This is a genomic window from Serratia sp. CY44782, from assembly GCF_052168715.1.
Classification (GTDB): domain Bacteria; phylum Pseudomonadota; class Gammaproteobacteria; order Enterobacterales; family Enterobacteriaceae; genus Serratia; species Serratia nevei.
Genome location: NZ_JBJNME010000010.1, coordinates 171,104 through 228,774 on the forward strand (window position 1 = coordinate 171,104; position 57,671 = coordinate 228,774).

The following is a 57,671-nucleotide window of genomic DNA, read 5'->3' on the forward strand; positions in this document are numbered from 1 at the left end:
GCTGCTGATCGGCGATCCCAAGCAGGCGATTTACGCCTTTCGCGGCGCCGACATTTTTACCTACATGCGGGCGCGCTCAGAGGTGAGCGCCCACTATACGCTGGAGACCAACTGGCGCTCGTCGCCGTCGATGGTCGCCAGCGTCAATCACCTGTTTTCTCAGGTAGAAAAGCCTTTCTTGTTCGGTCAAATCCCCTTTATCGAGGTCAGCGCGGCGGAAAAGAACCAAGGGCTGGCGTTTGATCTGCACGGCAAACCGCAAGCGGCGATGCAGTTCTGGCTGCAGCAGGGGGAAGGCGCCGGTGTAAGTGATTACCAACAGTTGATGGCGCGCCTGTGCGCCACGCAAATTCGCGACTGGCTCAGCGCCGGACAGCAAGGCCAGGCATGGCTGCAGGGCGGCAAGGAGCCTCGGCCGGTACAAGCTTCCGATATCACGGTACTGGTGCGCAGCCGCAATGAGGCGGCGTTGGTGCGCGATGCGCTGAGCGCGCTTTCTATTCCGTCGGTGTATCTGTCCAACCGCGACAGCGTGTTCGACACCCCGGAGGCCAAAGACCTGCTGTGGTTGTTGCAGGCGGTGTTGGCGCCGGAACAGGAGCGCACGCTGCGCAGCGCCATGGCCACCGGGCTGATGGGGTTGGACGCGCCGACGCTGGACGGCCTGAGCCGCGATGAGCGCGCCTGGGACGCGCTGGTTAACGAGTTCGACAACTACCGCACGCTCTGGCTGCGCCGCGGCGTGTTGCCGATGCTGAGCGAGGTGATGAAAGCGCGCCAGCTGGCGGAGAACCTGCTGGCCAGCGCCGGCGGCGAGCGTCGCTTGACAGACGTGCTGCACCTGGGGGAGCTGTTGCAAGAGGCGGCAGCGCAGCTCGACAGCGAGCATGCGCTGGTTCGCTGGTTGGCGCAGCAGATTGCCCAGCCTAATCGCCAGTCCGACAATCAACAGCTGCGGCTGGAGAGCGATCGGCATCTGGTGCAGGTGATCACCATCCACAAGTCCAAGGGGCTGGAATTCGATCTGGTGTGGCTGCCGTTCGTCGGCAATTTCCGCCAGCAGCAACAGGCGCTGTATCACGATCGCCACAGCTTCCAGGCATTGCTGGATCTCGACGCCAATGAAGAGAGCCAGGCCTGGGCGGAGGAGGAGCGGTTGGCGGAAGACCTGCGTCTGCTGTACGTCGCGCTGACCCGCTCGGTGTACCACTGCAGCATCGGCATCGCGCCGTTGTTCCAGGGCACGCGCAAGAAACAGGGCGAGACCGATCTGCACCGCAGCGCATTGGGTTATCTGGTGCAGGGCGGGCAGGCCGGCGACGCCGCGTATCTGCAGGAGCGGCTGCAGCAACTGGCGGGCGGCGGCATTGCGCTGTCGCTGGTGGAACCGCCGGACGAGGCGCCCTGGCAGCCCCAGGCGGCGCTGGCTGAAGCGCTGGCGGCGAAAAGTTTTACCCGGCGGATCCAGGATTTTTGGCGGGTGACCAGCTATACCGGTTTGCAACAGCACGGCGCGAGCCTGATGCAGGATCTGCTGCCGCGTCTGGATGTCGACGCCGCGGGCGAGCGCGGGGAAGAAAGTGAGCCAGCGCTCACACCGCATACCTTCCCGCGCGGCGCAACGCCCGGTACTTTCTTGCACAGCTTGTTCGAAACGCTGGATTTCACTCAGCCGCTGGACGAACAGTGGCTGCTGGCACAGCTGCAACAGCACGGGTTCGCCGAACATTGGCAGCCGATTTTGCTGGCGTGGATGCGGGTATTGCTCAACACGCCGCTCGACGACAGCGGCGTGACGCTGGCGGCGCTGACGCCGCAGCACAAGCAGGCCGAGCTGCAGTTCTATTTGCCGATCAACCGGCTGTTGCAGGCGAAGGAGCTCGATGCCCTGGTGAAGCGTTACGATCCGCTTTCCGCCCGCTGTCCGGCGCTGGATTTTCATCAGGTACAGGGCATGCTGAAAGGCTTTATCGACCTGGTGTTCTGCTGGCAGGGCAAATACTACCTGCTGGACTACAAGTCCAACTGGCTGGGGGAAGACAGCAGCGCCTATACCCGGCCGGCGATGGAGCAGGCGATGGCGGAGCATCGTTACGATCTGCAATACCAGCTGTATACGCTGGCGCTGCATCGCTATTTGCGTCATCGGTTGCCGGATTACGATTATCGGCGCCATTTTGGCGGTGTGATTTATCTGTTCCTGCGCGGCGTGGATGCGGCGCACCCGGGCAACGGCATTTTCACCTGTCTCCCCGAGCTTGAGCTGGTGGAGGGGATGGATCGCTTGTTCAGCGGCGAAGCTACGGCGACGGAGGAAGGATCATGATCGCACTGCTGGAGCAGGCGGTGGCGCTTGGCGTGCTGCGCCCGCTGGACGTGCAGTTCGCCCGCGTGGTGGCGAACGAAGACGAGCCCGATATTTTGCTGGCCGCCGCCTGCCTGAGCGCAGAGGCGGGGGCCGGTCACGTCTGCCTGATGCTGGAACAGCTGCAGGCGGACACGCTGTTTGATGGGCGCCAGCCGGCGTTGGCGTTGGCGGTGTGGGAGGTGGCCGGGCGACCGGATAGCGCGCGTTGGCAGCAGCGTTTGGCGGCCAGCGCAGCGGTCGGTGACGGCAGTAGCGCTACGCCGCTGGTGCTGCGCGGGCCGCGCCTGTATCTGCAGCGCATGTGGCAAAACGAAGGTGAAGTGGCGGCGTTTATCGGCGGTGAAGGCGAGTCGTTGGCGGTACCGGAGGCTGAGCTGCGCACCATTCTCGACCGCTTGTTCGGCGCGGCGAGCGATGAACCCGATTGGCAGAAGATCGCCGCCGCAGTGGCCGCCACGCGGCGTATCGCGGTCATTTCCGGCGGGCCTGGCACCGGTAAAACCACCACCGTCGCCAAGCTGTTGGCGGCGCTGGTGCAGCTGGATGAAGGCGCGCGCTTGCGCATTCAGCTGGCGGCACCGACCGGCAAGGCGGCGGCGCGCCTGACGGAGTCGCTTGGCAGCGCCAGCCGCCAGTTGGCGCTGACCCCGGCGCAGCAGGCGCTGTTCCCGACGGAGGCGGCGACGTTGCACCGTCTGTTGGGGGCGCAACCGAACAGTCAACGCATGCGCTATCACCGTGGCAACCGGCTGCATTTGGATGTGCTGGTGGTGGATGAGGCCTCGATGGTTGATCTGCCGATGATGGCGCGTCTGATTGCCGCGCTGCCCGATCGGGCGCGGGTGATTTTCCTCGGCGACCGCGATCAGCTGGCCTCGGTGGAGGCCGGCGCGGTGCTGGGAGATATTTGCCGCTTTGCCGAGCAGGGATACAGCGACGCGCGTGCCGCAGAGCTGAGCCGCCTGACCGGCTGTTCGCTCGCAGGGCAGCAAGCCGATGCGGAAGCGGCGGTGCGTGAAAGCCTGTGCCTGCTGCGCAAAAGTTACCGTTTCGATGCCCGTTCCGGTATCGGTCAGCTGGCGTTGGCGGTCAACGCCGGTGCGGGGGATAGCGCGCTGGCGGCATTAAACGGCAGTTTCGGCGATGTCGCGGGCTATGCGCTGGCGACGAGCGAAGAGTATCAGGCACTGTTGGATGCCTGCGTGGCGGGCTATCGCGACTATTTGCGGCTGGCCGCCGAAGGCGCGGACGCGGCGGCGGTGCTGGCGGCCTTTGGCCGTTTTCAGGTGCTGTGCGCGCTGCGTGAAGGGCCGTTCGGCGTCGCCGGCCTGAATGAACGTATTGAGCTCGGGCTGCAGCGCGCCGGTTTGATTGAGCGTAAGCCGGGCGTACTGGGCCGCTGGTACCAAGGGCGGCCAGTGATGATCGGCCGCAACGACAGCGCGCTGGGGCTGTTCAATGGGGATATTGGCATCACGTTGCCGGATGAGCACGGCGATCTGCGCGTGCATTTCCAGCTGCCGGATGGCAGCATCAAGTCGGTACAGCCGAGCCGTTTGCCGGCGCATGAAACCGCGTACGCCATGACGGTGCACAAGTCCCAGGGCTCGGAGTTTGACCATACGGTCCTGGTGTTGCCGAATCACTTCCTGCCGGTGCTGACGCGTGAGCTGGTCTATACCGCGATCACTCGCGCGCGTAAGCAGCTCTCGCTGTATGCCACGGAGGCGGTGTTGCTGCGGGCCATTCGCATGCCGACTCAGCGTCGCAGCGGATTGGCTGAGCGGTTGCAGGCGACGGAATAAACGTTGAAGGGGCGCGGCAACGGCCGCGCCGTAGGGATTACAGATCGGCCAGCAGGATTTTGGAACGGCGCTGGTAGTTGTACAGCGCCTGCTTTTGCATCGGCAGCACGTCGACTTCTGCCGGGGTGAAGCCACGCTCCTGGAACCAGTGGATGCTGCGGGTGGTCAGCACGAACAGCTTCTTCAGCCCCATCTGCCGCGCCTGGTTTTCCACCCGCTGCAGCAGCATCTCGCCGCGCGAAGAGCTGCGGTAATCGGGATGTACCGCGACACAGGCCATCTCACCGATTTTTTCCTCTAAGAACGGGTACAGCGCCGCGCAGGCGATGGTCAGGTTGTCGCGTTCGATAATGGTGAACTTGTCGATCTCCATCTCCAACTGTTCGCGCGAACGGCGCACCAGAATACCCTGCTGTTCGAGCGGCCGGATCAGCTCCAGAATGCCGCCGATGTCGTTGATCGTCGCCCGGCGCACCTGTTCGGCGCTCTCCATCACGATTTGGGTGCCGATGCCGTCGCGTGAGAACAACTCCTGCACCAGCGCACCGTCCTCCTGGTAGCTGATCAGGTGGCTGCGGCGCACGCCGCTGCGGCAGCCTTTCACTGCCCCGCGCAGGAAGCGCACGGTGCCGGAATGGTAATCACCGCCTTCCTCCAGCTCTTCAAGGCGCTTTTGCGCGTCGTTGGGGAACAGCTCGGAAAGGATGTTACCCTCCGCGTCGGTCACGCCCTGCGAGGAGCAGAAACCGATCATTTTTTCCGCTTTCAGCTTGATCGCCAACTGGGTAGCCACTTCTTCCGAAGTCAGGTTGAAGCTCTCGCCGGTGACCGAAACCGCGACCGGGCCGATCAGCACGATGGCGTTGCTGTCGAGCTGGCGGTGGATTGCGTCTTCATCGATGCGGCGAATGCGGCCGCTGTGACAGTAGTCGATGCCGTCATCGACGCCCAGCGGCTGCGCGATGATGAAGTTGCCGCTGACCACGTTGATATGCGCGCCCTGTAGCGGCGTGTTGTTGAGGCTCATCGACAGCCGGGCAGTGATATCAAGCTGCAACAAACCGGCGGCCTGCTTAACCAGCTCGAGCGTATGGGCGTCGGTCACGCGGGTGTGTTTGTGGTAGATCGGCTCATAGTTGTGCTGCGCCAGATTGGCGTCGATTTGCGGCCGTGCGCCGTAAACCACCACCAGGCGAATGCCCAGACTATGCAGCAGCCCGATATCGTTGACGATGTTGGAGAAATTCTCGTGTTCGATGGCTTCCCCGCCGAGCATGATGACAAACGTCTTGCCGCGGTGGGCATTGATATAGGGGACTGAGTGACGGAATCCTTGCACCAGCTCTGTACTACGTTCCTTCACGACAAACCTCTTTTGCATATTTATACGGTATTTTTGTATTTTTATTCTTTTATTGCGCCAATGGCAAGCGGGAAATCGTCATGAAGAGTGCGCTAAGGGTGCTAAATCGTTAATAAATTGAAAAACCATAAAAAGATTTTCTGATGACAGGGCTGGAATGATTGGTTAAAGTTTTCGGCACCCCCATTTTATTGGTGTTTTTTTCATCTGTTGTAAACAGCTATTACTGCCGGAGCCGCATGCCAAACTCTAATCACAATCTGGGCCGCCGTCGTTTATTACAGGGCGTTGCCGCCAGCTGGTTGCTGAGTGTGAGTCGCACGGGCTTCGCCGCGTCATCGCACGTGATCGCCGTGCGCGTCTGGCCATCCTCCACCTATACCCGCGTCACGCTGGAATCCAACGTCGAGCTGAAATACAAGCAGTTTGCCCTGACCAATCCCGACCGCGTGGTGGTGGACATCGAAGGCGTTCACCTTAACAGCGTGCTGAAAGGCATCGCCGGGCAGGTACGCGCCGACGACCCTTATCTCAAGCAGGCGCGCGTCGGTCAGTTCGATCAGAATACCGTGCGGCTGGTGCTGGAGCTCAAGCAGAGCGTCAGCCCGCATATTTTCACGCTGGCGCCGGTGCCGGAGTATCGCAACCGTCTGGTCATGGATCTCTACCCGACCAAGGCCGGCAGCGGCGAGGAGTATGATCCGCTACTGGCGTTACTGGAAGATTACAATAAGGGCGATCTGGAGCGCACGCTGCCGCCGGAAGCGCCGCAGGCCGGCAAGGCGGGGCGCGATCGGCCGATCGTCATCATGCTGGATCCCGGCCACGGTGGTGAAGATCCCGGCGCTATCGGCAAGTACAAGACGCGCGAGAAAGACATCGTGCTGCAGATTGCCCGCAAGCTGAGCGCCATGATCAAGCGCGAGCCGAACATGAAGGTGTTCATGACGCGGAACGAAGACGTGTTTATCCCGCTCAAGGTGCGCGTCGCCAAGGCGCGCAAGCAGCGCGCGGATCTGTTCGTTTCGATTCACGCCGATGCCTTTACCAGCCGCGCGGCGCGCGGTTCATCGGTGTTCGCGTTGTCCACCAAGGGCGCCACCAGCTCGGCGGCCAAGTTCCTGGCGCAGACGCAGAATGCTTCGGACCAAATTGGTGGCGTCAGCAAGAGCGGCGACCGCTATCTCGACCACACCATGTTCGATCTGATCCAGACCGCGACCATCAACGACAGCCTGAAGTTCGGCAAGGAAGTGTTGAATCGGATGGGGAAAATCAACCGGTTGCACAAGAACCGCGTCGATCAGGCCGGTTTTGCGGTGTTGAAGGCGCCGGATATCCCGTCGATCCTGGTGGAAACGGCGTTTATCAGCAACATTGAAGAGGAGCGCAAGCTGCGCACCAGCCATTTCCAGCAGCAGGTGGCGGAGTCGATTCTGGCGGGCATCAAGGCTTATTTCGCCAACGGCGGCGCGCTGGCGAGCCGATAGAAGCAGGGCCGGGCGCGAGTCCGGCTATTTTTGCGGATTGCAGATACAAAAAAACACCCGGCAGGGTGCTTGTCTGTTGTCATCAAGAGTTGGTTGCGGAGGCCGGATTTGAACCGACGACCTTCGGGTTATGAGCCCGACGAGCTACCAGGCTGCTCCACCCCGCGTCCGTCTTGATGCTGTATTACTACGAAACCACCGTTTCATGGTATGCCGCTGGTACGACATTCGGTTGGTTGCGGGGGCCGGATTTGAACCGACGACCTTCGGGTTATGAGCCCGACGAGCTACCAGGCTGCTCCACCCCGCGTCCGTATAATACTTTGTTATCGAAACCAAACGCAAATACCGCCAATGCGGCATCGGTTGGTTGCGGGGGCCGGATTTGAACCGACGACCTTCGGGTTATGAGCCCGACGAGCTACCAGGCTGCTCCACCCCGCGTCCGATGGATGCGCACTATACTCTCCGTGCGTTTTGTTGCAAACCCTTTTTGCATTTTATTGGCCTAAACCCGTTTTTCTGCTGGATTTGCCCGCAATTTGCCTTCTTTTTCATCACCATCCTCCGTGCGGCTTTTTTTATTTGCAGCGATTCCTTTATCAATGAGCGTTTGTTATCGTTCAGCCGGTAGATCATATCAGTTTGAGAGTGTGCGCGATGAAAGGACGTTGGGGCAAATACCTGCTGGGCGGGGTGATAGTGGCGGTGTTGGCGGGCTGTTCGTCCAAGCCGACCGATCGGGGTCAGCAATATAAAGACGGCCGTCTGGATCAATCGCTGGAGCTGGTCAATCAGCCCAACGCTAAAGGTTCGCCGGTCAACGCCAAGGACTACTCGGATCAGCTGATGGAGATCAAATACGCGTCGCCTTCGCTGTTTAACCGCAACAACAGCACCTATCAGGCGGTGCAAAGCTGGATGGCCTCCGGCGCCGACACGCGCATGCTGAGCCAGTACGGCCTCAGCGCTTACCAGATGGAAGGCGTCGACAATTACGGCAACGTGCAGTTTACCGGCTACTACACGCCGGTGGTGCAGGCGCGCTATACCCAACAGGGCGAGTTCCGCTATCCGCTGTACCGCATGCCGCCGAAGGGCAGAGGCCGCTTGCCGGATCGCGCGGGCATCTATTCCGGCGCGCTCGACGATCGCTATATCATCGCTTACACCAACTCGCTGATGGACAACTTCATGATGGAAGTCCAGGGCAGTGGCTACGTCGACTACGGCAACGGCCAGCCGCTGGTGTTCTTCGGCTACGGCGGCAAGAACGGCCACGCCTATCGCAGCATCGGCAAGGTGCTGATCGATCGCGGCGAAGTGGCCAAGGCGGACATGTCGATGCAGGCGATCCGTCAGTGGGCGGATACCCACAGCGCCGCAGAGGTGCGTGAGCTGCTGGAGCAAAATCCGTCGTTCGTGTTCTTCCGCCCGGAAGCTTTTGCGCCGGTGAAGGGCGCCAGCGCGGTGCCGCTGATCGCCAAAGCCTCGGTGGCCTCCGACCGTTCGCTGATCCCGGCGGGCACCACGCTGCTGGCCGAAGTGCCGCTGCTGGACAACAAGGGTAAATTCACGGGAAAATACGAGATGCGCCTGATGGTCGCGCTCGACGTGGGCGGCGCCATCAAGGGCCAGCACTTTGACATGTATCAGGGCATCGGGCCGGAAGCCGGCCACTCGGCGGGGTACTACAACCACTATGGCCGCGTCTGGGTGCTGAAGAACAACGGCGGTGGCCAGCTGTTCAGCGCCAATCAGTCAAACGGTAGCGGTTCGTTGCTGGCCACCCGGTAAACGCATACGGCGTGAAAAGAGTGACCCGCAAGGGCCGGATTTTCCGGCCCTTATCATTTGCATTACGAAGGTAATTAAAGCGTTATGAGCACAGCTTATTCGGAAGCCTATCTGCAGCGTTTCGGCGGCACGGCGCGGTTGTACGGCCAGCAGGCGTTGGCGGTGTTCGCGCAGGCGCACGTCTGCGTGATCGGCATCGGCGGCGTGGGTTCCTGGGCGGCTGAGGCACTGGCGCGCACCGGCATCGGCGCCATCACCCTGATCGACATGGATGATGTTTGCGTCACCAATACCAACCGCCAGATCCACGCGTTGCGCCAACACGTCGGGCAATCGAAAACCGAGGTGATGGCGGAGCGTATCCTGGCGATTAACCCGGAATGCCGGGTGACCTGCATCGACGATTTCATCACCCCTGACAACGTCGCCGAGCTGCTGGACCATAACTTCAGCTATGTCATCGACGCGATCGACAGCGTGCGGCCGAAGGCGGCGTTGCTGTCATACTGCCGCCGCTTCAAGATCCCGGTGGTGACCACTGGCGGCGCCGGCGGGCAGATTGACCCGACCAAGATCGAAGTGGCCGATCTGGCTAAAACCATCCAGGATCCGCTGGCCGCCAAGCTGCGTGAGCGGCTGAAGCACGATTTCAACGTGGTGAAAAACGGCAAGGGCAAGCTGGGTATCGACTGCGTCTTCTCCAGCGAGCCGTTGGTTTACCCGCAGCCGGACGGTTCGGTGTGCGCTTCGCGCAGCACGGCGGAAGGGCCGAAAAGAATGGATTGCAGCGCGGGATTCGGGGCGGCGACCATGGTCACCGCGACCTTCGGCTTCGTCGCCGTGTCGCACGCGCTGAAAAAGATGGTGGCGAAGGCGGCGCGTCAGGCGTAACGGGCGGCGATGGCCTTTACGGCGGCGGCCAACGCCGCCAGGCCGCTGGCGCGGGTGGCGCTCAGCTGCGCGCGCAATGCCAGGCGGTCGAACAGCGCCAGCGGATCCAATGCGGCGATCTGCTGCGGCGTTTTCCCTTCCACTTCGGTCAGCAGCACCGCCAACAGGCCGCGCACGATGCGGCCTTCGCTGTCGCCATAGAAGTGCAGCGTGCCGTCTTCCAGCAACTGGTGCCCCAACCAGACGCGGTTTTCACACCCGCTCAACGCTATTTCTTCACTGCGCAAGGCCTCCGGCAGCGGCGGCAGCCGTTTCGCGAGCATAATCAGCTGGCGGTAGCGGTCTTCCCACTGTTTCAGCGCGCTGAAGGTGGCGATCAACGCTTCGGCGGTGACCTCTCGGCCAAAAGGATGGGGGGCGAGCATAGCGTCTCCGGGAATCAAGTCAGTCGGCCAGCAGATCGAGGGCGTGAGTCAACGCGCTGACCAGCGTATCGACGTCCTGTTGCGTATTGTAGGGGGCGAACGATGCGCGCAGCGTGCCGCTGACGCCTAACGCCGCCATCAGCGGCTGCGCGCAGTGTTGGCCGGCGCGCAGCGCAATGCCTTGCTCCGCCAACAGCGTGACGATGTCGCTGTGGTGTACGCCGGCGATATCGAACGCCAGCAGGCTGGAGCCGGAGCTGCGGAAGCTGCGAAAGCCCGGTAGCTGCGCCAACCGCTGTTCCGCCTGGTCCGCCAGCTCGCGGCTGTAGCGCTCCGCCGCCGCCATGTCCTGCTCGTTGAGCCAGGTGAGCGCCGCGGCCAACCCCAGCACGCCGGCGATGTTCGGCGTGCCGGCTTCGAAGCAGTGAGGCGGTTTTTGCGGGGTAAAACCGTCGAACGACGCCTGGGTCAGCATCTTGCCGCCGCCTTGCCACGGCGCCATCTGCGCCAGCAGCTCGGCTTTGCCGTACAGCGCGCCGATGCCGGTCGGGCCATACAGCTTGTGGCCGGAGAAGGCGTAGAAATCGATGTCGAGCCGCTGTACGTCGGCCGGGCCGTGAACCACGCCCTGAGCGCCGTCGATCATCACGCGTGCGCCGGCGGCATGCGCCTGCGCGATCGCCGGCGCCAGATCCGGGCAGCCGCCGGTGACGTTGGACATTTGCCCCAGCGCCAACAGGCGGGTTTTGTCGTTGAGCAGGGCGGGCAGCTGCGTCAAATCCGGCAACCGATCGGCGCCGATCGGTAGTTTCACCACCCGCGCGCCGGTTTGCTCTGCCACCATCAGCCAGGGGATCAGGTTGGCGTGGTGTTCCGCTTCACTTACCAGGATTTCATCGCCCGGCTGCAGGCGCGGACGCAGGTAACTCTGCGCCACCAGGTTGATCGCCTCGGTGGTGCCGCGAGTCCAGACGATGTCGTCGGCCGACGGCGCATTGATCAGCTGCACCACCTGGCCGCGCGCTCGTTCGAAACGGGCGGTCAGATCCTGCGCCGCCCGATGCTGGCTGCGGTGCACGGTGGCGGCGTCATCGCGATAAAATTGCTGCGTGGCGTCGATCACCGCCTGCGGTTTCAACGCGGTGGCGGCGCTGTCCAGATAGATGCCGTCCTGCGCGAGCGCGGGAAACTGTTGGCGAAAAAGGCTGGGGTTAAAAGGCGTCATACCCTGATTGTCACTGGCTTGAGTCGATGGGTGATCCTGTCCTATTTTGCCGCCGGAGACAAGCGATCCTGCCTATTAGGACTTATCGCCTGGCAAAATTGGGAAAGTTTGTTATGCTATTAAATGTGCGCTAATTAATCGCATCTATACATATAAAAGGTATTTATCAGCATTTAAAACTACAAAGGAGTCCTCAATGAAGAAAACAGCCGCAGTTCTCTCTGCTCTGATGCTTACGTTCACCCTGGCCGCCTGTTCCAGCAACTACGTGATGCATACCAATGACGGACGCACCATTGTCGCTGACGGCAAGCCTAAAGTGGACAACGACACCGGCATGATCAGCTATAAAGACGCCAACGGCGTCGAGCAGCAGATCAACCGCGCCGATGTGAAAGAGATGGTTGAAAGCAACCAGTAACCGTCAGGCAAAAAAAAGCACCGCAAGTTTTGCGGTGCTGCATAAAATCACTATGGACAGACAGGGTAAATGTACAGGAAGTGAAAAAACAGTAGCCTAGCTACCATGTCCGGAATCGCCGGACAATTTGCAAACACAACATCACAACCACAAGCCAAAAGTTCATCGGCGTCCTCGACACCCACTCCCTTTTCGTTCCGGCCCGGGAAGTGCCGCCACTATAGGTATTTGCTGGCGCATCCTCAACGGACAAATTATAATGGCTCGGATTAAAAAAACTAATGGCAATACGCCGTTAGCGTTTACCGATGGCTTGCCACGCAAAGCCGCCCGATTTTCGGCACCGAATCATTCGGATTAATGTTACACAAAAGTAGCTAATTTAATGTCTAAACGCTTACCTCCCCTCAATGCGCTGCGCGTGTTCGATGCGGCCGCTCGCCACCTGAGTTTCACCAAGGCGGCGGAAGAGCTGTTCGTGACCCAGGCCGCGGTGAGCCACCAGATCAAGTCGCTGGAGGACTTCCTCGGGCTGAAGCTGTTTCGCCGGCGCAACCGCTCGCTTCTGCTGACCGAAGAGGGGCAAAGTTACTACCTTGATATCAAGGAGATCTTCTCTTCGATCAACGAGGCGACGCGCAAGCTGCAGGCACGCAGCGCCAAGGGGGCATTGACCGTCAGCCTGCCGCCGAGCTTCGCCATTCAGTGGCTGGTGCCGCGCCTGTCCGGCTTTAACTCAGCTTATCCGGGGATCGACGTGCGCATCCAGGCGGTGGACCGCGAAGAAGACAAGCTGGCGGACGACGTTGACGTGGCGATTTTCTACGGCCGTGGCAACTGGCCGGGGCTGCGCGCCGAGCGCCTGTATGCGGAATATCTGCTGCCGGTGTGTTCGCCGAGCCTGCTGACCGGCGATCATCCGCTGAAAACCGCCGAGGATCTGGCTTATCATACGCTGCTGCACGACGTTTCACGCCGCGACTGGCTGGCCTATACGCGCCAGCTGGGGTTGCAGCACATCAACGTGCAGCAGGGGCCGATCTTCAGCCACAGCGCCATGGTGGTGCAGGCGGCGGTACACGGCCAGGGCGTGGCGCTGGTGAACAACGTGATGGCGCAAACCGAGATTGAAGCCGGTCGCCTGGTGTGCCCGTTCAACGATGTGCTGGTCAGTAAAAACGCTTTTTATCTGGTATGTCATGACAGCCAGGCAGAACTGGGTAAAATAGCCGCCTTCCGGCAGTGGATCCTGGCGCGTGCCGCCAGCGAACAAGAGAAGTTCCGCTTCCGCTACGAACAATAAGGCCGGCCGCCGCCTTGCCGCGGCCGGTGATTTTTAATGGGATAGATCACGATGAGCAGCCGTTCCATGCTGGTTTTCGCCGCTATCAGCGGCTTTGTGTTTGTCGCGTTGGGCGCATTCGGCGCGCATGTGCTAAGTGGTACGCTCGGCGCCAACGAAATGGCCTGGATCCGCACCGGGCTGGAATATCAGGGATTCCACACCCTGGCCATCCTGGCGCTGGCGGTCGCGATGCAGCGCCGCGTGAGCCTGTGGTTTTACTGGAGCGGAGCGCTGTTGGCGTTCGGCACCGTGTTGTTCAGCGGCAGCCTCTATTGCCTGGCGCTGTCGCACCTGAAGGTCTGGGTTTATATCACGCCGGTTGGCGGCGTGTGCTTCCTGATCGGCTGGATATTGATGTTGATTGGCGCTTTGCGTCTGAGGAAAAAGGCCGAGCGCCATGAATAAGATTGCGTTGTACTGCCGTCCCGGCTTTGAAAAAGAGTGTGCGGCGGAGATTACCGACAAAGCCGCCCAGCTGGAGATTTACGGCTTTGCACGGGTAAAAGAGCACAGCGGTTACGTGCTGTTCGAATGCTATCAACCGGACGATGCCGACCGCCTGGCGCGGGAAATTCCGTTCCGCGAACTGATTTTCGCCCGCCAGATGGTCGTGGTGGGTGAGCTGCTGCGCGATCTGCCGCCGGAAGATCGGGTATCGCCGATCGTCGGCATGCTGATCGGCGTGGTTGACCGCGGCGGTGAGCTGCGGGTGGAAGTGCCGGACACCAACGAAAGCAAAGAGCTGATGAAGTTCTGCCGCAAGCTGACGGTGCCGCTGCGCGGCTCGATGCGCGAGCAGAAGGTGCTGATGGCGCGCGAGAACCCGACTCGCCCGGTGGTGCACGTGTTCTTCATCGCGCCGGGTTGCTGCTACGTTGGTTACTCCTACAGCAACAACAACTCGCCGTTCTACATGGGCATTCCGCGTCTGCGCTTCCCGGCCGATGCGCCGAGCCGTTCGACGCTGAAGCTGGAAGAAGCGTTCCACGTGTTCATCCCCGCCGACGAGTGGGACGAACGCCTGGCCAGCGGCATGCACGCGGTCGATCTGGGCGCTTGCCCGGGCGGCTGGACCTATCAGCTGGTGAAACGCAGTATGATGGTGCATTCGGTGGATAACGGCCCGATGGCGCCGAGCCTGATGGAAACCGGCCAGGTGACGCACCACCGCGCCGACGGCTTCAAATTCGAGCCGAACAGCAGCAAGATTTACTGGCTGGTGTGCGACATGGTGGAGAAACCGGCGAAGGTGACCAGCCTGATGATTCAGTGGCTGGTGAAAGGCTGGTGCCGTGAAGCTATTTTTAACCTCAAGCTGCCGATGAAAAAGCGCTATGAGGAAGTGTCGCAAAACCTGACGAACATCCGCGAAGCGCTGGGCGCCGCCGGCATCAGCGTCGAAGTGCACGCCAAGCAGCTGTATCACGACCGCGAAGAGATTACCGTACACGTGCGCCGCATGTGGTCGGCGGTGCCGGGCCGGCGCGACGAGCGCGATTAATCGCGTTAAGCCTGATGAAGGGCGCTGCTTGCAGCGCCCTTATTGTATCGGCAGGCGCAGCTGCTGCAGGTTGCCGTCCAGCGCCAGATCGGTGCGCAGCGTGGCGACCTGTTTGCTGACGTAGGCCAGCTCGCGGTGTTGCTCCAGCTTGCCGCGCCACTTCTCCGGCACCTGCTCCAGGTGCTGATAGAGCCCGTCCAGGCTGCCCGACTGCTGCAACAGCAGCACGGCGGTTTTCGGCCCGATGCCGGCCACGCCGGGGATCTTGCTGCTGCCGATCCCCGCCAGCCCCCAATAGTCCGGCAGCTGCTGCGGCTGTACGCCGAATTCCTGTTGCACGAAGGGCATATCCAGCCAGCGTTTCTGGAAATAATCGCGGATCTGCACGTTCGGCGCCAAAAGCTGGCAGTAGCCTTTGTCGGTGGAGACGATGGTCACCTGGTGGCCGCCGCCGGCGACCTTCGCCGCCAGCGTGGCCGCCAGATCGTCCGCCTCGTTGCCGGGAGAATGCCAGCTGGCGACGCCCAGTTCGGCGAAGGCCTCGCGCAGCTGCGGCATCTCCTGCTGCAGGTTTTCCGGCATCGGCGAGCGCCCGGCCTTGTAGTCCGGCAGAATTTGGTGGCGCCAGCTGTCGCGGCGATCGTCCTCGTCGAAGACCGCCACCGCGTGGGTCGGGCGGCTGTGTTGGATCAGCTGCTGCAGCGCGTGGCGGCAGGCGTTGACGCAAGGGGAGCCCTGCACGGCGTGAATGCGGCGGATGAGGTTCAGGGCGTCGACAATCAGTAGGTGTATCATCATGGGCGGTAAGGTCAGAAAAAACAGGGCGGCTGTTACGCCGCCCGGGATTGAGGGTCAGGCTACGATTTCGTAGCAGGGCACATAGGCGCTGCCCGGCAGCTTCATGCGGTGCTGGGCGACAAAGCCCTGCAGCAGGCTGTCCATCTGCTTCATCATCTGCGGTTCACCGTGCAGTTTGTACGGGCCGAACTGCTCGATGGCATGGATGCCATTTTCCTTCACGTTGCCGGCCACAATGCCGGAGAACGCGCGGCGCAGCGCGGCGGCCAATTGCTCCGGCGGCTGGTTCGGATACAGATTGAGGTTCGCCATGTTCTCATGGGTCGGCTCGAACGGCAGTTGCAGATCCGGCGCGATGCGGATCGACCAGTTGAAGCTGTAGGCGTCGCCGGTGTTGCGGCGGTTTTCCTTCACCAGCGGCATGGCTTGCTTCATCTGCCGCGCCACTTCCGCCGGATCGTCGATGATGATGGTGTAATGGCGGCGCGCTTCGTCGCCCAGCGTGTTCATGATGAACTCGTCCAGCACGCGGAAGTAGTCGGCGCTCTCTTTCGGCCCGGTCAGGATCAGCGGCAGCACCTGTTCGCTGTTCTCCGGGTTCATCAGGATACCCAGCAGGTACAGCAGCTCTTCGGCGGTGCCGACGCCGCCCGGGAAGATGATGATGCCGTGTGCGATACGCACGAAGGCTTCCAGGCGTTTTTCGATGTCCGGCATGATCACCAGCTCGTTGACCAGCGGGTTAGGCGGCTCGGCGGCGATGATCGACGGCTCGGTCATGCCGATGAAGCGGCTGTTGCGGTAACGCTGCTGCGCGTGACCGACCGCCGCGCCTTTCATCGGCGCTTCCATGGCGCCCGGCCCGCAGCCGGTGCAGATGTTCAGCTCGCGCAGGCCCAGCTGGCTGCCGACCTTGCGCGCGTACAGGTATTCGTTTTCGTTGATCGAGTGGCCGCCCCAGCACACCACCATGTTGGGATCTTCATCCAGATGCAGCGTGCGTGCATTGCGCAGGATCGAGAACACCAGGTTGGTGATGTGGGCCGAGTTTTCCAGGTTCAGGTGCTGGAAGCGGCCGGCGCTGGCGATTTGGCCATGCACGAACAGGATGTCGCGCAGCACGGCGAACAGGTTGGCCTGCAGCGAGCGGATGATGCGGCCGTCGACGAACGCCTCTTCCGGCGGATTGACCAGCTCCAGCTTCACCCCGCGCTCGCGGCGCAGCACGTTGATGTCGAAGGTTTCATAGCGCGACAGCAGCTGCTTGCTGTTGTCGGTTTGGCTGCCGGAGTTCAACACGGCCAGCGAACAGTTGCGGAACAGGCGGTACAGGTCGCTGCTGGCGGTGCGCTTCAGCATGTCTACTTCCAGCTGCGACAATAAATCCATAGAGCCAAGCGGGCTGATGTGTGTAATCAAGGTAACTCCTTTGCACCCGGTGCGGGGCGGTAGTAATCCATACGCAGCAAAACAGCATCTCGTTATGGTTGGCGTGCTGCGGCGAAGCGGGCGTTCTGCCCGGCCGCAGCCTCGTTTTAACCTTACCGCCGTCCCTGTGCTTTTACCAACACAAACCGCTCGTTAGCTCAGTTGTTGAGCAATGTTTCGCACTTATTGGCGCGCCAGGCGGCCGTGCTCGGGGGCGAATTCGACGTTGCTGCGCCACGGGTTGATATCCAGCCCGCCGCGGCGGGTATAACGAGCGTAGACCGTTAGGCTTTGCGGCCGGCAATAGCGCATCAGATCGTTGAAGATGCGCTCGACGCACTGCTCGTGGAATTCGTTGTGGTGGCGGAAGGAGACCAGATAGCGCAGCAGCGCTTCGCGATCGATCTTGCCGCCGCGGTAGCTTATCTGCACCGAGCCCCAGTCCGGTTGATGGGTGATCAGGCAATTGGACTTCAGCAGGTGGCTGACCAAGCGCTCTTCCACCACCTCTTCAGCGGCGGCGTTCAGCAGGTAGTCGGCGTTGAACTCATAATTGTCGATGCGGATATCCTGCTGGTCGATGCAATCGCCGGCCAGGCGGGCGATCGGCGTGCCTTCCAGCTGCTCGACGCTGAACAGGGTGACGCTGACCTCGCCCTGGGCGCAGGCGGACAGATCGCGCTGCAGGGTGCTGCGCACCGTTTCCCAATCGGCGAACGGGGTTTGGTTGAAGCTGTTGAGGTACAGCTTGAAGCTTTTCGATTCGATCAGGTTCAGGCTGTCGGCGTTGAGGCTGATTTCACCGACCGCCACCTGCGGCAAGCCGTTGGCGTTCAGCCAGGAGAGCTCGTACAGCGTCCAGATGTCCGCACCGTGGAAGGGCAGGTTATCGGGATACAGGCCCAGCGGCTCGCGGTTCATGCTGCGCGGCACCGCCTGCAGCAGCGTGGCGTCGTAGCGATCGCGGTAGGCGGTGGGTTTGCCCAGCGTCAGCCCCGACAGGGCCTGGTGGTCTTGATATGAGGACATCTGCTGTCACCTCGGTCAGAGATAGGTACAATGGCCGTCAGTTTAACGTATGCGAGAAAGAATATGGACCATGATGTATCGCACGCTCTGCGTGAATTCACTCAACGTTATGTCGAGTTGTGGCAGCAAGAGCGCGGCCACGCGCCGGCCAGCCAGGCGCTGTACGGCGTGCCGTCGCCCTGCATCGTGGAGAACCGCGAGGACGAAGTGCTGTGGTTGCCGCGGCCTTTCGAACCGGCGGCGACGCTGGAAAAGGTAGAAACCGCGCTGGAGCTGCGTTTACAGCCGGATGCGCACCGCTTCTACACGCAGCAATACGCCGGCGACATGAGCGCGCAGTTCGGCGAGCATCGCCTGAGCCTGCTGCAGGTCTGGAGCGAAGAGGATTTTATCCGCCTGCAGGAGAACCTGATCGGCCATCTGGTGACGCAAAAACGTCTCAAGCTGTCGCCAACGCTGTTCCTGGCGACCACCGAATCCGAGATGACGATGGTGTCGTTGTGCAACGTCAGCGGCAACGTGGTGCTGGAACAGTTCGGCAGCGATAAGCGCACCCTGCTGGCGGCGACGCTGGGGAATTTCCTCGATGCGCTGCGCCCGGTGTTGGACTGAATCGCGACGGATTCGCCGTCGCCCGTGTGAGAGATCTCTCACACGGCCTGTGAGAGATCGCTCTTAATTTTTCCCGCCTTTCTCCAGGCTATGAGATTATTGTTATCCAGATCAATTGGTTAGAATTTCTTTAGGATAACTCTTAGTCTTAATTTAGTGTGAGACACCTCCCAAACCCTTGTGATTCCGGGGAATTTAAGCGATCTTATCGTTACCGGAACGGAACCGGCGGAGCAGGAAAGCATCAGGATGATGCAGCTTCAGGAAGAAGAAAGGGATGCGCTCAGGCAAGAGCGAAGGATGGCGTCAGGAGATGCCCAGGATGTTTCAGGATAGAAACCAGGGACACCTCCAGGACGGAGATTGAGAGCCGGCACAGGACTGTCGGCGGGTCAGGAAGGCTGAGGAACCGCGTCAGGACGATGCTGCAGGATGATGCAAGGACCACTTGGTCAGGATGGCCGCAGGAAAAGTTTTCAAGGATTGAGCAGGGAGCACGCTGTGTAGCGGGATAGCTATAAAACGAACCGGGGGCACTGTTAACGCAGTGCCCCCAACTTTTTTATCCCGCTGCGCGTGCGCCCCGCCTTAATCCCTCTTCAGCGTTAACCAATCGCGCCCAGCGTATCGCCTGCGCTCTGTTTTTTCGGCAGCAGGAACAGCGTGGCGTAGATATCCAGCAGGTAAATTGCCGCCAGCAGGCTGATGGCCGCGGTAAACGACACCTGCGTCACCAGCGCACCGATCACCAATGGCCCCAGGCCGCCGACGCCGCGCCCCAGATTGAACAGGATGTTCTGCGCGGTGGCGCGCGCCTGCACCGGATAGGTATCGGAAATCAACGCGCCGTAGCCGCCTATCATGCCGTTGACGAACATGCCCATCACGGCGCCGGCGAACAGCATCAGCGTCGGGTCGCTCAACTGGGCGTAACCGATCACCATCACCACGGCACTGATCTGATAAAGCACGAAGATCTTCCAGCGGGCGAAGCGGTCGGCCAGCATGCCAAACAGCCAGATGCCGAACGTCATGCCGACCACCGTCACCGCCGTCCACAGGCCGGACTTGGTGAGCGAGAAGCCAAAGTTTTTCGCCAGGTAAGTCGGCATCCAGATCATCAGGCCGTAGTAACCGAAGTTCTGCACCGAACAGAGAATGAAGATGCCGATGCTGGCCCTGCTGGTGGCGCGATCCTTAAACAGCAGGCGCAAACGCTGCAGGAAGGAGAGCGGTTGCCCGGCATCTTTCTGCCGCACGAATGCTTCCGGTTCGCCCAGGGTACGGCGGATCAGGAATGACGCCAGCGCCGGCAGCAGGCCGACCAAAAACATGCCGCGCCAGCCGATGTGTTCCAGCAGCAGCGGCGTCAGGAAGGCGGCCGCCAGCACGCCCAATTGCCAGCCCATGCCGACGTAAGCCGAAGCGCGATTGCGCTTCTCCGCCGGCCAGGCTTCGGCGATCAGCGCCATGCCGATGCCGAATTCGCCGCCCAGTCCGATGCCCGCCAGGGTGCGATAGGCCAGCAGATCCCAATACCCTTGTGCCACGGCACACAGGCCGGTGAACAGGGAAAACATCAGGATGGTGATCGTGAGCACCCGGATACGGCCGAAACGATCGCTAAGGTGGCCGAAAATCACGCCGCCCAGCACCGCGCCGATCAGCGTCCAGGTGACCAGCGAGCCGGCGGCCGATGAGGTTAATCCTAATTCGATGCTGATGGCCGGCAGCATAAAGCCGAGGATCAGCAGGTCAAACCCGTCCATGGCATAACCGGTGACCGAGGCCAGCATGGCCTTACCGGGCGTCGCGTGGTTTTTTTTCTCTATTATTACGGACATGAATCTTTATCTGTGTGGTGAACTCGGTGGGCCTATTGTGCCGCGCGGCGGCGAACGCCACCAGATAAAAACGGTGAGCTGTCTCAGGCGCGCCGAATTTGGGCTATAAAAATGCTATGCTTTGCCGCCTTTCAGCCAGCGTGCTGAATACCATGATGAAAAGAGATCGGGAATGCAGATGAGTATACATAACCAGGTGCGCCGCAGTTTGCAGGCGATTGAACAATCCATGCGCGATCTGGCGCTGTGGCAGGCCGCGCCGCCTGATCATGAGGCTTTCTCCAGCACCGAGCCGTTCTGCATCGACAGCATGTCGGCCGAAGCCTGGCTGCAGTGGGTGTTCTTGCCGCGCATGTATGCGTTGCTGGACGCCGAAGCGCCGCTGCCGACGCGCTTCGCCATCACGCCTTATTTCGAAGAGGCGTTGAAAGATCGTGAACCGAGCAGCCTGCCGCTGCTGGTGCTGCTGCAACAGCTGGATTTGATGTTGAATCAAGAGCCGTAATTCGCCGGCGGCGCGCAGATTTTTGCCGCCCGGCAGTGTAGAGTACTCGCGCGGATGCCGGGCAGGAGAGCCGACGGCGTCTTTCGGCTCGGTTGAACCGCGGCGGTTGACCGGGGGCTGCATTAGGATGATGAGGTGCTGCAATAATGGATTTATTAAGGTTTATCCTGCGTTTGCCTTTTACCCTGGTTAAGGGCGTTTGTCGCCTGCTGGGTGGGGCGTTGTCGCTGTTGGGGCGGTTGCTGAGACCGCTGGTCGGCAACCTCAGCTGGCGTGCGCCGGCCTGGTGGGCTGCGCTGCCGCGCGGTTTTTTGCGGCTCGAAAGCGGCGTGGATAAACACCCGAAAGCGATCGGTTTAGGCCTGTTGCTGTTGGCTGGCGCCGCAGGCGGCGCGTTTTACGGTTGGCACTGGTGGCAAAACCGGCCTCAGCCTATCGAACCTGCGCCGATGGTGGTTCAGGAGGTCAGCGCATCGCTTGCCAACCCCGAGCCGATAGATTACGCCGCCGCCCGGCAGGTGCCGCAAACTGTGAGCCTGACCTTCAGCGGGTCGGTCGCGCCGATCGCCGCAGTGGGTAAAACCGTGAGCGCCGGCATCGCTCTGAAGCCGACGGTGGAAGGGCAGTGGGCGTGGAGCAATGAGTCGACGCTGGTGTTCACGCCGAAAAAACCGCTGCCGATGGGCGCGAAATATGACGTGACCCTTGAACCCGCCACGTTACTGGCGCCGCAGGTCAAGCTCGCCAAAACCCGTTATGCCTTCACTGTGCCCGCGTTCGATTACCGCCTGGGGCAGGCCGAGTATTACCGCGATCCGCAAGATGCGCAGAAACGCAGCGCGATTTTCAATCTGCAGTTCAATGCGCCGGTCGACGTCGCCAGCTTTGAAAAACAGATTTCGTTGGGGTTGAAAGAAGGCAGCACTTCCTCCGAGAAAAAGCTGAACTTCTCTCTGGTCTATGACGAGAAAAAACTGAACGCCTGGGTGCATTCCGAGCCGCTGCAGGCGCTGGATCAGGGCGGCGCGGTGCATCTGACCGTCGGCAAGGGCGTTAAATCGACGGCGGCCGGCAATGCGGTCGAAGAGGCGAAAAGCAACTGGGTCAAAGTCCCGACGCTGTACAGCCTGGCGCTGAGCGACGCCAGTGCCCAGGTCGTGGATACCGACGGCGGCCAAGGGCAGCGTGCGCTGGTGGTCGGCTTCAGCGATGCGGTGAAGGATAAAGAGCTGGCGCGGGCCACCAAAGCCTGGCTGCTGCCGCAGCACGATCCGAGCGATGCCGAGACCGCCAACGATGCCGAAGATTTCTATCAATGGACGGTCGACAGCGTCGGTAAAAACGTGCTGGCGCAGGCGACGGCATTGCCTTTGACGCTTAACGAGGCGGAAGAGGCCTACCAGCCGCAGTTCAGCTTCCGCTTTGAAGCTCCGGCGCACCGCTTCGTGCTGATCGAGATAGACAACCAACTGGTCTCCGTCGGCGGTTACAAAATGCCGAAGAAGGTTTACCGCGTGGTCGAAGTGCCGGAGTTCCCGAAATCGCTGCAGTTCATGTCCGCAGGCTCGCTGCTGTCGGTCAACGGCGACAAACAGATCAGCGTGGCGGCGCGCAACGTGGCGGGCCTGCGGCTGGACATCAAGCGGGTGATCCCGAGCCAGCTGCAGCACATTGTCTCCTTCAAAAGCCGGGAATATTCGTCCACGGAATTCAATCGGCTCAACGATGAGTATTTCACCGAGCATTTCAAATACCAGACGGCGCTCAATAACGAGCGGCCGGGGGAAGTGAACTATCAGGGCATCGATCTCTCCCGTTATCTCTCCACCAACGCCAGTTCCCATCGCGGGGTGTTCCTGCTGACGCTGTCTGAATGGCAGCCGAACCGGAAACCGGCGGCGGAAGAGGCGGGTGCCGAACCAGAACAGGAACCGGACGAGAGCACCGGGGATGATCAGCCCGATGTCGGCGATTCGCGCTTTGTGGTGGTGACCGATCTGGGCATCGTCGCCAAGAGCTCGCAGGATAAGACGCGCGACGTCTTCGTGCAGTCGATTCAAAGCGGCGCGCCGGTCAGCGGCGCCAACGTGTCGGTAGTGGCCAAAAACGGCGTGACGCTGCTCAGCCAAACCACCGGGGCCGACGGCCACGTGCGTTTCCCGGCGCTCGACGTGTACACCAACGAGCGCCAGCCGGTGATGTTCCTGGTGGAAAAGGAAGGGGATGTTTCCTTCCTGCCGACCGGCAGCTATAACGATCGCGGTCTGGACTTCTCGCGCTTCGACGTCGCCGGTGAACAAACGCCGACCGATCCGCGCACGCTCGGCAGCTACCTGTTCTCCGATCGCGGCGTTTATCGGCCGGGGGATACCTTTAACATCGGCCTGATCACCCGCGCCGCCGACTGGCGCGTTGGCCTGGCCGGCGTGCCGGTGCGCGCCGAAGTCCGCGATCCGCGCGACAAGCTGATGACCACCGTGCCGCTGACGCTGGGCGCCAGCGGTTTCAACGAGCTGAGCTATACCACCGATGAAAACTCGCCCACCGGCGAGTGGAACGTCTATCTGTATCTGATCGGCAAAAACAACGATACCTCCACGCTGCTCGGCCATACCGCGGTCAATGTGAAGGAGTTCGAGCCGGATCAGCTGAAAGTGAAGCTGGCGCTGACGCCGAATCGCCAGCAAGGCTGGGTCAAACCGTCCGAGCTGAAGGCCAGCATCGATGTGCAGAACCTGTTCGGTACCCCGGCGCAGGATCGCCGCGTGACCACCAGGCTGACGCTGCGGCCGATGTATCCGAGCTTCGATCGCTTCCCGGATTATGCGTTTTATGAAAACCGGCAAAACAGCGACGGGTTCGAAACCGAGCTGGAAGATCGCACCACCGATGAGCACGGCGCGGCCGAAATCCCGCTCGATCTGAAATCCTACGCCGACGCCACCTATCAGCTGCAGCTGCTGTCGGAGGCGTTCGTCGCCGGCGGCGGGCGCTCGGTGGCAGCTACCGCCCGCACGCTGGTTTCGCCTTACGATTACCTGATTGGGGTGAAGGCGGACGGCGATCTGGGCTACATCAACCGCGACGCGGAGCGGCATCTGACCGTGATCGCCATCGATCCGAATCTGCAGCAGATCGCCATGCCGAACCTGAAGCAGGTGTTGATCGAGCAGAAATACATCTCGGTGCTGACCAAACAGGATTCGGGCGTTTACAAATACCAGTCGAAGATGAAGGAAGTGCAGCTGTCGGAACAGCCGCTGGCGCTGAGCGAACAGGGCGCGGATCTGCGGCTGGCGACCGATAAGCCGGGCGACTTCGTGCTGGTGATTGAAGATGCGCAGGGCAAAACGCTCAATCGCGTCGCCTACAGCGTGGCCGGCAACGCCAACCTGAGCCGTTCGCTGGATCGCAACGCCGAACTGAAGCTGAAACTGAACCAGGCGGAATATCAGCCGGGCGAGGAGATCGAGGTGGCGATCAACGCGCCTTATACCGGTAGCGGCTTGATCACCATCGAGAAGGACAAGGTTTACGCCTGGCAGTGGTTCCACACCGATACCACCAGCTCGGTGCAGAAGATCCGCGTGCCGGCCGGCATGGAGGGCAACGGCTACATCAACGTGCAGTTCGTGCGCGACATCAACTCCAGTGAAATCTTCATGAGCCCGCTGAGCTATGGCGTGATGCCGTTCAAGATCAGCACCCAGGCGCGGCAAAACAGCCTCGAGGTGACGGCGCCGGAAGTCATCAAGCCGGGTGAAAACCTGACGATGACGGTCAAGACCGACGCGCCGCAGCAGGTGGCGCTGTTTGCCGTCGATGAGGGCATTCTGCAGGTGGCGCGCTACCGCCTGAAGGATCCGCTGGAGTTCTTCTTCAGCAAGCGTGAACTGAACGTGAGCAGCTCGCAGATCCTCGACCTGATCCTGCCGGAGTTCAGCAAGCTGATGGCGCTGACCGCTGCGCCGGGCGGCGACGCGGGCGAAGGGCTGGATCTTAACCTCAATCCGTTCAAGCGCAAACGCGACAAGCCGGTGGCCTATTGGTCCGGTATTACCGAGGTCAGCGGCGAGAAGCAGTTCGTCTATCCGGTGCCGGACTACTTTAACGGCAAGATCCGCGTGATGGCGATTTCGGTGACGCCGGAGAAAATCGGCAAGGCGCAAACCGCCGCCACGGTGCGCGACAACTTCATCATGACGCCAAACGTGCCGGCGATGGTGGCGCCGGGCGACGAGTTTGACGTCAGCGTGGGTGTCAGCAACAACCTCGAAGGGCTGAACGGCCAGTCGGTGGCCGTCAACGTTCTGTTGACGCCGCCGCCGCAGTTGGAAGTGGTGGGCAACGCGACGCAAAGCCTGACGCTGGCGGAAAAACGCGAGGGTGTGATCACTTTCCGTCTGCGCGCCAAATCCGCGCTGGGCGATGCACCGCTGGTGTTCGACGCCCGTTACGGCGACCAGGCCAGCCACCGCACCGTCAGCACCTCGGTGCGGCCGGCGGCGCCGTACCGTACCCAGTCGGTGATGGGGCGCATGAGCGGCAGCAGCCAGAACGTCGATGGCCTGCGCCAGATGTTCGACGCTTTCGCGCAGCGCCGGGCGGCGGTGTCGAATTCGCCGCTGGTGCTGACCAGCGGGCTGGCGCAATACCTGGCGGATTACCCGTATTACTGTTCCGAGCAGATCGTCAGCCGCTCCATTCCGCTGATGCTGCAGAGCCGCCACCCAGAGATGAAAAGCAGCCTGAGCCAGGCGGAAGTCAGCAAGCAGCTGCGCAACCTGCTTGGCGTGCTGCGCGCGCGCCAGAACGACAGCGGAGCGATCGGCGCCTGGCGTTCGTCGCCGGATGCCGATCCTTTCGTCACGCCTTATGTGGTGCAGTATCTGCTCGAAGCCAAAGCGGCGGGCTACGCCCTGCCGGAAGGCATGCTGGACGAGGCCAACGGCGCATTGCGCGAGCTGGCGGCCAGCGGATTCGACGATCTGTATCTGCTGCGCCTGCGCAGCTGGGCGGTTTACCTGCTGACGCTGCAGGGCGAAGTGACCACCAACTCGCTGGCGGCGGTGCAGGATACGCTGCAAAAACGCTATGGCGAAGGGTGGAAAACCGATCTGAGCGCGCTGTATCTGGCTTCTTCCTACCGCCTGTTGAAGATGGATGACGAAGCCGCCGCGTTGCTGCAACCGAGCTGGCAGCAGCTGAGCAAGGCGTATGACAGCGCCTGGTGGACGCAGAATTATTTCGATCCGCTGGTGCAGGATGCGACGCGGCTGTATCTGATTACCCGTCACTTCCCGGAGAAGGTGGCGTCGATCCCGCCGCAGGTGCTGGAGAATATGGTCAAGGCGCTGAAAGAAGAGCGTTACACCACCTACTCTTCCGCGATGAGCATTCTGGCGCTGGAAAGCTATTCGGCCCAGGTGGCGGCGCAATCCGCCAACGCGGATGCCTTGGGCATTGTGCAGGTAGGCAAAAGCGGCGGTGAGCCGCAGCGCATCAGTGAGCTGCAGGGGTTGTTCGTGCAGGGGCAGTTCAACGCCGATGCTACCGCTGTGCGCTTCACCAACGGCGGCAATGCGCCGGCCTGGTATGTGGTGACGCAGGCCGGTTACGACCTGAATGCGCCGCAAAAAGCGCTGTCGCGCGGGATTGAGATCGTTCGCGATTACACCGACGAACAGGGTAAACCGGTGACGCAGGTGACGCTGGGGCAGAAGATCAACGTCCATCTGAAGGTGCGCGCCAACTCGAAAGAGGGGCAGAGCAACCTGGCGATCGTCGATCTGCTGCCGGGCGGGTTCGAAGTGGTGCAGCAGACGCCGCCGGAACCGGCCGATGCCGGCGAGGAGAGCGAAGACCGCGGCGGTTGGCAGTCGCCGCTGGCCGCTACCGGCTCCACCTGGGCGCCGGATTACAGCGATATCCGTGAAGATCGGGTGATTATCTACGGCAGCGCCGGCACCGAGGTGCAGGAGTTCGTCTATCAGATCAAGGCCACCAATACCGGCAGCTTTATTGTTCCACCGGCCTACGGCGAAGCCATGTACGATCGTGAAGTGCAGGCGATGTCAGCCGGCGGCGGCAAGCTGGTGGTGGTGCCGGCGGGCAACGACTAGGCCGGATCCGGCGCCAGGCCAGCGTCTGGCGCCGGGGTGGTGAGAACGTATGAAGATCCTGACCGGGCGCGTGCTGCAAAACGGCTTGATGGCGGCGTTTTTACTGGCGCTGCTGTTGACCGCGATTCGGCTGTGGCCGCACCCGCCCCTGTGGCAGGGGCTGCCGCAGTCTTCCGTCTATTACGACAGGCACGGCGCGCTGCTGCGCATCACGTTGGCCAACGACGACCGCTACCGGCTGTGGACCCCGCTGGAGCAGGTGTCGCCGCTGGCGGTGCGCGGGCTGCTGCTGCACGAAGACCGCTGGTTCTACTACAACCCCGGCTTTAACCCCGTCAGCCTGATGCGTGGCTTCTGGCGCAGCTATGTCGCCGGCGGCAAAATGCAGGGCGGATCGACCATCAGCATGCAGCTGGCGCGCATGCGCTGGCATCTCAACACCCGCACGCCGGGCGGCAAGCTGCTGCAGGTGCTGCGCGCGGTGCAGCTGGAGCTCAGCTACTCCAAGCGCGATATCCTGGAAGCCTACCTGAATTATGCCCCCTACGGCCGCAACATCGAAAGCATCGGCGCCGCCAGCCTGATCTATTTCGCCAAGTCGCCGAAGGATTTGACCCTGCCGGAGGCGCTGACGCTGGCGGTGCTGCCGCAGTCGCCCAGCTACCGCCTGGAGCCGAAAACCGGCGTGCTCGGCGCTGCGTTGACGCAGGCGCGCAATCGTCTGTTCCAGCGCTGGCAGCGGGTTTACCCCACCGACGCCAGCCAGCAAACGCTGTTTCGCCTGCCGCTGGCGCTGCGGCAGCCTGAGCAAGTGCCCTATATCGCGCCTCACTTTATCGAGCAGCTACGGCTGCAGACGCAGCAACTGGTACAGCGCGATACGCGCGTCGACACCACGCTGGACGCCGGGTTGCAGCGGCTGGTCGAGCGGCAGGTCAACGCGTTTATCGCCCGCAACCGCAGCCGCGGCATCCAAAACGCCGCGGTGCTGCTGGTGGACAGCCGCGATATGGGGGTGCGTGCGCTGGTGGGATCGGCGGACTATTACAATCGGCCGATCCAGGGGCAGGTAAACGGTACCAACGCCAAGCGCTCGCCGGGTTCGACGCTGAAGCCGTTTATCTACGCGCTGGGCATGGAGCAGGGTGTGCTGCATCCGATGACCATCCTGAAAGACGTGCCTTCGTCGTTCGGCGCCTATGCGCCGGAAAACTTCGACCGGCGCTTTCTCGGCCCGGTGACCGCCACCGATGCGCTGAATTTCAGCCGCAACATTCCGGCGGTGTATGTCGCCTCGCAGCTGCGCCAGCCGACCTTTTATCAGTTTTTGCGTCTGACCGGCGTGGCCAATATGGCCAGTGAGAGCCACTACGGGTTGTCGCTGGTGCTGGGCGGCGGCGAAGTGACGGCGCAGGAGTTGGCGAAGCTGTATGCGCTGTTGGCGAACCGCGGCGAGCTGCGGCCGCTTCGTATGCAGCTGAACGAGGCCGAATCGACGCCGGTTCGGCTGCTGAGCGAGGAGGCCAGTTTCATCACGCTGGATATGCTGCGCCAGCACCGGCGGCCGGGCGATACGCTGGCACAGCGTTCTTCTTCGCTACCGGTGTACTGGAAGACCGGCACCTCCTGGGGCTTTCGCGACGCCTGGAGCGTCGGGATTTTCGGCCCTTACGTGCTGGTGGTGTGGGAAGGCAACTTCGACGGGCGTGGCAACAATGCGTTGGTCGGCGCCGAAGCGGCAGCGCCGCTGTTCTTCAACATCATCGACAGCGTCAACGCCAGCTATCCTGGCCTGCGTGAACCGAAGCACCCGTTTCCCCAACGGCTGCGGCGGGTGGAGATCTGTCTCGCCAGCGGCGATCTGCCCACGCCGTGGTGCCAGCAGAAGGGCAAGACCTGGTTTATTCCCGGCAAGTCGCCGATCAAGGTCGACAGCGTCTATCGGCCGGTAGTGCTGGATATTCACAGCGGCGAGGTCGTCTGCCCGCCGTATGACGCGGCGCAGACCCGCACCGAAATCTTTGAGTTCTGGCCTTCCGATTTGGCCAACGTGTTCGCCCAGGCTGGGCTGCCGAAGCGGGCGCCGCCGGTCAATCGCTGCAAGGACAACGGCGTCGCCGTCGGCGGCAACGCGCCGCGCATCACTTCGCCGCTGAAAAACACCACCTATACCCTGCGCCAGTCGCAGCAGGGGCGAGATAAGATCGCCTTCAACGCGGTGACGGACGCCGACAGTAAAACGGTGTACTGGTTCGTCGACGATATCTATCTCGGCAGCAGCGCCAGCAAAAAGCCGATCGACTGGCGGCCGATCAACAACGGGCGCTACCGCATTCGGGCGGTGGACGATCGCGGCCGCGCCGATACGCGCCTGGTGACCATCGAATGGGTGAACTAGCGCTGAGCCGCTCGCCTGTTATACTCGCGCCCGAAACGGCTATTTACCTGGGAAAGCGATGTGATTGAGATTTTGTATCAGGATGAACACCTGGTGGCGGTGAACAAGCCGTCGGGCTGGTTGGTGCACCGCAGTTGGCTGGACCGTCATGAAACTCGTTTTATGATGCAGACGGTGCGCGATCAGCTCGGGCAGCACGTCTTTACCGTGCACCGTCTCGATCGCCCGACTTCCGGCGTGCTGCTGATGGCGCTGTCCAGCGAGGTGGCGCGCCTGCTGTCGCAGCAGTTTGAGCAGCATCAGGTGCAGAAAACCTACCATGCGGTGGTGCGCGGCTACGTGCAGGAGGGGGCGACCCTCGACTACCCGCTGACGGCGGAGCTGGACAAAATCGCCGATAAACATGCCGATGCCGATAAGGGACCGCAGCCGGCGGTGACGCACTACCGGCCGCTGGCGCAGGTAGAGATGCCGGTGGCCGTCGGCCGCTACGACAGCGCGCGCTACAGCCTGGTGGAGCTGCAGCCGGAAACCGGCCGCAAGCACCAGCTGCGGCGCCACATGGCGCATCTTCGCCATCCGATCATCGGCGACAGCAAGCACGGCGATCTGCGGCAGAACCGCGGTATGGCGCAGCATTTCGGCTGCCCGCGCCTGATGCTGCACGCCAGTCATCTGCAGCTGACGCACCCGGTGACCGGCGAGCCGCTGCGGGTGACGGCGCGCTGGGACGAAGACTGGCAAGGGGTGATGGCGCAGTTCGGCTGGGCGGGGGTATTCCCTGAACTTGCCGGGGTTGAGTTTAGCGCGGCTAACGGTCAGGATAGCTGACAATTTTTAAAGGTAATGAAGGGAGTAGGAGCCATGGCTCAGGTTGGTATCTTCGTAGGAACGGTCTACGGCAATTCGCTGCTGGTGGCGGAAGAGGCGCAAAACATCCTCAGCGAGCAGGGCCATGAGGTCAAACTGTTCGAAGAGGGCACGCTGGAGGCCTGGCAGTTTTATCGTCAGCACTACGCGCTGGTGATCACCTCTACTACCGGGCAGGGCGATCTGCCGGACAGCATCGCGCCGCTGTTCCACGCCATTCGCGATCAGGTTGGCTATCAGCCGGAACTGCGCTATGGGCTGATCGCCCTCGGCGACAGCAGCTATGACAATTTCTGCGGCGCCGGGCGCGCGTTCGACGCGCTGCTGCAAGAGCAGGGCGCCACCCGTGTGAGCGAAGTGCTGGAGATCGATGCGATGGAACAGCCGGAGCCGGAAGTGGCCGCCTGCCCGTGGGTCGAGCAGTGGGGCACGCTGCTGCAATCGTAAAGTAAAAAGGCGCCGCGAAAGGGCGCCTTGGCGATGATGCGGGTCAACCGATCCGCATTATTTGCCGCGGGTGAGTTTTTCCAGATCGGATTCGATCTCGGCAATCTTGTGCGACACCACGCCTTCGAGATGGCGCAGGTCGTCGAGGATTTTACGCTTCAGATCCACTTCCACCTGATCGCGCTGGCACAGCTGATCCAGTTCGTCGATCACGTAGCGCAGGTTCGGGTTGATCTCGTGAATTTCCTTGTAGCCCTGGCCGGCGTTGTCCGCCACCACGGTTTTACGCTGGCGCGGGTACTTGAACTTCACGCTCTTGGCGAAGAACTCGCCTTTGTCCTTGCGGAAATAGATCTTGAGGATGTCGTTGTTGGCCTCTTGACGCAGGCTATAGCGATCGACGTCTTCCGGTTGATTGATGCCCAAACTCTTCAAGTTATCGTACATACTGCGCCCTCTTTAGATGTGATCGTTATATTCCACGACTGCAATTATGGCGGAAAGCGAGATCTGCGACTGTGACTGCCAGCGAAACGCAGACAAAAAAATAGCGGGTGAATCACCCGCTATTTCAATTTAGTCGATAGTGCGCAATAACTCATTAATGCCGACTTTACCGCGCGTTTTGGCGTCGACTTTCTTGACGATCACCGCGCAGTATAGGCTGTAAGAACCGTCTTTCGAAGGCAGGTTGCCGGAAACCACCACCGAACCCGCCGGCACGCGGCCGTAATGGATTTCGCCGGTCTCGCGGTCATAGATGCGGGTGCTCTGGCCGAGGTATACGCCCATTGAAATCACCGAGCCTTCTTCCACGATCACGCCTTCCACCACTTCGGAGCGCGCGCCGATGAAGCAGTTGTCTTCGATGATGGTCGGGTTGGCCTGCAGCGGCTCCAGCACGCCGCCGATGCCGACGCCGCCGGACAGGTGAACGTTTTTGCCGATCTGCGCGCAAGAACCGACGGTGGCCCAGGTGTCGACCATGGTGCCTTCGTCGACGTAGGCGCCGATGTTAACGTAAGAAGGCATCAGCACGGTGTTGCGCGCGATGAACGCGCCCTGGCGCACGGTGGCCGGCGGCACGACGCGGAAACCTTCCTTCTGGAAGCGCGCTTCGTCGTAGTCGGCGAACTTCATCGGCACCTTGTCGTAGTAGCGGGTTTCCGCGCCGTCCATCACCTTGTTGTCGTTGATGCGGAAAGAGAGCAGCACGGCTTTCTTCAGCCACTGATGGGTGATCCATTGACCGTCGATCTTCTCGGCGACGCGCAGGGCGCCGCTGTCCAGCAGGCCGATCACCTGGTTTACCGCTTCGCGCGTTACGGTGTCTACGTTCGCCGGGGTGATGTCCGCACGGCGCTCGAAGGCGCTTTCAATAACGTTCTGTAATTGCTGCATGCTGTTCTCTTTCCTGATGTTGTCGGTAAAAAGTTACTTGTATCACATTTTATCGTTTGGGGTGAGGGCCTCTGTCAACCGTTGCTCCAACTTTCTGCGCGTTTCCTGATCGAGCGCGCGTCGCTCGCCGTCGGCCAGGATAAACAAGTCCTCGACCCGCTCGCCGATGGTGGTAATGCGCGCGCCGTGCAGCGACAGCCCCAGGTCGGCGAACACTTCGCCCACCCGCGCCAGCAGGCCGGGCTGGTCAAGTGCGATCAGCTCCAGGTAGCTGCGGCGATCGGTGTGGGTCGGCAGGAAGGTCACCTCGGTCGGCACGCTGAAATGACGCAGCTTGGAAGAAGGCCGGCGCACGCGCGGCGGCTGATACTCCCGCTGGGTGATGGCCTGCAGCAAGGCCTGGCGGATCGCCGCGTGGCGATCCTGCGCCAGCGGGCTGCCGTCCGGCTCCAGCACGATAAAGGTGTCCATCGCCATGCCGTCGCGGTTGGTGAAGATCTGCGCGTCGTGCACGCTCAGGTTGCGGCGATCCATCTCGCCGGCGACGGCGGCGAACAGGTAAGGGCGATCCGGGCTCCAGATAAAGATCTCGGTACCGCCGCGCGTCGCCTGGCGGCTGACCAGCACCAGCGGCTGGGTGGAGTCGTGGGCCAGCAGGTGACGGGCGTGCCAGGCCAGCTGGTTCGGCGAGTGGCGCAGGAAATAGTCGGCGCGGCAGCGGCTCCAGATGCGGTGCAGCGCCTCCTCGTCGATGTTGTCCATGCGCAGCAGCGCCAGCGCCTGCAGGCGGTGATGACGCACGCGTTCGCGCAGATCCGGGCTGTTCTGCATGCCGCGGCGTAGCTGCTTCTCGGTGGCGAAGTACAGCTCGCGCAACAGGCTCTGTTTCCAGCTGTTCCACAGGGTTTCGTTGGTGGCGCAGATATCCGCCACCGTCAGGCACACCAGGTAACGCAGGCGGGTTTCGCTCTGCACTTCGCTGCTGAACTGCTGGATCACCGTCGGATCCTGGATATCGCGGCGCTGCGCGGTGACCGACATCAGCAGGTGCCAGCGCACCAGCCAGGCCACCAGTTGGGTTTCGCGCGAGTTAAGGCCGTGCAGTTCGGCGAACTCCACCACGTCTTCCGCGCCGAGGATCGAGTGATCGCCGCCGCGCCCTTTGGCGATATCGTGGAACAGCGCCGCTAACAGTAATAATTCCGGGTGCGGCAGGCGAGGGTACAGCTCTACGCACAGCGGATGGCGTGGCCGGGTTTGCGCATCGGCGAAGCTCTCCAGCTTTTGCAGCACGCGGATGGTGTGTTCATCGACGGTATAGGCGTGGAACAGGTCGAACTGCATCTGGCCGACGATCTTGCCCCACTGCGGCATATAGGCCCACAGCACGCTGTGACGGTGCATCGGCACCAGAGCGCGCGAGACCGCGCCGGGGTGGCGCAGAATGGCCATAAACAGATCGCGCGCTTCCGGAATGGTGCACAGCGGCTGTTTCAGATGGCGGCGTGCGTGGCGCAGCTGGCGCACGGTGGTGGAATAAATGCCCTTGATCTCGCGGTTGCGCACCATCAGGTAGAACATGCGCATGATGGCCTGCGGCTCGCGGATAAACAGCGTCTCGTCGCGCAGATCGATCAGATCGCCGCGCAGCTGGAAATCGTCGTTCAGCGGGCGCGGCTTCTCGGTGGCGTCCAGCGCCAGGATGGCTTCGTCGAACAGCTGCAGCAACATGTGGTTCAGCTCGCTGACGCGCCGCGTCATGCGGTAGAAGTCTTTCATCATGCGTTCGACCGGCTCGTTGCCTTCGCCTTCATAGCGCAGCAGCTGCGCCACGCTGAGTTGGCGATCGAACAGCAGGCGGTTGTCGTAACGCGGCAGCACCAGGTGCAATGCGAAACGGATGCGCCACAGGAAGCTCTGGCACTCGTTCAGCTCGTTGCGCTCGGCCTGGGTGAGGAAACCGAAGCCGACCATTTCGTCCAGCGAGGTGGCGCCGAAGTGGCGCCGCGCCACCCACAGCAGGGTGTGGATGTCGCGCAGGCCGCCAGGGCTGCTTTTGATATCCGGCTCCAGGTTATAGCTGGTGCCGTGGTAGCGCTGGTGGCGTTCCTGCTGTTCGTTGACCTTGGCGTGGAAAAACTGCGGCGAGGGCCAGAAGCCGTCGCTGAAGATATGTTTTTGCATCTGCAGGAACAGCGCGACGTCGCCGCAGATCATGCGCGACTCGATCAGGTTGGTGGCCACGGTCAGGTCCGCCAATCCCTCCAGCAGACATTCTTCCAGGGTGCGCACGCTGTGGCCCACTTCCAGCTTGAGATCCCACAGCAGGGTGATGAATTCGCCGACCCGCTGCGACTGTTGTTCCGTCAGCCGGCGCTGGCTGAGCACCAGTACGTCGATGTCCGACAGCGGGTGCAGCTCGCCGCGGCCGTAGCCGCCGACCGCCACCAGCGCAGTTTCCGGGATATCTTCGAAGCCGTAGAAGGTCCACAGCCGGCGCAGCAGGCGATCGATGAAGTCGCTGCGCGCCGCCACCAGGCTTTCGGCGCTGGCACCGGCGTCGAACGCTGCCGCCAGCCACAGCTGGAACTGCTCCAGCCGCTGTTTCAGCACCGGACAGGTGAGCTCGTCGTTGCCGTAGGTGCTGGGGGAGGCGGGCGGCATCGGCACGGCCGGGGCCGCTTGTTGAAGGAGATTGTCAGACATAGTGCGCAGCCCATAAAAAAGGCCGGCAAAAGCCGGCCTGGTGATATTCTGCACGCGGCGTTCGCCGCGGTGCTTACATCTCGTGCGTAATGATGTTGGGGATGGTGTCATCCTTGCGCAACGTCATTATCTCGCAGCCGTTATCAGTGACCACAATAGTATGCTCATACTGCGCCGACAAGCTGCGATCTTTGGTTTTTACCGTCCAGCCGTCTTTCATGGTGCGGATGCGGTAGTCACCGGCGTTGACCATCGGTTCGATGGTGAAGGCCATGCCCGCCTGCAGCACCACGCCGCCGTCATCGGCATCATAGTGCAGCACCTGCGGCTCTTCGTGGAACACTTCGCCGATGCCGTGGCCGCAGTACTCGCGCACCACGGAGAACTTCTCGGCCTCGACGAATTGCTGGATAGCCTTGCCAAGGGTGCGCAGGCGGATGCCCGGCTTGACCATCTTCAGCGCCAGATACAGGCTTTCCTGAGTGACGCGGCACAGGCGCTCGCCCAGAATGGTCGGTTTGCCGACGATGAACATCTTCGAGGTGTCGCCGTGGAAGCCGTCTTTAATTACGGTCACGTCGATATTGACGATGTCGCCGTCTTTCAGCGTTTTGTCGTCGCTCGGGATGCCGTGGCACACCACTTCATTCACCGAGATGCACACGGATTTCGGGAAGCCGTGGTAGCCGAGGCAGGCGGAAATGGCCTGTTGCTCGTTGGTGATGTACTCGTGACAGATACGGTCCAGTTCGCCGGTGGTCACGCCAGGTTTGACGTGCGGCTCGATGATTTCCAGCACTTCGGCGGCCAGGCGGCCGGCCACGCGCATTTTTTGGATGTCATCAGGTGTTTTAATTGAGATTGCCATGAAATTCGTCCGCAGGTGTCGTTATCGTCGACAATAAGAAGCAGTGACTTATGGTATCAGCCCGGCCGGAGGCTGCCAAATTTCATTTCCCGATGCCCGGCGCAAAGCAACAAAAGTTGGTGTCGGCGGCGGGTTTATGGTATAAAGCGCGCCGGCGATCCGCGACTTGGTTCTTGTGACCTGGCAGGAATTGGCCGAAAATACTTTAACTGCACTCATTTTGTGTAAATAACACACACGTATCGGCACATCCGCCGGGGTGCCCTGAGGTGACTTGTCGCCGCCAGGGTCGGCGTTATGGGATACGTGGAGGCATAACCCCAATTAATCTATAGAGGTTTAATCATGGCAACTGTTTCCATGCGCGACATGCTCAAGGCTGGTGTTCACTTCGGTCACCAGACCCGTTACTGGAACCCGAAAATGAAGCCTTTCATCTTCGGCGCTCGTAACAAGGTTCACATCATCAACCTGGAGCAGACCGTACCAATGTTCAACGCCGCTCTGGCTGAACTGAGCAAGATCTCTTCCCGTAAAGGCAAGATCCTGTTCGTTGGTACCAAGCGCGCAGCAAGCGAAGCGGTAAAAGACGCTGCTAACAGCTGTGACCAGTTCTTCGTGAACCACCGCTGGTTGGGCGGCATGCTGACTAACTGGAAAACCGTTCGTCAGTCCATCAAGCGTTTGAAAGATCTGGAAATCCAGTCTCAAGACGGCACCCTGGACAAGCTGACCAAGAAAGAAGCGCTGATGCGCACTCGTGAACTGGCCAAGCTGGAAAACTCCCTGGGCGGTATCAAAGATATGGGCGGTCTGCCAGACGCACTGTTCGTTATCGATGCCGATCACGAGCACATCGCGATCAAAGAAGCCAACAACCTGGGTATCCCGGTATTCTCTATCGTTGATACCAACTCCAACCCAGACGGCGTTGACTTCATCATCCCTGGTAACGACGACGCAATCCGTGCAGTAAACCTGTACCTGACTGCCGTTGCTGCCGCTGTGCGTGAAGGTCGTTCTCAAGATCTGGCCGTTCAGGCGGAAGAAGGCTTCGTAGAAGCTGAATAATAAGGCAAGCTCGTCACTGAGCCCTTATTAACCAGGTATTGACATATGTTGGTTAGGGGGGCCTGTAAAGGCCCCCTTTGCTTATCTGAATGAGAACTGTCTCCACGCGAGATAACCGAGGAAAAATAAATGGCTGATATTACCGCTGCCCTGGTAAAAGAACTGCGCGAGCGTACCGGCGCTGGCATGATGGATTGCAAGAAGGCGCTGGTTGAATCCAACGGCGACATCGAACTGGCAATCGAAAACATGCGTAAGTCCGGTGCGATCAAAGCCGCTAAAAAAGCAGGCAACGTGGCTGCTGACGGCGTGATCAAAACCAAGATCGAAGGCAACTACGGCATCATTCTGGAAGTTAACTGCCAGACTGACTTCGTAGCAAAAGACGCCGGTTTCCAGGCGTTCGCCGACAAAGTGCTGGATGCCGCTATGGCCGGCAAAATCACTGACGTTGACGTGCTGAAAGCACAGTTCGAAGAAGAGCGCGTAGCGCTGGTGGCAAAAATCGGCGAAAACATCAACATTCGTCGCGTTGCTTCCCTGGAAGGCGAAGTGCTGGGCAGCTACCTGCACGGCGCGCGTATCGGCGTACTGGTTGCGGCTAAAGGCGCTGACGAAGAGCTGGTTAAGCAAATCGCAATGCACATTGCGGCAAGCAAGCCAGAGTTCGTGAAGCCAGAAGACGTGTCTGCTGAAGTGGTAGAAAAAGAGTACCAGGTTCAGCTGGACATCGCCATGCAGTCCGGCAAGCCGAAAGAAATCGCAGAGAAAATGGTTGAAGGCCGCATGAAGAAATTCACCGGCGAAGTTTCTCTGACCGGTCAGCCTTTCGTTATGGATCCGAGCAAATCCGTTGCTCAGGTGCTGAAAGAGCACAACGCTGACGTGACCAACTTCATTCGCTTCGAAGTGGGCGAAGGCATCGAGAAAGTCGAAACCGACTTCGCTGCTGAAGTTGCCGCGATGAGCAAACAGTCTTAATGACTGTCGATGGAACCGCCGTCTGGCGGTTCCATACTATCCAGCCAGAATTACACCGGTGGCAGGCCCTGCAGCGTGATTCTCACCTCAGGCGCGTTTCATCGGCTGAAATCCCCAATACTAATACTGCTTCTTAGGACAGAACACCATGGCAACCAATGCAAAACCCGTATATCAGCGTATTCTGCTTAAACTGAGTGGCGAAGCCCTGCAAGGTGCAGAAGGTTTTGGTATCGACGCCAGCGTTTTGGATCGCATGGCTCAGGAAGTGAAAGAGCTGGTCGAACTGGGAATTCAGGTCGGTGTAGTTATTGGCGGCGGGAACCTGTTCCGCGGCGCGGGCCTGGCGCAAGCCGGAATGAACCGCGTAGTGGGCGACCACATGGGAATGCTGGCTACCGTGATGAACGGCCTGGCTATGCGTGATGCACTGCACCGTGCCTATGTGAACGCCCGCCTGATGTCGGCGATCCCGCTGAACGGCGTATGTGACAATTACAGCTGGGCAGAGGCTATCAGCCTGCTGCGCAACAACCGCGTGGTGATCTTCTCCGCCGGTACCGGCAACCCGTTCTTCACCACCGATTCCGCCGCTTGCCTGCGCGGTATCGAGATCGAAGCGGACGTGGTGCTGAAAGCCACCAAAGTGGATGGCGTATACTCCGCCGATCCGGTGAAAAACCCGGATGCGACGCTGTATGAACAATTAACCTATCAGGACGTGCTGGAGCGCGAGCTGAAAGTGATGGATCTGGCGGCGTTTACGCTGGCCCGCGATCACGGCTTGCCGATCCGCGTGTTCAACATGAACAAGCCTGGCGCGCTGCGCCGCGTGGTGATGGGTGAGAACGAAGGTACGCTGATCAGCAAATAAGGCTGTTCACACCCCTTTTCGGTGCGCGTGACGCCAGGCGCCGCGCGCTCTCCGAGTACGATTACGGGCTATACTTGAGTATCGCCTGCCAAGTAACCAGCTTCCAAGGGTTTGCAACGTGACTAATGAAATCAGAAAAGATGCTGATTCACGCATGGAAAAAAGCGTAGAAGCATTCAAAAACCAAATCAGCAAGATCCGCACCGGCCGCGCTTCTCCAAGCATTCTGGACGGCATCATGGTGGAATACTACGGCGCCGCTACGCCGCTGCGCCAGTTGGCCAACGTGACCGTGGAAGACTCCCGCACGCTGAAAATCAACGTGTTCGACCGCAGCCTGAGCCAGGCCGTTGAGAAAGCGATCATGAGCTCCGATCTGGGCCTCAACCCGTCTTCCGCCGGTTCTGACATTCGCGTTCCGCTGCCTCCGCTGACCGAAGAACGTCGTAAGGATCTGATCAAGATCGTACGTGGCGAAGCCGAGCAGGGCCGCGTAGCGGTGCGTAACGTGCGTCGCGACGCTAACGACAAGGTCAAGGCGCTGCTGAAAGACAAAGAGATCAGCGAAGACGAAGAACGTCGTTCACAAGACGAGATTCAGAAAATGACCGACGCTTACATCAAGCTGGTCGATGCCGCGCTGGCAGAGAAAGAAAAAGAGCTGATGGATTTCTAATCAGCATCGCGCAGAAAAAAAGCGTCGCCTGGGCGGCGCTTTGTTTTTTGTGGCGCAGATCCCGTTTCATCGTACTGAAAGATCATGGACAAGCGGTGTCCAAGGTTCCACACTGGAGCACCTCCGATCTCATCAGACAGTTATTCAGAGTGAACTCATGAAGCAACTGACCATTCTTGGCTCGACCGGCTCGGTAGGGACCAGCACCCTGGCCGTGGTCAGGGCGAATCCCGACCGTTTTGCGATCAAAGCACTGGTGGCCGGCCGCAACGTCGCGGTCATGGCGCAGCAATGCATGGAATTCCGGCCCGCCTTTGCCGCGATGGCGGATGAAAGCGCCGCGCGCGAACTGCGCGCCATTCTGGCGGAAAACGGCGTCGCTACCGAGGTATTGGCAGGAGAACAAGCGGCCTGCGAACTGGCGGCGTTGGATGACGTCGATCAAGTGACGGCAGCGATCGTCGGCGCCGCAGGGCTGTTACCGACGCTGGCGGCGATCCGCGCAGGCAAGCAGGTGCTGCTGGCCAACAAAGAGTCGCTGGTCACCTGTGGCCGTCTGTTTATGGATGCAGTGCGGCAAAGTCAGGCGCAGCTGCTGCCGCTCGACAGTGAGCACAACGCGATTTTTCAGAGTTTGCCTGAGAGCATTCAGCGTCAGTTGGGATACTCTTCACTGGACAGTCATGGTGTTTCGCGCATCGTGCTTACCGGCTCCGGCGGCCCGTTCCGCACCACGCCGCTGGAGCAGTTCGCCGCGATGACGCCGGATCAAGCCTGCGCCCACCCGAACTGGTCGATGGGCCGCAAGATCTCGGTGGACTCCGCCACCATGATGAACAAAGGTCTGGAATATATTGAGGCCCGCTGGCTGTTTAACGCCTCGGCCGAGCAAATGGAAGTGATCCTGCACCCGCAGTCGGTGATTCACTCGATGGTGCGCTATGCCGACGGCAGCGTGCTGGCGCAGCTGGGTACGCCGGATATGCGCACGCCGATCGCCCATGCGATGGCGTATCCGCAGCGCGTAAACTCCGGCGTGGAAGCGCTGGACTTCTGCCGCATCGGTTCGCTGACCTTCGCCAAACCGGAGCGCGAGCGCTATCCTTGCCTGTATTTGGCGATCGAAGCGTTCGACGCCGGCCAGGCGGCGACCACCGCACTGAACGCGGCCAATGAAATCGCCGTGGCGGCATTTTTGCAGCAGCAGATTCGCTTTACTGACATCGCCGCGGTCAACCGCCAGGTGGTGGAGTGCCTCGCGCTGCAGGAACCGACGTGCATCGAAGCGGTCTTAGACATTGACCGCCAGGCGCGCGTCGCCGCCGAGGAGCGCGTTCGCGCGTTGCGCGGTTGATCACGGCGATTATCCGATTTTGCTCGTAATTCGCGTGTGCCGCAGCGGGGCCGTTTGTTCATGCCCCGCTGAGGTGGTATAGTCTGCGCCACCTGTCAGCGGTTATACCGTTGAATTATGGCCCGATTGGTGCCCTGTGCGCCAATGGCGACCCGGCTGCGCCGTGTATCGCGAGGGCAGGCTGAAAGCCGTGTCGGGCACACGGCTTTTTTTGCGCGTAAGGGCCTGATGTTCCGGAAAGGCAGTTATATTTCTATTGAGGAAATAAGTACGAGTTATGTCGTCCGCAAACCAACAAGAGGCTAATCCATCTTCCCCGGGGCCGCGCCATGTCGCCATTATCATGGACGGTAACGGACGCTGGGCCAAACGTCAGGGCAAGTTACGTGTCTTCGGTCATAAAGCAGGGGTGAAATCGGTTCGCCGTGCGGTCAGCTTTGCCGCCAGCCACCATTTAGATGCACTCACGCTTTATGCCTTCAGCAGCGAAAACTGGAATCGTCCGGTGCAGGAAGTCTCCGCCCTGATGGAGCTTTTTGTCCGTGCTCTGGATAGTGAAGTAAAAAGCCTGCATAAACATAACGTCAGGCTGCGGGTGATCGGCGATATCAGCCGGTTCAGCTCGCGTTTGCAGGAGCGGATACGCCGTTCTGAAGCACTGACGGAAAATAACGATGGCCTGACGCTCAATATCGCTGCCAACTACGGCGGCCGTTGGGATATCATTCAGGGAGTAAGGGAACTGGCCGAACGGGTACGGGTGGGAGAGTTGCACCCGGATCAGATCAGCGAGGAATTATTGAGCGAGCGGGTTTGCATGAGCGACCTGGCGCCGGTGGATCTGGTTATCCGCACCGGTGGCGAGCATCGCATCAGTAACTTCCTGCTGTGGCAAATCGCCTATGCTGAACTTTACTTTACTGATGTGCTCTGGCCTGATTTCGATGAACTTGTCTTTGAAGGTGCGCTGAATGCATTTGCACAACGTGAGCGCCGCTTCGGGGGAACAACACCTATCGGCGCCGATGCGTCCTAGGGAGAACTTTTGCTGAAGTATCGCCTCATAACTGCTCTGATTTTAATCCCGATCGTTATCGCGGCGCTGTTCTTGTTGCCGCCGCTGGCCTTTGCTCTGGTAACGCTCGTCGTGTGCATGTTAGCAGCCTGGGAGTGGGGCCAACTGGCCGGTTTTACCTCCCGTCCGCAGCGCATCTGGCTGGCGATACTGTGTGGTTTCTTGCTGGCGCTGATGATGCTCAGCGTCCCCGCGTACCATCAATCTGTGCCGCAGGTGAGCGGTTCGCTGTGGCTGTCGTTGGCCTGGTGGCTGGCGGCGCTGCTGCTGGTGCTGTTCTACCCCGGTTCGGCCGCTATCTGGCGCAATTCGCGCCCGCTGCGTTTGCTGTTCGGCCTGCTGACCATTGTGCCGTTCTTCTGGGGCATGCTGGCGCTGCGTCAGTTCGGCTACGAGCAAAACCCGTATACCGGCGCCTGGTGGCTGCTGTACGTGATGCTGCTGGTGTGGGGCGCGGATTCCGGCGCCTACATGTTCGGCAAGCTGTTCGGCAAGCATAAACTGGCGCCGAAGGTTTCGCCGGGCAAAACCTGGGAAGGGTTGATCGGCGGCCTGCTGACGTCGGCGGTAATTTCCTGGCTGTTCGGCCGCTATGCGCCACTGAACGTGGTGCCGACCACCCTGTTGGCCTGTTCGGTGATTGCCGCGCTGGCTTCGGTGCTGGGCGATTTGACCGAAAGCATGTTCAAACGCGAAGCGGGCATCAAGGACAGCGGTCATTTGATCCCCGGTCATGGCGGTATACTGGATCGTATCGACAGCCTGACCGCGGCGGTGCCGGTGTTTGCCTGCCTGATGCTGTTGGTGTTTTAATCCGTCGATGACGGAAAGTGAGGGATGATGGTCAGCGTGCTTTGGAACCTGGTGGCGTTTCTGATTGCGCTCGGTATCTTGATTACCGTGCACGAGTTCGGACACTTTTGGGTTGCCCGTCGTTGCGGCGTGCGCGTTGAGCGTTTCTCCATCGGCTTCGGTCGCGCGCTGTGGCGCCGTACCGATCGCCAGGGCACCGAGTACGTCATCGCCTTGATTCCGCTCGGCGGCTACGTGAAGATGCTGGACGAGCGCGTAGAGTCGGTAGCGCCGGAAATGCGCCATCAGGCCTTCAACAATAAAACCGTCTGGCAGCGCGCGGCCATCATCAGCGCCGGCCCCATCGCCAACTTCCTGTTTGCTATCCTTGCCTACTGGCTGGTGTTCATCATCGGCGTGCCGAGTTTCCGCCCGGTGATCGGCGAAATCGCGCCGCAATCCATCGCCGCCAAGGCTGAAATTTCGTCTGGAATGGAACTAAAGTCGGTTGACGGCATCGAAACGCCTGATTGGGAGTCAGTTCGTCTGGCGCTGGTGGCGAAGATTGGCGATGCGCAAACCGAAGTCGGCGTCGCGCCGTTCGGCTCTTCGCAGGTAGTGACCAAAACCCTGGATTTGCGCCAGTGGAATTTTGAGCCGGACAAGCAGGATCCCGTTGTCGCGTTGGGCATTATGCCGCGCGGCCCGCAGATTGAATCCGTGTTGGCGGAAGTGCAGCCTGACTCGGCGGCGCAAAAGGCGGGTTTACAAGCGGGGGACAGGATCGTTAAAGTCGATGGTCAGCCGTTGGGTCGTTGGCAGACGCTGGTGAAGCGTATCCACGATGGCCCGGGGCAACCGCTGGCTTTGGAGATTGAAAGAAACGGCGCCCCCTTGTCTTTGACGCTGATACCGGATACAAAGCCGGTGGGAAAAGACAAATCGGTGGGATTTGCAGGCATCATTCCAAAGGTGTTGCCGCTGCCGGACGAGTATAAGACGATTCGCCAGTATGGACCGTTCCCGGCGCTGTATCAGGCCGGCGACAAGACCTGGCAGCTGATGCGGCTGACGGTTAACATGCTGGGCAAATTAATAACCGGTGATGTAAAGCTGAACAACCTGAGTGGCCCGATCTCGATTGCACAGGGAGCAGGGGCGTCAGCCGGAGTCGGGTTCGTGTATTATCTGATGTTCCTGGCGTTGATTAGCGTCAATCTGGGTATCATCAACCTGTTCCCATTACCGGTGTTAGATGGTGGGCATCTCCTCTTCCTGGCGATAGAAAAGCTGAAGGGTGGGCCGGTTTCCGAGCGAGTACAGGACTACAGCTACCGCATAGGTTCGATCGTGTTGGTGTTGTTGATGGGTCTTGCACTTTTCAATGATTTTTCCCGCCTCTAGGGGCGGGGATAGGTTAGGAAGAACGCATAACAACGATGGCGATGAAAAAGTTGCTCATAGCGTCGCTGCTGTTTGGCAGCGCCACCGTATACGGTGCAGACGGGTTCGTAGTGAAAGACATTCATTTCGAAGGCCTGCAGCGAGTCGCCGTCGGTGCGGCGTTACTCAATATGCCGGTTCGCGTCGGCGATACCGTCACTGACGATGACATCAGTAATACCATCCGTGCCTTGTTTGCCACCGGCAACTTCGAGGACGTGCGCGTACTGCGCGATGGTAATACCCTGATCGTGCAGGTGAAGGAACGTCCTACCATCGCCAGCATCACTTTCTCCGGCAACAAGTCGGTGAAGGATGACATGCTCAAGCAGAACCTGGAAGCCTCCGGCGTCCGGGTGGGCGAGGCGCTCGACCGCACCACGATCTCCAGCATTGAAAAAGGGCTGGAAGACTTCTACTACAGCGTCGGTAAATACAGCGCCTCGGTGAAAGCCGTAGTCACGCCGCTGCCGCGCAACCGTGTCGACCTGAAGCTGGTGTTCACGGAAGGGGTCTCCGCCAAGATTCAACAAATCAACATCGTCGGCAACCATGCCTTCACCAACGACGAACTGATCTCGCGCTTCCAACTGCGTGACGAGGTGCCGTGGTGGAACCTGGTCGGCGATCGCAAATACCAGAAGCAAAAACTGGCGGGCGATCTCGAAACCCTGCGCAGCTTCTATCTGGATCGCGGCTATGCCCGCTTCAACATCGATTCTACCCAGGTGAGCCTGACGCCGGATAAAAAAGGCATCTACATCACCATCAACATCACCGAAGGCGATCAGTACAGGCTTTCCGATGTTGTCGTGAACGGCAACCTGGCCGGCCACTCGGCGGAAGTCGCTCAGATCACCAAGATCGAACCGGGCGAGCTGTATAACGGCAGCAAGGTGACCAAAATGGAAGACAACATCAAAACGATGTTGGGCCGTTATGGTTACGCCTACCCGCGCGTCGGCACTCAGCCGGAGATCAACGACGCGGATAAAACCGTCAAGCTGCACGTCAACGTTGATGCGGGCAACCGCTTCTATGTGCGCCGCGTCAAGTTCGAAGGCAACGACACCAGCAAGGATTCCGTACTGCGCCGCGAAATGCGCCAGATGGAAGGCGCCTGGCTCGGCAACGAACAGGTCGAACAGGGTAAAGAGCGTCTGAACCGCTTGGGCTACTTCGAGACGGTTGACGTGGAAACCCAGCGTGTGCCGGGCACCGCCGATCAGGTCGACGTGACCTACAAGGTGAAAGAACGCAACACCGGTACCTTTAACTTCGGCGTCGGTTACGGCACCGAGAGCGGCGTCAGCTTCCAGGCCGGCGTGCAGCAGGACAACTGGTTGGGTACCGGCTACTCTGTCGGCATCAGCGGCACCAAGAACGACTATCAAACCTATACCGAACTGTCGGTCACCAACCCATACTTCACCGTTGACGGTGTGAGCCTGGGTGGCCGCGTGTTCTACAACGACTTTAAAGCGGATAACGCGGACCTGTCCGACTACACCAACAAGAGTTACGGTGTTGACGGCACGCTGGGCTTCCCGATCAACGAAAACAACTCGTTGCGCACCGGCCTGGGTTACGTCCACAACGGCCTGTCGAACATGCAGCCGCAGATCGCCATGTGGCGTTATCTCGAGTCGATGGGCAAGGATCCGAACAAAACCGACCGCGCGAGCTACTCGACGGACGACTTTACCTTGAACCTGGGCTGGACCTACAACAACCTGGACCGCGGCTACTTCCCGACTTCGGGTAACCGCACCACGTTGAACGGCAAGGTCACCATTCCAGGCTCGGACAACGAATACTATAAGGTGACGCTGGACAGCGTACAGTACGTGCCGATCAACGACGACCGCACCTGGGTGCTGTTGGGCCGCGGCCGTTTGGGCTACGCGGATGGGCTGGGCGGCAAGGAAATGCCGTTCTATGAGAACTTCTACGCCGGTGGTTCGAGTACCGTGCGTGGCTTCCAGTCCAATACCATTGGTCCGAAGGCGGTGTATTACAACTCCAACTCGTACCAGTGCCAGTTCAACGCCGGCAGCACCACCGATCGTCAGAGCATCTGCGGATCGGATGACGCGGTGGGCGGTAACGCCATGGCGGTTGCCAGCCTGGAGCTGATCACTCCGACGCCGTTCATCAGCGAGAAATACGCCAACTCGGTGCGGACGTCGCTGTTCATCGATGCGGGTACCGTGTGGGATACCAAGTGGAAGAATACCAACGAAACGCTGATGTACGGCGTGCCTGACTACAGTAAGGCCAGCAATATTCGTTCTTCCGCCGGTATTGCGCTGCAGTGGATGTCGCCGCTTGGGCCGTTGGTGTTCTCTTACGCCAACCCGATCAAGAAATACGAAGGCGACAAGTCCGAACAGTTCCAGTTTAACATCGGTAAGACCTGGTAACGGGTCTCGCCTCTGGGCATAACAGTTATTAAGAATCGCAATGGCCAGGCGCCCGCCGGCAGAGGGAGATGATTCTCATTGTTTGGTGGAATAAGTCTGGCAAATTGTGTACTTCAGTGTCATATGACACAAATGGGTGATGGTAAGGAGTTTATAGTGAAAAAGTGGTTGTGTGCCGCAGGCCTCGGTTTAGCAATGGCTGCTTCAGCTGGCGTTCAGGCAGCAGATAAGATCGCTGTCGTTAACGTCTCCAGCATTTTCCAACAGCTGCCGGCCCGCGAAGCGGTCGCTAAACAGCTGGAAAACGAGTTTAAAGGCCGTGCAAGCGAACTCCAGAACATGGAACGTAGCCTGCAGACCAAAATGCAACGTCTGCAGCGTGACGGCGCTACCATGAAAGCCAGCGACCGCAGCAAGTTGGAAAAAGACGTGATGGCGCAGCGCGAGCAGTTCTCTCAGAAAGCGCAGGCTTTCGAGCAGGACAACCGTCGTCGCCAGATGGAAGAGCGTAACAAAATCCTGAGCCGTATCCAGGACGCTGTGAAATCTGTCGCCAGCAAAGGCGGCTATGACGTGGTGATCGACGCTAACGCCGTTGCCTACGCAGACTCTTCCAAAGATATCACTGCTGACGTGCTGAAACAGGTTAAATAACACATGCTTTCAATTCGACTGGCTGATTTAGCGCAGCAGTTGGATGCACAATTGCACGGTGATGGCGATCTCGTCATCACCGGCATTGCTTCTATGCATTCGGCACAGCCTGGCCAAATCACGTTTTTGTCAAACAGCCGCTATCAAGAGCAGCTGTCTTCCTGCCAGGCAAGCGCCGTGGTGCTTACCGAAGCGGACTTACCACACTGCCGTACTGCGGCGCTGGTGGTTAAAAACCCTTACTTGACCTACGCGCGCATGGCGCAGCTGATGGATACCACGCCGGCGCCGGCGCAGGATATCGCGCCAAGCGCGGTGATCTCGCCTGAAGCGCAGCTGGGGCAGAACGTCGCCATTGGGGCGAATGCGGTGGTTGAGTCGGGTGCGGTGCTTGGCGATAACGTGGTTATTGGCCCGGGCTGCTTCATAGGCAAACACGCACGCATCGGCGCAGGTACGCGTCTGTGGGCGAACGTCACGATTTATCATGCGGTTGAAATCGGTCAGCGCTGCCTGATCCAGTCGGGCACCGTGATTGGCGCGGACGGTTTCGGCTATGCGAACGAGCGCGGCGAGTGGATCAAAATTCCTCAGTTGGGCACGGTGATTATCGGCGATCGCGTCGAAATCGGCGCTTGCACCACCATTGACCGCGGCGCTTTGGATAACACCCAAATCGGGAATGGTGTTATCATCGACAACCAATGCCAGATTGCACATAACGTCGTGATTGGCGACAATACGGCCGTCGCCGGCGGCGTGATCATGGCCGGCAGCCTGAAAATCGGCCGCTACTGCCAGATCGGCGGTGCCAGTGTGATCAACGGTCACATGGAGATTGCCGACAAGGTTGTTGTTACCGGAATGGGAATGGTTATGCGACCAATCACCGAACCTGGGGTATACTCTTCGGGCATTCCGTTGCAGCCTAACAAGGTTTGGCGTAAAACCGCTGCGTTGGTGATGAATATCGATGAGATCAGCAAGCGCTTGAAAGCTGTCGAACGTAAAGTCGGAAAAGACTAATCATTGCCGCCCGCCCTGGCGGGTACAAAACGAAACGCGTTGGTCGTGAGACCAAAAGCGCAAAGAGATGTTAATTTGCGGCCTGCATGATGATCTCCTTTTGGGGTCAGCGCAGGCCGTGTTGTTGATGCCATCAGTTTTTAGAGACAGGAAGAGTATTTTGACTACTGACACTCATACTCTGGATATTGCAGAAATTTTGGATCTGCTTCCTCACCGTTACCCGTTCTTGCTGGTCGACCGCGTCCTCGAGTTTGAAGAGCACAAATATCTGCGTGCGGTGAAGAACGTATCGGTGAACGAACCGTTTTTCCAGGGCCACTTCCCTGGCAAACCGATTTTCCCAGGCGTATTGATCCTGGAAGCCATGGCGCAGGCCACCGGTATCCTGGCGTTTAAAAGCGTCGGCAAACTGGAACCGGGCGAGCTGTATTACTTCGCCGGTATCGACGAAGCGCGCTTCAAGCGCCCTGTGGTGCCAGGGGATCAGATGGTCATGGAAGTCACCTTCGAGAAAACTCGCCGCGGCCTGACTCGCTTCAAAGGCGTAGCGACCGTTGACGGTAAAATTGTCTGCGAAGCAACCATGATGTGTGCCCGCAGCCGGGAGGCTTAATCCGTGATTGACCAAACCGCCTTTATCCATCCTAGCGCGATAGTCGAAGAGGGCGCCGTGATCGGCGCCAACGTGCATATTGGCCCTTTCTGCTACGTCGGCTCCCAGGTGGAAATCGGCGCCGGCACGGTGCTGAAATCCCACGTGGTGGTGAACGGCATTACCAAGATTGGCTGCGATAACCAGATTTATCAGTTCGCTTCCATCGGTGAAGTGAACCAGGATCTGAAATACGCGGGTGAACCGACGCGCGTTGAAGTGGGCGATCGCAACCGCATCCGCGAGAGCGTCACCATTCACCGCGGTACAGCGCAGGGCACCGGCCTGACCAAAGTGGGCAGCGACAACCTGCTGATGGTCAACGTGCACGTTGCCCACGACTGCGTGGTCGGCAATTCTTGCGTGTTGGCCAACAATGCCACGCTGGCGGGGCACGTGGAAATCGACGATCACGCCATCATCGGCGGCATGACGGCGATCCACCAGTTCTGCATTATCGGTGCGCATGTGATGGTAGGCGGTTGTTCCGGCGTTGCTCAGGACGTGCCTCCTTTCGTCATCGCTCAGGGCAACCACGCGACGCCGTTCGGCGTCAACGCGGTCGGCCTGAAGCGTCGCGGTTTTGACAAGGATGAAATGCAGGCGATCCGCAACGCCTACAAAATCCTGTATCGCAGCGAGAAAACGCTGGATGAAGCGAAAGCGGAAATCGAAGCCCTGGCCAAAGAGCAGCCGGTGGTGCAGCAGTACCTCGATTTCTTCACCCGTTCAACCCGCGGCATCATTCGCTGAGTTATGTCGAATCGTCCATTGACTATCGGATTGGTCGCCGGAGAAACCTCCGGTGACATTCTCGGCGCCGGTTTGATCCGCGCGCTCAAGGCGCAGATCCCCGACGCGCGTTTTGTTGGCGTCGCCGGCCCGCTGATGCAGGCCGAAGGCTGCGAAGCCTGGTACGAAATGGAAGAGCTGGCGGTCATGGGCGTGGTGGAAGTGCTTGAGCGTTTGCCACGCCTGTTGAAGATCCGCAAGGATCTCACCCGCCGCTTCGACGAGCTGCGGCCGGACGTGTTTGTCGGCATCGATGCGCCGGACTTCAACATCACGCTGGAAGGCCGCCTCAAGCAGCGCGGTATTCGCACCATCCACTACGTCAGCCCTTCCGTGTGGGCCTGGCGGCAAAAGCGCGTTTTCAAAATTGGCAAAGCCACCGATCTGGTGCTGGCCTTTCTCCCTTTCGAAAAAGCGTTTTACGATCGCTTCAACGTGCCTTGCCGGTTTATCGGCCATACCATGGCGGATGCCATGCCGCTTCAGCCCGATCGGCTGGCGGCGCGCGCCCAGCTTGGCATCGCTCCGCAGGCGCGTTGTCTGGCCTTGCTGCCGGGCAGCCGCGGCGCCGAAGTCGAGATGCTGAGCGCCGACTTTCTCAAAACAGCGCAGCTGCTGCGCACGCGTTATCCCGAGCTTGAAGTGGTAGTGCCGCTGGTTAACGCCAAACGGCGCGAGCAGTTTGAGCGCATCAAGGCGGAAGTGGCGCCGGACCTGACTGTACACCTGCTGAACGGCCAGGGACGCGAGGCGATGATCGCCAGCGACGCGGCGCTGCTGGCGTCCGGCACGGCGGCGCTGGAGTGCATGTTGGCCAAGTGCCCGATGGTGGTGGGCTATCGCATGAAGCCGTTCACTTTCTGGCTGGCGCAGAAGCTGGTGAAAACGCCTTACGTTTCGCTGCCGAACCTGCTGGCGGGGCGCGAGATCGTCACCGAGCTGCTGCAGCATGACTGCGTGCCGGACAAACTGGCCGCCGCCGTGATGCCGCTGCTGGAAGAGAGCCCGCAAACCGAAGCGTTGAAACAGACTTTCCTTACCTTGCACCAAAGCATCCGTTGCGGTGCGGACGAACAGGCCGCTCAGGCTGTGTTGGAGCTGGCGAAAGCATGATTGAACCCTTTATCTATCCCGCTGCCACGCTGATTGCCGGTGTGGACGAAGTGGGCCGCGGCCCGTTGGTTGGCGCGGTGGTCACCGCCGCCGTGATCCTCGATCCGGCGCAGCCGATCGTCGGGCTGGCGGACTCCAAGAAACTCAGTGAAAAACGCCGCCTGGCGCTGTATGACGAAATCGTCGCCAAGGCGCTCTCCTGGAGCCTGGGGCGCGCCGAGCCGGCGGAAATCGACCAGCTGAACATTTTGCACGCCACCATGCTGGCGATGCAGCGTGCGGTGGCCGGGTTGCATATCGCGCCGGACATGGTTTTAATCGACGGTAACCGTTGCCCGAAGCTGCCGATGCGTTCGCAGGCGGTGGTGAAGGGCGACAGCCGCGTGGCGGAGATCAGCGCGGCGTCCATTCTGGCGAAGGTCACGCGCGATCGCGAAATGGCCGAGCTGGACAGCGAGTTCCCGGACTACGGTTTCGCGCAGCATAAAGGCTACCCGACCGCCTTCCACCTGGAGCGGCTGGCCGCGCTGGGCGCCACCGAGCACCACCGCCGCAGCTTCGCGCCGGTGAAAAGGGCGCTGGCGCTGTAGTCTGCGGGCCTGGTTGACCAGGCTCGATGATAGCATTAACCCGGGCTCAGCCTGCTGAGCCCCTTCAATCAGGTATCTGGAGATGGCCGAACCTCGTTTTATTCACCTGCGCGTCCACAGTGACTACTCCATGATTGATGGATTGGCCAAGACGGCGCCGCTGGTGAAAAGAGCCGCCGCGTTAGCCATGCCTGCTCTGGCAATCACCGATTTCACCAACCTGTGCGGGCTGGTGAAGTTCTACGGCAGCGCGCACGGCGCCGGGATCAAACCGATCATCGGCGCGGATTTTCATGTGCAAAGCGAAGAACTGGGCGACGAACTGGCTCAGTTGACGGTGCTGGCCAGCAACAACGAAGGCTACCAGAACCTGACGCTGCTGATTTCCCGCGCCTATCAGCGTGGCTACGGCGCCGCCGGCCCGACCATCGATCGCGACTGGCTGATTGAACATCGTGAAGGGCTGATTCTGCTCTCCGGCGCGCGTCAGGGCGATGTCGGCAAGTTTCTGTTGCGCGGCAATCAGGCGCAGGTGGATCAGTGCCTGGACTTCTACCAGCAGCACTTCCCGGACTGTTACTACCTGGAACTGATCCGCACCGGCCGCCCGGACGAAGAGAACTACCTGCATGCGGCGGTGGCGCTGGCCACCGAGCGCGGTTTGCCGGTGGTAGCCACCAACGACGTACGCTTCCTGGTGGAAGACGACTTCGACGCCCATGAGATTCGCGTCGCCATTCACGACGGCTTTACGCTGGACGATCCCAAGCGGCCGCGCAACTACAGCCCGCAACAATATATGCGCAGCGAAGACGAGATGTGCGAGCTGTTCGCCGACATCCCGGAAGCGCTGCTGAACAGCGTCGAGATCGCCAAGCGCTGCAACGTCACCATTCGCCTCGGCGAATACTTCCTGCCGCAGTTCCCGACCGGCGACATGAGCACCGAGGACTTCCTGGTACTCAAATCGAAAGAGGGGCTGGAAGAGCGTCTCGAGTTCCTGTTCCCCGATCCTGAAGTGCGCGCGCAGCGCCGCCCGGAATACGACGAGCGTCTGGACGTCGAGCTGAAGGTGATCAACCAGATGGGGTTCCCCGGCTACTTCCTGATCGTGATGGAGTTTATCCAGTGGTCGAAGGACAACAACGTGCCGGTGGGGCCGGGGCGTGGCTCCGGTGCCGGTTCGCTGGTGGCCTATGCGTTGAAAATCACCGACCTCGATCCGTTGGAATTCGACCTGCTGTTCGAACGCTTCCTGAACCCGGAACGTGTCTCGATGCCCGACTTCGACGTCGACTTCTGCATGGAGAAGCGCGACCAGGTAATTGAGCACGTGGCGGAGATGTACGGCCGCGAAGCGGTATCGCAGATCATCACCTTCGGTACCATGGCGGCGAAAGCGGTTATCCGCGACGTGGGCCGCGTGCTGGGGCACCCGTACGGCTTCGTCGATCGCATCTCCAAGCTGGTGCCGCCGGATCCGGGCATGACGCTGGAAAAAGCCTTCGCCGCCGAACCGCAGCTGCCGGAAATTTACGAGGCCGACGAAGAGGTCAAGGCGCTGATCGACATGGCGCGCAAGCTGGAAGGGGTGACGCGCAACGCCGGTAAACATGCCGGTGGCGTGGTGATCGCGCCGACCAAGATCACCGACTTCGCGCCGCTGTACTGCGATGCCGAAGGGCACCATCCGGTGACCCAATTCGACAAGAACGACGTGGAATACGCCGGGCTGGTGAAGTTCGACTTCCTCGGTCTGCGTACCCTGACCATCATCGACTGGGCGCTGGAGATGATCAACGCCCGGCGCGCCAAGACCGGGCTGGAGCCGATCGACATCGCCGCCATTCCGCTCGACGACAAGAAAAGCTTCGACATGCTGCAGCGCTCGGAAACCACGGCGGTGTTCCAGCTTGAATCGCGCGGCATGAAAGACCTGATCAAACGTCTGAAGCCCGACTGCTTCGAAGACATGATCGCACTGGTGGCGCTGTTCCGTCCGGGGCCGCTGCAGTCGGGCATGGTGGATAACTTCATCGACCGTAAGCACGGCCGCGAAGAGATCTCCTACCCGGATATCCAGTGGCAGCACGAGTCGCTCAAGCCGGTGCTGGAACCGACCTACGGCATCATCCTGTATCAGGAACAGGTGATGCAGATTGCCCAGGTGTTGGCCGGCTATACCCTGGGCGGCGCGGACATGCTGCGCCGTGCGATGGGTAAAAAGAACCCGGTCGAAATGGCCAAGCAGCGCGGCGGCTTTGAAGACGGCGCAAAATCACGCGGCATCGACGGCGAACTGTCGGTGAAAATCTTCGACCTGGTGGAGAAATTCGCCGGTTACGGCTTTAACAAATCGCACTCCGCTGCCTATGCGCTGGTGTCGTATCAGACGCTGTGGCTGAAGGCGCACTACCCGGCCGAGTTTATGGCGGCGGTGATGACCGCCGATATGGACAACACCGACAAAGTGGTGGGGCTGGTGGACGAATGCTGGCGCATGGGGCTGAAGATCCTGCCGCCGGACATCAACAGTGGCCTGTATCACTTCCACGTCAACGACGACGGCGAGATCGTTTACGGCATCGGCGCCATCAAGGGCGTGGGGGAAGGGCCGATCGAGGCCATTATCGAGGCGCGCAACAGCGGCGAACAGGGGTACTTCAAAGACCTGTTCGATCTCTGCGCGCGCTCCGACATCAAGAAACTGAATCGCCGCATTCTGGAAAAGCTGATCATGTCCGGCGCGTTCGATCGCCTCGGGCCGCACCGCGCCGCGCTGATGAATTCGCTCGGCGACGCGTTGAAAGCGGCGGATCAGCATGCGAAAGCCGAAGCGATCGGCCAGGTAGATATGTTCGGCGTGCTGGCGGAGGCGCCGGAGCAGGTGGAGCAGTCCTACGCCAATATCGCCCCCTGGCCGGAGCAGGTGGTGCTGGACGGTGAACGGGAGACACTGGGGCTGTACCTGACCGGCCACCCGATCACCCAGTACCTGAAGGAGATCGAACGTTACGCCGGTGGCCAGCGTTTGAAAGACATGCACCCGACGGATCGGGGCAAAATGACCACCGCCGTCGGGCTGGTGGTCGCCGCGCGGGTGATGGTGACCAAGCGCGGCAACCGCATCGGTATCTGTACATTGGATGACCGTTCGGGCCGCCTGGAAGTGATGTTATTCACCGAAGCGTTAGAAAAATACCAGCATTTGTTGGAAAAAGACCGTATCCTTATCGCCAGTGGACAGGTCAGCTTTGATGACTTTAGCGGCGGGCTTAAAATGATGGCCCGCGAGGTAATGGACATCAGTGAAGCCCGGGAAAAATACGCTCGCGGGCTTGCTATCTCGCTGACTGACAGGCAAATTGATGACCAGCTTTTGAACCGTCTCCGTCAGTCGTTGGAACCCCATCGATCGGGGACGATTCCAGTGCATCTCTACTATCAACGGGAAGATGCGCGAGCCAAGCTGCGTTTTGGCGCAACCTGGCGCGTGACGCCCACCGACCGCTTGTTGATAGACTTGCGGACGTTGGTAGGCAATGAGCAGGTGGACTTGGAATTTGACTAAAATAGGAATGCTATGAGTCTGAATTTTCTTGATTTTGAACAGCCGATTGCAGAGCTGGAAGCGAAAATTGACTCGCTGACTGCAGTCAGCCGTCAAGACGAAAAATTAGATATTAATCTGGACGAAGAGGTTCAGCGCCTGCGTGAAAAGAGCGTTGAGCTGACGCGCAAGATTTTTGCCGATCTTGGGGCTTGGCAGATTGCCCAATTGGCACGCCACCCGCGCCGTCCTTATACCCTGGATTATATCAAACACATCTTTACCGACTTCGAAGAGTTGGCGGGCGATCGCGCTTACGCCGACGACAAAGCGATCGTCGGCGGTATTGCGCGCCTGGATGGCCGCCCGGTGATGATCATCGGGCACCAGAAAGGCCGTGAAACCAAAGAGAAGATCCGCCGCAACTTCGGCATGCCGGCGCCGGAAGGCTACCGTAAGGCGCTGCGCCTGATGGAAATGGCCGCGCGCTTCAAGATGCCGATCATCACCTTTATCGATACCCCAGGCGCGTATCCGGGCGTGGGCGCGGAAGAGCGCGGCCAGTCCGAAGCCATCGCGCGCAACCTGCGTGAGATGTCGCGTCTGAACGTACCGGTCATCTGCACCGTCATCGGCGAAGGCGGCTCCGGCGGCGCGCTGGCGATCGGCGTGGGCGACAAGGTGAACATGCTGCAGTACAGCACCTACTCGGTGATCTCGCCGGAAGGCTGTGCTTCCATCCTGTGGAAGAGTGCCGACAAGGCGCCGCTGGCCGCAGAAGCGATGGGCATTACCGCGCCGCGCTTGAAAGAGCTGAAGCTGATCGACTCGGTGATCCCGGAGCCGCTGGGTTCCGCTCACCGCGACGTGCCGGCGATGGCCGCCGCGCTGAAAGCGCAGCTGCTGGCCGATCTGAAAGATCTGGATGGTCTGAACGACGAAGAGTTGCTCAACCGCCGCTATCAGCGTCTGATGAACTACGGCTACTGCTGAGTTCTGTTCTTCGCTGCAAGAAACCGCCTTCGGGCGGTTTTTTTTTGGCTACACACCGCCGGATTTTCGTGGTGTTATAGAGACTTGGCCGTTAACTGACAGGAGCTGTCGATGAATATCATCGCCATCATGGGCCCGACGGGCGTCTACTATAAAGATGAGCCGATCCGCGAGCTCCACGCTGCGCTGGCCGCCATGGGATTCCAGCTGGTGTACCCCAAAAACAGCGGCGACCTGCTGAAGCTGATTGAAGCCAACGCCCGCATCTGCGGGGTGATCTTCGACTGGGACGACTACAGCCTGGAGCTGTGCAGCGAGATCAACGAGCTGAACGAATACCTGCCGCTGTATGCCTTCATCAATACCCATTCCACCTTCGACGTCAGCCTGCATGAAATGCGCATGGTGCTCTATTTCTTCGAGTATGGCCTGAATGCGGCGGACGATATCGCGCAGCGCATCCAGCAGTACACCGCGGAATACATCGACACCATTACGCCGCCGCTCACCAAGGCGTTATTCAACTATGTGCGCGAAGGGAAGTACACCTTCTGCACGCCGGGCCACATGGCCGGCACCGCGTTTCAAAAAAGCCCGGTGGGCTGCCTGTTCTACGATTTCTTCGGCGCCAATACCCTGAAGGCCGACATCTCGATTTCGGTTACCGAGCTTGGTTCGCTGCTGGATCACACCGGGCCGCACCTGGAGGCCGAAGAGTATATCGCGCGTACCTTCAACGCCGAGCAGAGTTATCTGGTCACCAACGGCACCTCCACCGCCAACAAGATCGTCGGCATGTATTCGGCGCCGGCCGGCAGCACGGTGCTGATAGACCGCAACTGCCACAAATCGCTGTGTCACCTGCTGATGATGAGCGATATCGTGCCGATCTATCTGCGCCCGCTGCGCAACGCCTACGGCATCCTCGGCGGCATTCCGCAGCGCGAGTTTACCCGCGAAAGCATCGCCGCCCGGGTGCAGGAGACCGATAACGCCACCTGGCCGGTGCATGCGGTGATCACCAATTCCACCTATGACGGCCTGCTGTACAACACCGACTACATCAAGCAGACGCTGGAGGTGCCATCGATCCACTTCGACTCCGCCTGGGTGCCTTACACCAACTTCCATCCGATTTACGACGGCAAAAGCGGCATGAGCGGCGAGCGGGTGCCCGGTAAGGTTTTCTACGAAACCCAGTCGACGCACAAGCTGCTGGCGGCCTTCTCGCAGGCTTCGATGATTCATATCAAGGGAGACTACGACGAGAGCACCTTCAACGAAGCCTACATGATGCATACCACCACCTCGCCGCACTATGGCATCGTGGCATCGATGGAGACCGCCGCCGCCATGCTGCGCGGCAACCCGGGGCGCCGCTTGATCAACCGTTCGGTGGAGCGTGCGCTGCATTTTCGCCGTGAAGTGCAGCGGCTGCGCGAGGAGAGCGACAGTTGGTTCTTCGACATTTGGCAGCCGGAAGAGATCGATGAGGCGCAATGCTGGCCATTGGATCCGGACGACAACTGGCACGGTTTTGGCCAGACCGATCGCGATCACATGTACCTCGATCCGATCAAGGTGACGATCCTGACGCCGGGCATGAACGAGCTGGGTACGCTGGAGGAGGAGGGGATCCCGGCGGCGCTGGTGGCGAAGTACCTCGACGAGCGCGGTATCGTGGTGGAGAAGACCGGGCCGTACAACCTGCTGTTCCTGTTTAGCATCGGCATCGACAAAACCAAGGCGATGAGCCTGCTGCGCGGCCTGACCGATTTCAAGCGCGCCTACGATCTCAACCTGCGGGTGAAGAACATGCTGCCGGATCTGTACGCCGAGGATCCGGATTTCTACCGCAACATGCGCATTCAGGATCTGGCCGCCGGCATTCATCGCCTGATCTGCCAACACGATCTGCCGCGCCTGATGCAGCGGGCGTTCGACGTGCTG

44 protein-coding genes and 3 tRNA genes (2 of these 47 running past the window's edge) are annotated in these 57,671 nt (G+C 60.3%); 33 read left to right on the forward strand and 14 right to left on the reverse strand.

Translation table 11 applies throughout. The annotated features are described in order from the left end of the window. A protein-coding gene (gene recB, locus ACJ8HT_RS19730) for an exodeoxyribonuclease V subunit beta (RefSeq protein ID WP_197653201.1) crosses the window boundary here: on the forward strand, positions 1-2,326 show its 3' portion. It extends 1,226 nt beyond the left edge of the window; the window shows 2,326 of its 3,552 coding nt (coding positions 1,227-3,552); its start codon lies beyond the left edge, outside the window; its stop codon occupies positions 2,324-2,326. Next, positions 2,323-4,173 (forward strand): exodeoxyribonuclease V subunit alpha, encoded by a 1,851-nt coding sequence (recD, locus tag ACJ8HT_RS19735; protein WP_197653200.1) that lies wholly within the window; start codon positions 2,323-2,325, stop codon positions 4,171-4,173. Before recB ends, recD begins: the two co-directional genes overlap by 4 nt. 37 nt (positions 4,174-4,210) lie before the next feature. Here the strand turns inward: recD and argA are convergent, their stop codons facing one another. Then, positions 4,211-5,554: an amino-acid N-acetyltransferase gene (gene argA / locus ACJ8HT_RS19740; protein ID WP_048234611.1), complete on the reverse strand. Its 1,344-nt coding sequence runs from the start codon at positions 5,552-5,554 to the stop codon at positions 4,211-4,213. 221 nt (positions 5,555-5,775) lie between these two features. Between argA and amiC the strand changes: the two genes are divergently transcribed. After that, entirely contained in the window at positions 5,776-7,026 is a 1,251-nt protein-coding gene (gene amiC, locus ACJ8HT_RS19745; RefSeq protein WP_194572896.1) for an N-acetylmuramoyl-L-alanine amidase AmiC, read from the forward strand. 90 nt (positions 7,027-7,116) lie between these two features. On the opposite strand, the gene ACJ8HT_RS19750 is transcribed toward amiC, so the two are convergent. The 3 genes from ACJ8HT_RS19750 to ACJ8HT_RS19760 all read right to left on the reverse strand — a co-directional run bounded on the left by ACJ8HT_RS19750 (position 7,117) and on the right by ACJ8HT_RS19760 (position 7,470). After that, positions 7,117-7,193 (reverse strand) — tRNA-Met (locus ACJ8HT_RS19750). Between the two features lie 66 nt (positions 7,194-7,259). Then, positions 7,260-7,336, reverse strand: a tRNA-Met gene (locus ACJ8HT_RS19755). A 57-nt stretch (positions 7,337-7,393) separates the two neighbouring features. Further along, positions 7,394-7,470, reverse strand: a tRNA-Met gene (locus ACJ8HT_RS19760). 216 nt (positions 7,471-7,686) lie between these two features. On the opposite strand from ACJ8HT_RS19760, the gene mltA reads away from it, so the two are divergent. Together mltA and tcdA are read left to right on the forward strand one after the other, a co-directional pair. Beyond that, positions 7,687-8,823: a murein transglycosylase A gene (mltA, locus tag ACJ8HT_RS19765; protein ID WP_102985176.1), complete on the forward strand. Its 1,137-nt coding sequence runs from the start codon at positions 7,687-7,689 to the stop codon at positions 8,821-8,823. 84 nt (positions 8,824-8,907) lie between these two features. Next, the gene (tcdA, locus tag ACJ8HT_RS19770; RefSeq protein ID WP_004931886.1) at positions 8,908-9,714 is read left to right on the forward strand and encodes a tRNA cyclic N6-threonylcarbamoyladenosine(37) synthase TcdA; all 807 of its coding nucleotides are present in this window, start codon (positions 8,908-8,910) and stop codon (positions 9,712-9,714) included. Here the strand turns inward: tcdA and csdE are convergent. After that, positions 9,705-10,139: a cysteine desulfurase sulfur acceptor subunit CsdE gene (gene csdE / locus ACJ8HT_RS19775; RefSeq protein ID WP_197653199.1), complete on the reverse strand. Its 435-nt coding sequence runs from the start codon at positions 10,137-10,139 to the stop codon at positions 9,705-9,707. The genes tcdA and csdE overlap by 10 nt on opposite strands. 19 nt (positions 10,140-10,158) lie before the next feature. Then, entirely contained in the window at positions 10,159-11,364 is a 1,206-nt protein-coding gene (gene csdA / locus ACJ8HT_RS19780) for a cysteine desulfurase CsdA (RefSeq protein WP_197653198.1), read from the reverse strand. Between the two features lie 196 nt (positions 11,365-11,560). On the opposite strand from csdA, the gene ACJ8HT_RS19785 reads away from it, so the two are divergent. From ACJ8HT_RS19785 to rlmM, 4 genes are all read left to right on the forward strand, one after another. Then, positions 11,561-11,785 (forward strand): YgdI/YgdR family lipoprotein, encoded by a 225-nt coding sequence (locus tag ACJ8HT_RS19785; protein ID WP_025304050.1) that lies wholly within the window; start codon positions 11,561-11,563, stop codon positions 11,783-11,785. A gap of 385 nt (positions 11,786-12,170) precedes the next feature. Further along, a complete protein-coding gene (locus ACJ8HT_RS19790; RefSeq protein ID WP_025304049.1) occupies positions 12,171-13,088 on the forward strand; it encodes a transcriptional regulator GcvA in 918 nt (305 codons plus the stop codon). Between the two features lie 51 nt (positions 13,089-13,139). Further along, positions 13,140-13,535: a DUF423 domain-containing protein gene (locus tag ACJ8HT_RS19795; protein WP_004931896.1), complete on the forward strand. Its 396-nt coding sequence runs from the start codon at positions 13,140-13,142 to the stop codon at positions 13,533-13,535. Further along, the gene (rlmM, locus tag ACJ8HT_RS19800) at positions 13,528-14,631 is read left to right on the forward strand and encodes a 23S rRNA (cytidine(2498)-2'-O)-methyltransferase RlmM (protein WP_197653197.1); all 1,104 of its coding nucleotides are present in this window, start codon (positions 13,528-13,530) and stop codon (positions 14,629-14,631) included. Before ACJ8HT_RS19795 ends, rlmM begins: the two co-directional genes overlap by 8 nt. 39 nt (positions 14,632-14,670) lie before the next feature. Here rlmM and xni read toward each other — a convergent pair whose 3' ends face one another. The 3 genes from xni to queF all read right to left on the reverse strand — a co-directional run bounded on the left by xni (position 14,671) and on the right by queF (position 17,886). After that, a complete protein-coding gene (gene xni, locus ACJ8HT_RS19805; protein WP_194571992.1) occupies positions 14,671-15,429 on the reverse strand; it encodes a flap endonuclease Xni in 759 nt (252 codons plus the stop codon). Between the two features lie 54 nt (positions 15,430-15,483). Continuing rightward, the gene (gene ppnN / locus ACJ8HT_RS19810; RefSeq protein WP_038878760.1) at positions 15,484-16,848 is read right to left on the reverse strand and encodes a nucleotide 5'-monophosphate nucleosidase PpnN; all 1,365 of its coding nucleotides are present in this window, start codon (positions 16,846-16,848) and stop codon (positions 15,484-15,486) included. Between the two features lie 192 nt (positions 16,849-17,040). Next, on the reverse strand, positions 17,041-17,886 hold the full coding sequence (gene queF, locus ACJ8HT_RS19815; RefSeq protein WP_060441352.1) for an NADPH-dependent 7-cyano-7-deazaguanine reductase QueF: 846 nt from the start codon (positions 17,884-17,886) through the stop codon (positions 17,041-17,043). Between the two features lie 63 nt (positions 17,887-17,949). On the opposite strand from queF, the gene syd reads away from it, so the two are divergent. Further along, positions 17,950-18,498, forward strand: coding sequence for a SecY-interacting protein (syd, locus tag ACJ8HT_RS19820; RefSeq protein ID WP_038878762.1), 549 nt, complete (start codon positions 17,950-17,952; stop codon positions 18,496-18,498). A gap of 605 nt (positions 18,499-19,103) precedes the next feature. Here the strand turns inward: syd and ACJ8HT_RS19825 are convergent. After that, entirely contained in the window at positions 19,104-20,342 is a 1,239-nt protein-coding gene (locus ACJ8HT_RS19825; RefSeq protein ID WP_197653196.1) for an MFS transporter, read from the reverse strand. A 178-nt stretch (positions 20,343-20,520) separates the two neighbouring features. Between ACJ8HT_RS19825 and ACJ8HT_RS19830 the strand changes: the two genes are divergently transcribed. From ACJ8HT_RS19830 to ACJ8HT_RS19850, 5 genes are all read left to right on the forward strand, one after another. After that, entirely contained in the window at positions 20,521-20,847 is a 327-nt protein-coding gene (locus tag ACJ8HT_RS19830) for a YqcC family protein (protein ID WP_197653195.1), read from the forward strand. Between the two features lie 146 nt (positions 20,848-20,993). Further along, the gene (locus ACJ8HT_RS19835) at positions 20,994-26,969 is read left to right on the forward strand and encodes an alpha-2-macroglobulin (protein ID WP_197653194.1); all 5,976 of its coding nucleotides are present in this window, start codon (positions 20,994-20,996) and stop codon (positions 26,967-26,969) included. A gap of 49 nt (positions 26,970-27,018) precedes the next feature. Then, complete coding sequence (gene pbpC / locus ACJ8HT_RS19840; RefSeq protein WP_197653193.1) at positions 27,019-29,367, forward strand: penicillin-binding protein 1C; 2,349 nt, start codon at positions 27,019-27,021, stop codon at positions 29,365-29,367. Between the two features lie 60 nt (positions 29,368-29,427). Continuing rightward, a complete protein-coding gene (gene truC / locus ACJ8HT_RS19845; protein WP_033654120.1) occupies positions 29,428-30,198 on the forward strand; it encodes a tRNA pseudouridine(65) synthase TruC in 771 nt (256 codons plus the stop codon). A 33-nt stretch (positions 30,199-30,231) separates the two neighbouring features. Next, positions 30,232-30,684: a flavodoxin gene (locus tag ACJ8HT_RS19850; protein ID WP_033654121.1), complete on the forward strand. Its 453-nt coding sequence runs from the start codon at positions 30,232-30,234 to the stop codon at positions 30,682-30,684. A 57-nt stretch (positions 30,685-30,741) separates the two neighbouring features. On the opposite strand, the gene ACJ8HT_RS19855 is transcribed toward ACJ8HT_RS19850, so the two are convergent. From ACJ8HT_RS19855 to map, 4 genes are all read right to left on the reverse strand, one after another. Further along, positions 30,742-31,131 (reverse strand): DUF3461 family protein, encoded by a 390-nt coding sequence (locus ACJ8HT_RS19855; RefSeq protein WP_006318690.1) that lies wholly within the window; start codon positions 31,129-31,131, stop codon positions 30,742-30,744. A gap of 129 nt (positions 31,132-31,260) precedes the next feature. Next, positions 31,261-32,085 carry a 2,3,4,5-tetrahydropyridine-2,6-dicarboxylate N-succinyltransferase gene (gene dapD, locus ACJ8HT_RS19860; RefSeq protein ID WP_047729984.1) on the reverse strand — a complete coding sequence of 275 codons (825 nt, stop codon included), beginning with the start codon at positions 32,083-32,085 and terminating at the stop codon, positions 31,261-31,263. Positions 32,086-32,127: 42 nt separating this feature from the next. Next, positions 32,128-34,791, reverse strand: a complete 2,664-nt coding sequence (gene glnD, locus ACJ8HT_RS19865; protein WP_047730854.1) for a bifunctional uridylyltransferase/uridylyl-removing protein GlnD — start codon at positions 34,789-34,791, stop codon at positions 32,128-32,130. A 73-nt stretch (positions 34,792-34,864) separates the two neighbouring features. Next, positions 34,865-35,659 carry a type I methionyl aminopeptidase gene (gene map / locus ACJ8HT_RS19870; RefSeq protein WP_004931936.1) on the reverse strand — a complete coding sequence of 265 codons (795 nt, stop codon included), beginning with the start codon at positions 35,657-35,659 and terminating at the stop codon, positions 34,865-34,867. 345 nt (positions 35,660-36,004) lie between these two features. Here map and rpsB point away from each other — a divergent pair, with 345 nt between their 5' ends. From rpsB to ACJ8HT_RS19960, 18 genes are all read left to right on the forward strand, one after another. Then, positions 36,005-36,730: a 30S ribosomal protein S2 gene (gene rpsB, locus ACJ8HT_RS19875; protein WP_016929891.1), complete on the forward strand. Its 726-nt coding sequence runs from the start codon at positions 36,005-36,007 to the stop codon at positions 36,728-36,730. Positions 36,731-36,859: 129 nt separating this feature from the next. Continuing rightward, positions 36,860-37,711 carry a translation elongation factor Ts gene (gene tsf / locus ACJ8HT_RS19880; protein ID WP_033635739.1) on the forward strand — a complete coding sequence of 284 codons (852 nt, stop codon included), beginning with the start codon at positions 36,860-36,862 and terminating at the stop codon, positions 37,709-37,711. 148 nt (positions 37,712-37,859) lie between these two features. After that, positions 37,860-38,585, forward strand: a complete 726-nt coding sequence (pyrH, locus tag ACJ8HT_RS19885) for a UMP kinase (protein ID WP_004931940.1) — start codon at positions 37,860-37,862, stop codon at positions 38,583-38,585. A gap of 118 nt (positions 38,586-38,703) precedes the next feature. Continuing rightward, positions 38,704-39,261 carry a ribosome recycling factor gene (gene frr / locus ACJ8HT_RS19890; protein ID WP_004931943.1) on the forward strand — a complete coding sequence of 186 codons (558 nt, stop codon included), beginning with the start codon at positions 38,704-38,706 and terminating at the stop codon, positions 39,259-39,261. Between the two features lie 157 nt (positions 39,262-39,418). After that, complete coding sequence (gene ispC / locus ACJ8HT_RS19895; RefSeq protein ID WP_197653192.1) at positions 39,419-40,615, forward strand: 1-deoxy-D-xylulose-5-phosphate reductoisomerase; 1,197 nt, start codon at positions 39,419-39,421, stop codon at positions 40,613-40,615. Between the two features lie 277 nt (positions 40,616-40,892). Then, the gene (gene ispU / locus ACJ8HT_RS19900) at positions 40,893-41,651 is read left to right on the forward strand and encodes a (2E,6E)-farnesyl-diphosphate-specific ditrans,polycis-undecaprenyl-diphosphate synthase (RefSeq protein WP_049198255.1); all 759 of its coding nucleotides are present in this window, start codon (positions 40,893-40,895) and stop codon (positions 41,649-41,651) included. A gap of 9 nt (positions 41,652-41,660) precedes the next feature. Beyond that, on the forward strand, positions 41,661-42,503 hold the full coding sequence (cdsA, locus tag ACJ8HT_RS19905; RefSeq protein WP_049198254.1) for a phosphatidate cytidylyltransferase: 843 nt from the start codon (positions 41,661-41,663) through the stop codon (positions 42,501-42,503). 27 nt (positions 42,504-42,530) lie between these two features. Continuing rightward, positions 42,531-43,886 carry a sigma E protease regulator RseP gene (gene rseP, locus ACJ8HT_RS19910; RefSeq protein ID WP_070913929.1) on the forward strand — a complete coding sequence of 452 codons (1,356 nt, stop codon included), beginning with the start codon at positions 42,531-42,533 and terminating at the stop codon, positions 43,884-43,886. Between the two features lie 35 nt (positions 43,887-43,921). Then, the gene (gene bamA, locus ACJ8HT_RS19915; RefSeq protein WP_197653191.1) at positions 43,922-46,348 is read left to right on the forward strand and encodes an outer membrane protein assembly factor BamA; all 2,427 of its coding nucleotides are present in this window, start codon (positions 43,922-43,924) and stop codon (positions 46,346-46,348) included. A 156-nt stretch (positions 46,349-46,504) separates the two neighbouring features. Continuing rightward, positions 46,505-47,002 carry a molecular chaperone Skp gene (skp, locus tag ACJ8HT_RS19920; RefSeq protein ID WP_004931958.1) on the forward strand — a complete coding sequence of 166 codons (498 nt, stop codon included), beginning with the start codon at positions 46,505-46,507 and terminating at the stop codon, positions 47,000-47,002. Between the two features lie 3 nt (positions 47,003-47,005). Next, positions 47,006-48,028, forward strand: coding sequence for a UDP-3-O-(3-hydroxymyristoyl)glucosamine N-acyltransferase (gene lpxD / locus ACJ8HT_RS19925; RefSeq protein WP_197653190.1), 1,023 nt, complete (start codon positions 47,006-47,008; stop codon positions 48,026-48,028). A gap of 160 nt (positions 48,029-48,188) precedes the next feature. Next, the gene (gene fabZ, locus ACJ8HT_RS19930; RefSeq protein WP_004931962.1) at positions 48,189-48,644 is read left to right on the forward strand and encodes a 3-hydroxyacyl-ACP dehydratase FabZ; all 456 of its coding nucleotides are present in this window, start codon (positions 48,189-48,191) and stop codon (positions 48,642-48,644) included. A 3-nt stretch (positions 48,645-48,647) separates the two neighbouring features. Beyond that, a complete protein-coding gene (gene lpxA / locus ACJ8HT_RS19935) occupies positions 48,648-49,436 on the forward strand; it encodes an acyl-ACP--UDP-N-acetylglucosamine O-acyltransferase (protein WP_038878788.1) in 789 nt (262 codons plus the stop codon). Between the two features lie 3 nt (positions 49,437-49,439). Next, entirely contained in the window at positions 49,440-50,588 is a 1,149-nt protein-coding gene (gene lpxB / locus ACJ8HT_RS19940; RefSeq protein ID WP_197653189.1) for a lipid-A-disaccharide synthase, read from the forward strand. Next, positions 50,585-51,178 (forward strand): ribonuclease HII, encoded by a 594-nt coding sequence (gene rnhB / locus ACJ8HT_RS19945; RefSeq protein WP_194572708.1) that lies wholly within the window; start codon positions 50,585-50,587, stop codon positions 51,176-51,178. The genes lpxB and rnhB overlap by 4 nt, the downstream gene beginning before the upstream one ends. Before the next feature lie 82 nt (positions 51,179-51,260). Further along, a complete protein-coding gene (gene dnaE, locus ACJ8HT_RS19950; RefSeq protein ID WP_019455764.1) occupies positions 51,261-54,749 on the forward strand; it encodes a DNA polymerase III subunit alpha in 3,489 nt (1,162 codons plus the stop codon). 12 nt (positions 54,750-54,761) lie between these two features. Then, a complete protein-coding gene (accA, locus tag ACJ8HT_RS19955) occupies positions 54,762-55,721 on the forward strand; it encodes an acetyl-CoA carboxylase carboxyl transferase subunit alpha (protein WP_004931972.1) in 960 nt (319 codons plus the stop codon). A gap of 111 nt (positions 55,722-55,832) precedes the next feature. Next, a protein-coding gene (locus tag ACJ8HT_RS19960; protein WP_197653188.1) for a lysine decarboxylase LdcC crosses the window boundary here: on the forward strand, positions 55,833-57,671 show its 5' portion. It continues 306 nt past the right edge of the window; only the first 1,839 of its 2,145 coding nucleotides appear in the window; it begins with the start codon at positions 55,833-55,835; its stop codon lies beyond the right edge, outside the window.

What these genes read in the sequence shown, in the direction of transcription:
- tcdA (WP_004931886.1), top strand. Translation starts at nt 8,908, where the DNA reads ATGAGCACAGCTTATTCGGAAGCCTATCTGCAGCGTTTCGGCGGCACG.
- argA (WP_048234611.1), bottom strand. Translation starts at nt 5,554, where the DNA reads ATGCAAAAGAGGTTTGTCGTGAAGGAACGTAGTACAGAGCTGGTGCAA.
- ispC (WP_197653192.1), top strand. Translation starts at nt 39,419, where the DNA reads ATGAAGCAACTGACCATTCTTGGCTCGACCGGCTCGGTAGGGACCAGC.
- tsf (WP_033635739.1), top strand. Translation starts at nt 36,860, where the DNA reads ATGGCTGATATTACCGCTGCCCTGGTAAAAGAACTGCGCGAGCGTACC.
- csdA (WP_197653198.1), bottom strand. Translation starts at nt 11,364, where the DNA reads ATGACGCCTTTTAACCCCAGCCTTTTTCGCCAACAGTTTCCCGCGCTC.
- ACJ8HT_RS19790 (WP_025304049.1), top strand. Translation starts at nt 12,171, where the DNA reads ATGTCTAAACGCTTACCTCCCCTCAATGCGCTGCGCGTGTTCGATGCG.
- syd (WP_038878762.1), top strand. Translation starts at nt 17,950, where the DNA reads ATGGACCATGATGTATCGCACGCTCTGCGTGAATTCACTCAACGTTAT.
- pbpC (WP_197653193.1), top strand. Translation starts at nt 27,019, where the DNA reads ATGAAGATCCTGACCGGGCGCGTGCTGCAAAACGGCTTGATGGCGGCG.
- rseP (WP_070913929.1), top strand. Translation starts at nt 42,531, where the DNA reads ATGGTCAGCGTGCTTTGGAACCTGGTGGCGTTTCTGATTGCGCTCGGT.
- mltA (WP_102985176.1), top strand. Translation starts at nt 7,687, where the DNA reads ATGAAAGGACGTTGGGGCAAATACCTGCTGGGCGGGGTGATAGTGGCG.
- xni (WP_194571992.1), bottom strand. Translation starts at nt 15,429, where the DNA reads ATGATGATACACCTACTGATTGTCGACGCCCTGAACCTCATCCGCCGC.
- csdE (WP_197653199.1), bottom strand. Translation starts at nt 10,139, where the DNA reads ATGCTCGCCCCCCATCCTTTTGGCCGAGAGGTCACCGCCGAAGCGTTG.
- lpxD (WP_197653190.1), top strand. Translation starts at nt 47,006, where the DNA reads ATGCTTTCAATTCGACTGGCTGATTTAGCGCAGCAGTTGGATGCACAA.
- ACJ8HT_RS19830 (WP_197653195.1), top strand. Translation starts at nt 20,521, where the DNA reads ATGAGTATACATAACCAGGTGCGCCGCAGTTTGCAGGCGATTGAACAA.
- pyrH (WP_004931940.1), top strand. Translation starts at nt 37,860, where the DNA reads ATGGCAACCAATGCAAAACCCGTATATCAGCGTATTCTGCTTAAACTG.
- ACJ8HT_RS19795 (WP_004931896.1), top strand. Translation starts at nt 13,140, where the DNA reads ATGAGCAGCCGTTCCATGCTGGTTTTCGCCGCTATCAGCGGCTTTGTG.
- rnhB (WP_194572708.1), top strand. Translation starts at nt 50,585, where the DNA reads ATGATTGAACCCTTTATCTATCCCGCTGCCACGCTGATTGCCGGTGTG.
- ACJ8HT_RS19785 (WP_025304050.1), top strand. Translation starts at nt 11,561, where the DNA reads ATGAAGAAAACAGCCGCAGTTCTCTCTGCTCTGATGCTTACGTTCACC.
- map (WP_004931936.1), bottom strand. Translation starts at nt 35,659, where the DNA reads ATGGCAATCTCAATTAAAACACCTGATGACATCCAAAAAATGCGCGTG.
- queF (WP_060441352.1), bottom strand. Translation starts at nt 17,886, where the DNA reads ATGTCCTCATATCAAGACCACCAGGCCCTGTCGGGGCTGACGCTGGGC.
- glnD (WP_047730854.1), bottom strand. Translation starts at nt 34,791, where the DNA reads ATGTCTGACAATCTCCTTCAACAAGCGGCCCCGGCCGTGCCGATGCCG.
- ACJ8HT_RS19825 (WP_197653196.1), bottom strand. Translation starts at nt 20,342, where the DNA reads ATGTCCGTAATAATAGAGAAAAAAAACCACGCGACGCCCGGTAAGGCC.
- rpsB (WP_016929891.1), top strand. Translation starts at nt 36,005, where the DNA reads ATGGCAACTGTTTCCATGCGCGACATGCTCAAGGCTGGTGTTCACTTC.
- lpxB (WP_197653189.1), top strand. Translation starts at nt 49,440, where the DNA reads ATGTCGAATCGTCCATTGACTATCGGATTGGTCGCCGGAGAAACCTCC.
- recD (WP_197653200.1), top strand. Translation starts at nt 2,323, where the DNA reads ATGATCGCACTGCTGGAGCAGGCGGTGGCGCTTGGCGTGCTGCGCCCG.
- dapD (WP_047729984.1), bottom strand. Translation starts at nt 32,085, where the DNA reads ATGCAGCAATTACAGAACGTTATTGAAAGCGCCTTCGAGCGCCGTGCG.
- amiC (WP_194572896.1), top strand. Translation starts at nt 5,776, where the DNA reads ATGCCAAACTCTAATCACAATCTGGGCCGCCGTCGTTTATTACAGGGC.
- bamA (WP_197653191.1), top strand. Translation starts at nt 43,922, where the DNA reads ATGGCGATGAAAAAGTTGCTCATAGCGTCGCTGCTGTTTGGCAGCGCC.
- ACJ8HT_RS19850 (WP_033654121.1), top strand. Translation starts at nt 30,232, where the DNA reads ATGGCTCAGGTTGGTATCTTCGTAGGAACGGTCTACGGCAATTCGCTG.
- ispU (WP_049198255.1), top strand. Translation starts at nt 40,893, where the DNA reads ATGTCGTCCGCAAACCAACAAGAGGCTAATCCATCTTCCCCGGGGCCG.
- rlmM (WP_197653197.1), top strand. Translation starts at nt 13,528, where the DNA reads ATGAATAAGATTGCGTTGTACTGCCGTCCCGGCTTTGAAAAAGAGTGT.
- ACJ8HT_RS19855 (WP_006318690.1), bottom strand. Translation starts at nt 31,131, where the DNA reads ATGTACGATAACTTGAAGAGTTTGGGCATCAATCAACCGGAAGACGTC.
- dnaE (WP_019455764.1), top strand. Translation starts at nt 51,261, where the DNA reads ATGGCCGAACCTCGTTTTATTCACCTGCGCGTCCACAGTGACTACTCC.
- accA (WP_004931972.1), top strand. Translation starts at nt 54,762, where the DNA reads ATGAGTCTGAATTTTCTTGATTTTGAACAGCCGATTGCAGAGCTGGAA.
- ACJ8HT_RS19835 (WP_197653194.1), top strand. Translation starts at nt 20,994, where the DNA reads ATGGATTTATTAAGGTTTATCCTGCGTTTGCCTTTTACCCTGGTTAAG.